Source organism: Pseudomonas sp. NBRC 111131 (assembly GCF_001320525.1).
Classification (GTDB): Bacteria; Pseudomonadota; Gammaproteobacteria; order Pseudomonadales; family Pseudomonadaceae; genus Aquipseudomonas; species Aquipseudomonas ceruminis.
This window is the reverse complement of sequence record NZ_BCBH01000009.1, coordinates 114468-170085: the sequence shown is the minus strand read 5'-3', so window position 1 is coordinate 170085 and position 55618 is coordinate 114468. Positions and strand designations below refer to the sequence as shown.

At 64.8% G+C, this 55618-nt stretch carries 56 protein-coding genes and 2 pseudogenes (2 of these 58 only partly in view); 17 read left to right on the top strand and 41 right to left on the bottom strand.

The window, feature by feature from the left end:
- The 7 genes and pseudogenes from APH34_RS11485 to APH34_RS11450 all read left to right on the top strand — a co-directional run.
- Positions 1–477 carry the 3' portion of a DUF4148 domain-containing protein gene (locus APH34_RS11485; protein ID WP_003821150.1) on the top strand. Its footprint begins 93 nt before the window's first position, so only the last 477 of its 570 coding nucleotides appear in the window; the start codon falls outside the window, past its left edge; it ends in the stop codon at positions 475–477.
- A gap of 166 nt (positions 478–643) precedes the next feature.
- On the top strand, positions 644–3358 hold the full coding sequence (locus APH34_RS11475) for a heavy metal translocating P-type ATPase (protein WP_012614060.1): 2715 nt from the start codon (positions 644–646) through the stop codon (positions 3356–3358).
- 111 nt (positions 3359–3469) lie between these two features.
- A pseudogene (locus tag APH34_RS11470) lies at positions 3470–4776 on the top strand (efflux RND transporter periplasmic adaptor subunit).
- Positions 4773–7949 carry an efflux RND transporter permease subunit gene (locus APH34_RS11465; RefSeq protein ID WP_012614062.1) on the top strand — a complete coding sequence of 1059 codons (3177 nt, stop codon included), beginning with the start codon at positions 4773–4775 and terminating at the stop codon, positions 7947–7949. The pseudogene APH34_RS11470 and the gene APH34_RS11465 overlap by 4 nt, the downstream one beginning before the upstream one ends.
- A 20-nt stretch (positions 7950–7969) precedes the next feature.
- Complete coding sequence (locus APH34_RS11460) at positions 7970–9475, top strand: efflux transporter outer membrane subunit (RefSeq protein ID WP_054901200.1); 1506 nt, start codon at positions 7970–7972, stop codon at positions 9473–9475.
- 49 nt (positions 9476–9524) lie between these two features.
- A complete protein-coding gene (locus APH34_RS11455) occupies positions 9525–9911 on the top strand; it encodes a MerR family transcriptional regulator (protein ID WP_015912830.1) in 387 nt (128 codons plus the stop codon).
- A gap of 79 nt (positions 9912–9990) precedes the next feature.
- Positions 9991–11172: an MFS transporter gene (locus tag APH34_RS11450; RefSeq protein WP_012614063.1), complete on the top strand. Its 1182-nt coding sequence runs from the start codon at positions 9991–9993 to the stop codon at positions 11170–11172.
- A gap of 163 nt (positions 11173–11335) precedes the next feature.
- On the opposite strand, the gene APH34_RS11445 is transcribed toward APH34_RS11450, so the two are convergent.
- Entirely contained in the window at positions 11336–11908 is a 573-nt protein-coding gene (locus APH34_RS11445) for a TetR/AcrR family transcriptional regulator (protein WP_017638772.1), read from the bottom strand.
- Positions 11909–11943: 35 nt separating this feature from the next.
- Between APH34_RS11445 and merA the strand changes: the two genes are divergently transcribed.
- Positions 11944–13485 (top strand): mercury(II) reductase, encoded by a 1542-nt coding sequence (merA, locus tag APH34_RS11440; RefSeq protein WP_223656231.1) that lies wholly within the window; start codon positions 11944–11946, stop codon positions 13483–13485.
- Positions 13486–13862: 377 nt separating this feature from the next.
- Positions 13863–14708, top strand: coding sequence for an MFS transporter (locus APH34_RS11435; protein WP_024082530.1), 846 nt, complete (start codon positions 13863–13865; stop codon positions 14706–14708).
- A 46-nt stretch (positions 14709–14754) separates the two neighbouring features.
- Here the strand turns inward: APH34_RS11435 and APH34_RS11430 are convergent, their stop codons facing one another.
- Positions 14755–15258: a ClbS/DfsB family four-helix bundle protein gene (locus tag APH34_RS11430; protein ID WP_003821138.1), complete on the bottom strand. Its 504-nt coding sequence runs from the start codon at positions 15256–15258 to the stop codon at positions 14755–14757.
- A 181-nt stretch (positions 15259–15439) separates the two neighbouring features.
- Complete coding sequence (locus tag APH34_RS11425) at positions 15440–15982, bottom strand: nuclear transport factor 2 family protein (RefSeq protein ID WP_015912832.1); 543 nt, start codon at positions 15980–15982, stop codon at positions 15440–15442.
- A gap of 199 nt (positions 15983–16181) precedes the next feature.
- Between APH34_RS11425 and APH34_RS11420 the strand changes: the two genes are divergently transcribed.
- Positions 16182–16877, top strand: a complete 696-nt coding sequence (locus tag APH34_RS11420; protein WP_003821135.1) for a FadR/GntR family transcriptional regulator — start codon at positions 16182–16184, stop codon at positions 16875–16877.
- 155 nt (positions 16878–17032) lie between these two features.
- On the opposite strand, the gene APH34_RS11415 is transcribed toward APH34_RS11420, so the two are convergent.
- Positions 17033–17443, bottom strand: coding sequence for a hypothetical protein (locus tag APH34_RS11415; protein WP_012614065.1), 411 nt, complete (start codon positions 17441–17443; stop codon positions 17033–17035).
- Positions 17444–17623: 180 nt separating this feature from the next.
- Between APH34_RS11415 and APH34_RS11410 the strand changes: the two genes are divergently transcribed.
- The 3 genes from APH34_RS11410 to kdsA all read left to right on the top strand — a co-directional run bounded on the left by APH34_RS11410 (position 17624) and on the right by kdsA (position 19640).
- On the top strand, positions 17624–18325 hold the full coding sequence (locus APH34_RS11410) for a DUF305 domain-containing protein (protein ID WP_003821133.1): 702 nt from the start codon (positions 17624–17626) through the stop codon (positions 18323–18325).
- A gap of 10 nt (positions 18326–18335) precedes the next feature.
- Entirely contained in the window at positions 18336–18593 is a 258-nt protein-coding gene (locus tag APH34_RS11405) for a glutaredoxin family protein (RefSeq protein ID WP_003821132.1), read from the top strand.
- Between the two features lie 174 nt (positions 18594–18767).
- Positions 18768–19640 carry a 3-deoxy-8-phosphooctulonate synthase gene (gene kdsA / locus APH34_RS11400; RefSeq protein ID WP_054901199.1) on the top strand — a complete coding sequence of 291 codons (873 nt, stop codon included), beginning with the start codon at positions 18768–18770 and terminating at the stop codon, positions 19638–19640.
- A 50-nt stretch (positions 19641–19690) separates the two neighbouring features.
- On the opposite strand, the gene mobH is transcribed toward kdsA, so the two are convergent.
- Positions 19691–21562: a MobH family relaxase gene (gene mobH / locus APH34_RS11395; protein WP_003821130.1), complete on the bottom strand. Its 1872-nt coding sequence runs from the start codon at positions 21560–21562 to the stop codon at positions 19691–19693.
- Between the two features lie 316 nt (positions 21563–21878).
- Between mobH and APH34_RS11390 the strand changes: the two genes are divergently transcribed.
- From APH34_RS11390 to APH34_RS11380, 3 genes are all read left to right on the top strand, one after another.
- Positions 21879–22505 carry an integrase gene (locus tag APH34_RS11390; RefSeq protein WP_003821129.1) on the top strand — a complete coding sequence of 209 codons (627 nt, stop codon included), beginning with the start codon at positions 21879–21881 and terminating at the stop codon, positions 22503–22505.
- 12 nt (positions 22506–22517) lie between these two features.
- The gene (locus APH34_RS11385; RefSeq protein WP_012614066.1) at positions 22518–23150 is read left to right on the top strand and encodes an RES family NAD+ phosphorylase; all 633 of its coding nucleotides are present in this window, start codon (positions 22518–22520) and stop codon (positions 23148–23150) included.
- Between the two features lie 84 nt (positions 23151–23234).
- Entirely contained in the window at positions 23235–23600 is a 366-nt protein-coding gene (locus APH34_RS11380; protein WP_003821127.1) for a DUF3742 family protein, read from the top strand.
- Between the two features lie 11 nt (positions 23601–23611).
- Here APH34_RS11380 and APH34_RS11375 read toward each other — a convergent pair whose 3' ends face one another.
- From APH34_RS11375 to APH34_RS11300, 16 genes are all read right to left on the bottom strand, one after another.
- Positions 23612–25132, bottom strand: coding sequence for a conjugal transfer protein TraG N-terminal domain-containing protein (locus APH34_RS11375; protein ID WP_003821126.1), 1521 nt, complete (start codon positions 25130–25132; stop codon positions 23612–23614).
- Positions 25133–25147: 15 nt separating this feature from the next.
- Positions 25148–25519, bottom strand: a complete 372-nt coding sequence (locus APH34_RS11370) for a hypothetical protein (RefSeq protein ID WP_003821125.1) — start codon at positions 25517–25519, stop codon at positions 25148–25150.
- Entirely contained in the window at positions 25516–26913 is a 1398-nt protein-coding gene (locus APH34_RS11365) for an integrating conjugative element protein (protein ID WP_003821123.1), read from the bottom strand. Before APH34_RS11365 ends, APH34_RS11370 begins: the two co-directional genes overlap by 4 nt.
- Before the next feature lie 9 nt (positions 26914–26922).
- Entirely contained in the window at positions 26923–27870 is a 948-nt protein-coding gene (locus APH34_RS11360) for a TIGR03756 family integrating conjugative element protein (RefSeq protein WP_012614067.1), read from the bottom strand.
- Positions 27867–28313, bottom strand: coding sequence for a TIGR03757 family integrating conjugative element protein (locus APH34_RS11355; RefSeq protein WP_003821119.1), 447 nt, complete (start codon positions 28311–28313; stop codon positions 27867–27869). The genes APH34_RS11360 and APH34_RS11355 overlap by 4 nt, the downstream gene beginning before the upstream one ends.
- 162 nt (positions 28314–28475) lie before the next feature.
- Positions 28476–28970, bottom strand: a complete 495-nt coding sequence (locus APH34_RS11350) for a JAB domain-containing protein (protein WP_003821118.1) — start codon at positions 28968–28970, stop codon at positions 28476–28478.
- A gap of 182 nt (positions 28971–29152) precedes the next feature.
- Positions 29153–29938 (bottom strand): thioredoxin domain-containing protein, encoded by a 786-nt coding sequence (locus APH34_RS11345; protein WP_012614069.1) that lies wholly within the window; start codon positions 29936–29938, stop codon positions 29153–29155.
- A gap of 13 nt (positions 29939–29951) precedes the next feature.
- A complete protein-coding gene (locus APH34_RS11340; protein WP_003821116.1) occupies positions 29952–32828 on the bottom strand; it encodes a conjugative transfer ATPase in 2877 nt (958 codons plus the stop codon).
- Positions 32828–33268, bottom strand: coding sequence for a TIGR03751 family conjugal transfer lipoprotein (locus tag APH34_RS11335; RefSeq protein WP_003821115.1), 441 nt, complete (start codon positions 33266–33268; stop codon positions 32828–32830). The genes APH34_RS11340 and APH34_RS11335 overlap by 1 nt, the downstream gene beginning before the upstream one ends.
- Positions 33249–34667: a TIGR03752 family integrating conjugative element protein gene (locus tag APH34_RS11330; RefSeq protein WP_003821113.1), complete on the bottom strand. Its 1419-nt coding sequence runs from the start codon at positions 34665–34667 to the stop codon at positions 33249–33251. The genes APH34_RS11335 and APH34_RS11330 overlap by 20 nt, the downstream gene beginning before the upstream one ends.
- Positions 34657–35574 (bottom strand): TIGR03749 family integrating conjugative element protein, encoded by a 918-nt coding sequence (locus APH34_RS11325; protein WP_033962596.1) that lies wholly within the window; start codon positions 35572–35574, stop codon positions 34657–34659. The genes APH34_RS11330 and APH34_RS11325 overlap by 11 nt, the downstream gene beginning before the upstream one ends.
- Complete coding sequence (locus APH34_RS11320) at positions 35571–36263, bottom strand: PFL_4703 family integrating conjugative element protein (RefSeq protein WP_003821110.1); 693 nt, start codon at positions 36261–36263, stop codon at positions 35571–35573. The genes APH34_RS11325 and APH34_RS11320 overlap by 4 nt, the downstream gene beginning before the upstream one ends.
- Complete coding sequence (locus APH34_RS11315) at positions 36260–36670, bottom strand: TIGR03750 family conjugal transfer protein (RefSeq protein ID WP_003821108.1); 411 nt, start codon at positions 36668–36670, stop codon at positions 36260–36262. Before APH34_RS11315 ends, APH34_RS11320 begins: the two co-directional genes overlap by 4 nt.
- A 12-nt stretch (positions 36671–36682) precedes the next feature.
- Entirely contained in the window at positions 36683–37042 is a 360-nt protein-coding gene (locus APH34_RS11310; protein ID WP_003821107.1) for a TIGR03745 family integrating conjugative element membrane protein, read from the bottom strand.
- Positions 37043–37058: 16 nt separating this feature from the next.
- Entirely contained in the window at positions 37059–37292 is a 234-nt protein-coding gene (locus tag APH34_RS11305) for a TIGR03758 family integrating conjugative element protein (RefSeq protein ID WP_003821106.1), read from the bottom strand.
- A complete protein-coding gene (locus APH34_RS11300; protein WP_003821105.1) occupies positions 37289–37669 on the bottom strand; it encodes an RAQPRD family integrative conjugative element protein in 381 nt (126 codons plus the stop codon). The genes APH34_RS11305 and APH34_RS11300 overlap by 4 nt, the downstream gene beginning before the upstream one ends.
- Before the next feature lie 208 nt (positions 37670–37877).
- Between APH34_RS11300 and APH34_RS11295 the strand changes: the two genes are divergently transcribed.
- The gene (locus tag APH34_RS11295; RefSeq protein ID WP_003821104.1) at positions 37878–38807 is read left to right on the top strand and encodes a hypothetical protein; all 930 of its coding nucleotides are present in this window, start codon (positions 37878–37880) and stop codon (positions 38805–38807) included.
- A gap of 46 nt (positions 38808–38853) precedes the next feature.
- Here the strand turns inward: APH34_RS11295 and APH34_RS11290 are convergent, their stop codons facing one another.
- The 20 genes and pseudogenes from APH34_RS11290 to APH34_RS11195 all read right to left on the bottom strand — a co-directional run.
- Positions 38854–39615 (bottom strand): TIGR03747 family integrating conjugative element membrane protein, encoded by a 762-nt coding sequence (locus APH34_RS11290; RefSeq protein WP_003821103.1) that lies wholly within the window; start codon positions 39613–39615, stop codon positions 38854–38856.
- A complete protein-coding gene (gene traD / locus APH34_RS11285; protein WP_003821101.1) occupies positions 39612–41804 on the bottom strand; it encodes a type IV conjugative transfer system coupling protein TraD in 2193 nt (730 codons plus the stop codon). Before traD ends, APH34_RS11290 begins: the two co-directional genes overlap by 4 nt.
- A 4-nt stretch (positions 41805–41808) precedes the next feature.
- Positions 41809–42348, bottom strand: a complete 540-nt coding sequence (locus tag APH34_RS11280) for an integrating conjugative element protein (RefSeq protein WP_003821097.1) — start codon at positions 42346–42348, stop codon at positions 41809–41811.
- On the bottom strand, positions 42345–42935 hold the full coding sequence (locus tag APH34_RS11275) for a transglycosylase SLT domain-containing protein (RefSeq protein WP_003821096.1): 591 nt from the start codon (positions 42933–42935) through the stop codon (positions 42345–42347). The genes APH34_RS11280 and APH34_RS11275 overlap by 4 nt, the downstream gene beginning before the upstream one ends.
- The gene (locus tag APH34_RS11270; RefSeq protein WP_003821095.1) at positions 42917–43642 is read right to left on the bottom strand and encodes a TIGR03759 family integrating conjugative element protein; all 726 of its coding nucleotides are present in this window, start codon (positions 43640–43642) and stop codon (positions 42917–42919) included. Before APH34_RS11270 ends, APH34_RS11275 begins: the two co-directional genes overlap by 19 nt.
- A 14-nt stretch (positions 43643–43656) precedes the next feature.
- On the bottom strand, positions 43657–44298 hold the full coding sequence (locus APH34_RS11265; protein WP_003821094.1) for a hypothetical protein: 642 nt from the start codon (positions 44296–44298) through the stop codon (positions 43657–43659).
- Positions 44295–44894, bottom strand: a complete 600-nt coding sequence (locus APH34_RS11260) for a PilL N-terminal domain-containing protein (protein ID WP_003821093.1) — start codon at positions 44892–44894, stop codon at positions 44295–44297. Before APH34_RS11260 ends, APH34_RS11265 begins: the two co-directional genes overlap by 4 nt.
- 158 nt (positions 44895–45052) lie before the next feature.
- Positions 45053–45922 carry a hypothetical protein gene (locus APH34_RS11255; RefSeq protein ID WP_003821092.1) on the bottom strand — a complete coding sequence of 290 codons (870 nt, stop codon included), beginning with the start codon at positions 45920–45922 and terminating at the stop codon, positions 45053–45055.
- Between the two features lie 113 nt (positions 45923–46035).
- Positions 46036–48315 (bottom strand): helicase-related protein, encoded by a 2280-nt coding sequence (locus tag APH34_RS11250; RefSeq protein WP_021205692.1) that lies wholly within the window; start codon positions 48313–48315, stop codon positions 46036–46038.
- Between the two features lie 102 nt (positions 48316–48417).
- The gene (locus tag APH34_RS11245; protein ID WP_003821089.1) at positions 48418–48729 is read right to left on the bottom strand and encodes a hypothetical protein; all 312 of its coding nucleotides are present in this window, start codon (positions 48727–48729) and stop codon (positions 48418–48420) included.
- 103 nt (positions 48730–48832) lie between these two features.
- A complete protein-coding gene (locus APH34_RS11240; protein ID WP_003821088.1) occupies positions 48833–49942 on the bottom strand; it encodes a DUF6094 domain-containing protein in 1110 nt (369 codons plus the stop codon).
- 64 nt (positions 49943–50006) lie between these two features.
- Positions 50007–50654: a hypothetical protein gene (locus tag APH34_RS11235; protein WP_054901198.1), complete on the bottom strand. Its 648-nt coding sequence runs from the start codon at positions 50652–50654 to the stop codon at positions 50007–50009.
- 76 nt (positions 50655–50730) lie between these two features.
- Entirely contained in the window at positions 50731–50991 is a 261-nt protein-coding gene (locus APH34_RS11230) for a hypothetical protein (RefSeq protein ID WP_003090124.1), read from the bottom strand.
- 16 nt (positions 50992–51007) lie between these two features.
- A complete protein-coding gene (locus APH34_RS11225; RefSeq protein WP_003116821.1) occupies positions 51008–51415 on the bottom strand; it encodes a hypothetical protein in 408 nt (135 codons plus the stop codon).
- Between the two features lie 104 nt (positions 51416–51519).
- Positions 51520–51861 (bottom strand): hypothetical protein, encoded by a 342-nt coding sequence (locus APH34_RS11220; RefSeq protein WP_003116822.1) that lies wholly within the window; start codon positions 51859–51861, stop codon positions 51520–51522.
- A 94-nt stretch (positions 51862–51955) separates the two neighbouring features.
- Positions 51956–52645 (bottom strand): DUF3275 family protein, encoded by a 690-nt coding sequence (locus APH34_RS11215; protein ID WP_003116823.1) that lies wholly within the window; start codon positions 52643–52645, stop codon positions 51956–51958.
- A 94-nt stretch (positions 52646–52739) separates the two neighbouring features.
- On the bottom strand, positions 52740–53567 hold the full coding sequence (locus APH34_RS11210; protein ID WP_003116824.1) for a DUF932 domain-containing protein: 828 nt from the start codon (positions 53565–53567) through the stop codon (positions 52740–52742).
- 145 nt (positions 53568–53712) lie between these two features.
- Positions 53713–54618 (bottom strand): DUF3577 domain-containing protein, encoded by a 906-nt coding sequence (locus APH34_RS11205; protein ID WP_003116825.1) that lies wholly within the window; start codon positions 54616–54618, stop codon positions 53713–53715.
- A 310-nt stretch (positions 54619–54928) separates the two neighbouring features.
- A pseudogene (locus APH34_RS30325) lies at positions 54929–55379 on the bottom strand (XF1762 family protein).
- Positions 55380–55520: 141 nt separating this feature from the next.
- Positions 55521–55618: the 3' portion of a DUF3085 domain-containing protein gene (locus tag APH34_RS11195; protein ID WP_031629745.1), read on the bottom strand. The gene runs 187 nt beyond the window's last position; only the last 98 of its 285 coding nucleotides appear in the window; the start codon falls outside the window, past its right edge — the gene reads right to left on this strand; its stop codon occupies positions 55521–55523.

Below are 55618 nucleotides of genomic sequence, written 5' to 3'. Positions count from 1 at the left end.
CAGGTCCAGGAGGATCTGGCTGCTTGGAGGCAATCTGGGTTGGAAGCGTTGTCTCGCGGCGAAAGCGGCCCGGATACGTTCAGCCCTCAATACCAGGCTGCCTTTCAGCGCTACTTGCAATTGACCCAAGGTGATATGTATCAGGCGCCCTCAGCAGGAAAGACTCGTGCTGAAGTGATGGCTGATTTGGAACTGTGGAAAATCTCCGGCATGCACGCGTTCACCTCGCGCGGAATCACCACCGCTTCGCACACCCAAGCCTACCAACAAGCCTACGAGAGCTATCTCCAGCTCAAGCTGGGTGCGGCTTACAAGGCTCCGGTGGCATTGACTCGTGCTCAAGTAAAGAGTGATTTGGCAGATTGGCAGGTTGCGGGAATGGCTGGATTCTGGGCTGGTGAGCAGACGCCTGATACCTATAGTGATGCCTACCGCACCGCATTTGAAACCTACCAGATGCTGCGCAACAAAAAATGACTTAATGGCAGCTGCATAAAGCAGCGGTCGGATGGTTCAGCCAGAAAGAGATTCTTTCTTTTTTTTGAATAAACATACAAACAAGTGTTCATTTGTTTGCATAACATTCCGATCGCTGATTTGTGCGTCCTGCCACGGCGATTACTCAGAGAACCAGGAGATTGATATGTCTTTGGAAACATTGGACGGCACAGGAGCGCAGGACGAACAACTGGGCTTTCGGGTCGAAGGTATGGATTGCGCCAGTTGCGTCGGCAAGATTGAAACAGCGCTTGGTCGAATTGATGGCGTATCAAATGTACAGGTTAATTTTACAAATGAGACGCTGACGTTGACGCGCAGCACAAGTAGCCGAAATACTGCACGCGACATTGCCAAGAAAATCCGGTCCCTGGGCTTCGACGTGCAGGCACTGCCCGCGTCCGAAATGTCCGCAGCACCTGCACCGTGCCATGCGGCCCACGCGCATGACCACGCCGGCTGCGGCGGCCACCATGACCATGGGCATGCCCACGACCACGGGCACGATCATTCGCACGGCAAAGCGTGCGGTGATGACCATGGGCATGGCCATGCTCACGGCCATGCCCATGCCCATGACCACGGTCACGATCACGGGGCCTGCAGCGGGCATGACCATGCGCCGGCCTCTGCCTCCCGTGGAGCACCCAGCACGCCCCCCAACGTGTCCATGCGCGTCGAGGGCATGGACTGCGCCAGTTGCGTCGGCAAGATCGAAACGGCGCTCGCTCGCATGGATGGCGTGTCCGATGCCCGCATAAACTTCACCGCAGAAACGCTGGAATTGACGCTCGCGTCTGGCGGCCCCACGCAGCTCGGCCACATCGAGAAGACCATCAAGAGCCTGGGCTTCGGCGTCTCCGACGTGCGCCGCCATGATGGCTCAGCACCCGCGGCCCCAGCAGCAGCATCGACGGCGCGCCATCAGCGCTGGTGGCAGACGAAGAAAGGCAAGCACGTGCTGGGCCTGGGCGGCCTGATGGGCTCGGCCTACGCGATCGCGCAGTTCGTTCCTGGCTACGCTGAATGGATCTTCGCCGCTGCGGTGATCGCGGGCGTGCTGCCGTTCGCTCGCAAAGCCTTCGCGCTGGCTGTGTCAGGCTCGCCGTTCTCTATCGAAACGCTGATGGTCGTCGCCTCGCTGGGCGCGCTCGTGATAGGCGAGGCCGAGGAAGCTGCTGCCGTGGTGTTCCTGTTCGCGATCGGCGAGCTGCTGGAAAGCGTGGCCGCCGGCCGCGCGCGCGCCGGCATCAAGGCGCTGGCCTCCCTGGTGCCTAAGACGGCGGTACTGCTCGATGCCGCGGGCGGGCAGCGCGAAGTGCCCGCCGCTTCCCTGCGCGTGAGCGACCGCGTGCTGGTGCGCCCTGGTGACCGGGTGCCTGCGGACGGCAAGATCCTCCGCGGTGAAAGCAGCCTGGACGAGTCGCCTATCACCGGCGAGTCCGTACCGCGTCAAAAGGCTATCGGTGCCGACGTGTTCGCCGGCTCCATCAACGTCGATGGCGTGCTCGAAGTACAAGTCGAGAAGACGGCATCGGACAACACCATTTCTCGCATCATCCAACTGGTGGAGCAGGCGCAGTCCTCCAAGGCGCCCACGGCTCGCTTCATCGAAAAGTTCAGCCGCTACTACACCCCTGCCGTCATGGCCATCGCGGCGTTGATCGTGGTGGTTCCGCCACTTGCCATGGGTGGCGACTGGGGTACCTGGCTGTACCGCGGCCTCGCACTGCTGTTGATTGCCTGCCCATGTGCGCTGGTGCTCTCCACACCGGCGGCCATCGCCTCGGGCCTTGCGGTGGCCACGCGACGGGGCCTGCTGATCAAGGGTGGCAACGCGTTGGAAACCATCGGCCGCGTGCGCGCCATTGCCTTCGACAAGACTGGCACGCTGACCGAGGGCAAGCCGCGCATCACCGAGGTCCTGCCCTTCGGGCTGTTCAAGCATCAACAGGTCCTTGCGCTTGCCGCCGCTGTCGAGTCCGGCTCAAACCATCCCTTGGCGAAGGCCATTGTCGCCCATGCCAAGAGCCTGGACGTGGCGATTCCCCAGGCCACGGGCGCATCGGCCATTGCCGGCAAGGCGGTGCGCGCCACCGTGAACGGCAGTGCGCTCGCTGTCGGATCGCCCGCCCATGCGGAACAGACGGCCACGCTGACAGCCGCGCACCGCAGGGAAATCGACAAGCTGGAGGATGGCGGCAAGACCGTGGTGGTCCTGTTCGACGAAGCCAGCAAGAACGTTCTGGGCCTGCTGGCCCTGCGCGACGAGCCCCGCCGCGACGCGCGCGAAGGCGTGGCCCAGCTCAACGCCATGGGCGTGCGCTCGGTCATGCTGACCGGCGACAACCGCCGCACCGCGCAGGCGATCGCCGGCAAGCTGGGCATCGAGTGGGAGGCCGAGCTGCTGCCGCAGGACAAGCTGCGCTTGGTCAACGAGATGAAGCGTGATGCCAAGGTGGCGATGGTCGGCGACGGCATCAACGACGCGCCGGCCCTGGCGACCGCCGACGTGGGTATCGCCATGGGCGGCGGCACGGACGTGGCGCTGGAAACCGCCGATGCCGCGCTGCTCAAGAGCCGCGTCACGGACGTGGCCCACCTGGTGGCCCTGTCGCGGGCGACGATGGCCAACATTCACCAAAACGTCGTATTCGCCATTGGCCTCAAGGGCTTGTTCCTGGTCACCACCGTGTTGGGTATCACCGGCTTGTGGGTTGCCGTGCTGGCCGACACCGGCGCCACGGCCCTGGTCACGCTGAACGCACTGCGCCTGCTGCGCTTCAAGGGCGCGCCGGAGGCCAACCACGGCGACGACGCCGGGCGTCCCACCACCTTGTCCGTGCCGTCTGCCCGCTGAGGCAACAAGAGGGCTTGACCTTGCCGTCGTTGTAACGCCTAGCCTCCACACAAATGTCTGCAGAGCGCTTCGGAAGGGCCGGAGTCCTGCATCCAAGAAAGGGTCACTTCCATGCGTAAAAAAATCAGAATCATTGTGGTGGCAGGCGTCATCGCAGCCGTCGGGGGGATAGCGATCGCTGCCCGCGACGCCAAGGACGAGGGCAAGGCCGCGGCGCCCCCGGCGGGCGCGCCGATGGCGCCGCAGGTGCCCGTGGCCGAGGTCATTACCGCACGGTCGCGCCATCGGCCGAGTACACCGGCTTCCTGGCCGCGCCCAAGACCGTCGAGCTGCGCTCGCGGGTCGGCGGCGCCGTCGATGCGGTGAGCGTTCCCGAAGGTAGCCTCGTGCGCAAGGGCCAACTGCTGTTCCAGATCGACCCGAGGCCGTTCCAGGTTGCGCTCGACACGGCCGTGGCGCAACTGCGTCAGGCCGAGGTGCTGGCCAGCCAGGCCCAGGCCGACTTTGACCGCGCCGAGCGCCTGGTGGCGACCGGCGCCGTCGCGCGCAAGACCTATGACGATGCCGCCTCCGCACGCAACGCGCGCCAGGCTCAGGTGCAGGCGGCTAAGGCCGCCGTTGCTGCGGCTCAGCTGGACCTGTCCTACGCCCGCGTCACTGCGCCCATCGCCGGGCGCGTCGACCGCGTGCTCGTGACCGAGGGCAACTTGGTCAGCGGTGGCGGCGCCGGCGCGGCCACGCTGCTGACCACGATCGTATCCATCGACCCGTTGCACGTGTACTTCGACATTGATGAGGCCACCTATCTCAACGTCGTCAGCCGCTCGCGGCCCGCTGCGGGCGCCGGTAGCAAGGCTTCGCTGCCCGTGCAGGTCGGGCTGACCACGGACAAGGGTTTCCCGCACAGGGGCGCGCTCGACTTCGTGGGCAACACCATTGACCGAAGCACCGGCACGATCCGCGCGCGCGCCGTTGTGCCCAACCCGGATGGGCGCATGGCACCCGGCATGTTCGCCCGGGCCAAGCTGTCCACCGGCGCGGCGCGCGAGGCCGTCCTGATCGACGATCAGGCCGTGGGCACCGACCAAGGGCGCAACTACGTGCTGGTCGTGGGCGAGAACAACCAGGCCCAGTACCGGCCCATCGAACTGGGGCCGGTGGTGGACGGGCTGCGCGTCATCAACGGCGGCCTGCAGGCCGGTGAGAAGATCATCATCAAGGGCCTCGTGCGCCCCGGCATGGCGGTCACGCCGCGCATGGTGCCCATGCAGGCGCCCGCGGCACCGGCCGCCGGCGCGACCGGCGCGACCAAGGCTGCGGCAAACGCTCCGGCTCCCGCTGCGGCGCCTGCCAAGGCCGGTGGCGCGGACCCCGCCAAGGCTGACGGCGCGGCCGGCTCGGCGGAGGCCCGCAAATGAATTTCCCCCGCTTCTTCATCAACCGGCCGATCTTCGCCATCGTCCTGTCGGTGCTGATGCTGATCGCGGGCGCGATCAGCTATTTCCAGCTCCCCCTGAGCGAGTACCCCCAGGTCACGCCGCCGACGGTGCAGGTCACCGCCAGCTATCCCGGCGCCAACCCGCAGGTGATCGCCGACACCGTGGCATCGCCGCTGGAGCAGGCGGTCAACGGCGTGGAAGGCATGATGTACATGCAGTCCCAGATGTCCACGGACGGGCGGATGGTGCTGACCATCTCGTTCGAGCAGCACATCGACCCCGACGTCGCGCAGATCCAGGTGCAGAACCGCGTCTCACGCGCGCTGCCCCGGTTGCCGCCCGAGGTCCAGCGCATCGGCGTGGTCACCGACAAGACCGCGCCCGATATTCTCATGGTGGTGCATATGCTCTCGCCGGGGGACCGCTACGACCCGCTGTACGTGTCCAACTACGCGATGCTCAACGTGCGCGACGAACTGGCGCGCCTGCCGGGCATCGCCAACGTGATCATCGGCGGTGAAGGCGAGTACGCAATGCGCGTCTGGCTCGACCCCGAGAAGGTCGCATCGCGGGGCATGACCGCCAGCGATGTGGTCGCCGCCATCCGCGAGCAGAACGTGCAGGTCGCAGCCGGCTCGATCGGCCAGCAGCCGAATGCGTCGGCCGCCTTCCAGGTCAGCGTCAATGCGCTGGGGCGCCTGACCACCGAAGAGCAGTTCGGCGACATCGTGATCAAGGCCGGCGCCAACGGCCAGGTGACCCGCCTGCGCGACGTCGCACGCCTGGAACTGGGCTCGGACAACTACACCATGCGCGGCCAGCTCGACGGCGAGAACGCGGTCGGCCTGCAAATCCTGATGACGCCCGGCTCCAATGCCCTGGACACGTCCAGCGCGGTGCGCGCGACGATGGAGCGGCTGCAGGCCAAGTTCCCCGAAGGCATCGAGTACAAGATCGCCTACGACCCCACAGTCTTCGTGCGCGCCTCGCTCCAGTCCGTCGCCGTCACGCTGCTGGAGGCCATCCTCCTGGTGGTGATCGTGGTGGTGCTGTTCCTGCAATCTTGGCGCGCGTCGATCATTCCACTGATCGCCGTGCCGGTCTCGCTGGTCGGCACGTTCGCGGTGATGCACATGTTCGGCTTCTCGCTGAACACGCTGTCGCTGTTTGGCCTCGTGCTCTCCATCGGCATCGTGGTGGATGACGCCATCGTGGTGGTGGAGAACGTGGAGCGCCACATGGCGCTGGGCGAATCGCCCAAGGATGCGGCGCGCAAGGCGATGGATGAAGTGACTGGCCCGATCCTGGCCATCACCTCGGTGCTGGCAGCGGTCTTCATCCCCTCGGCGTTCCTGTCGGGGCTGCAGGGCGAGTTCTATCGCCAGTTCGCGCTGACCATCGCGTTCTCGACCATCCTGTCGGCGATCAACTCGCTTACGCTGTCGCCAGCGCTGGCCGCCATCCTGCTCAAGCCGCACCACGGCGCGGCCAAGCCCGATCGTCTCACGCGCATCATCGACGGCGTGTTCGGCGGCTTCTTCCGCCGCTTCAACCGCTTCTTCGATCGCGCCTCGAATTCCTACGTCGGGGGCGTGCGCCGCGCGGTGCGCGGCAGCGCCATCGTGCTGCTGCTCTACGTCGGCTTCCTGGGCCTGACCTGGCTGGGCTTCCACAAGGTGCCTGCGGGCTTCGTGCCGGCCCAGGACAAGTACTATCTCGTGGGCATCGCCCAGCTTCCGACCGGCGCCTCGCTGGATCGCACCGAGGCGGTCGTCAAGGAGATGACCAAGATCGCACTGGCTGAGCCGGGCGTCGAGAGCGTGGTGGCCTTCCCGGGCCTGTCGGTCAATGGACCGGTGAACCAGCCGAACACCGCGCTGATGTTCGCCATGCTCAAGCCCTTCGATGAGCGCAAGGACCCGTCGCTGTCGGCCTTCGCCATCCAGGGCAAGCTCATGGGCAAGTTCAGCCAGATCCCGGACGGCTTCGTTGGCATCTTCCCGCCGCCGCCGGTGCCGGGCCTGGGTTCGATGGGCGGCTTCAAGCTGCAGATCGAGGACCGGGCGGGCCTGGGTCCCGAGGCGCTTGCGCAGGCACAGGGCCAGATCATGGGCAAGGCCATGCAGGCGCCCGAACTGGCGAACATGCTCGCCAGCTTCCAGACCAATGCGCCGCAGTTGCAGGTGGACATCGACCGGGTGAAGGCCAAGTCGCAGGGCGTATCGCTGACCGAGGTGTTCGACACCCTGCAGGTCAACCTTGGCTCGCTCTACGTCAACGACTTCAACCGCTTCGGTCGCACCTACCGGGTCATGGCCCAGGCCGATGCGCAGTTCCGCATGCAGGCTGAGGACATAGGCATGCTCAAGGTGCGCAATGCAGCGGGCGACATGATCCCGCTGAGCGCGATCGCGACCATCGAGCGCAGTTCCGGCCCCGACCGGGTGATGCATTACAACGGCTTTCCCTCGGCCGACATCAGCGGCGGGCCAGCGCCGGGCTACTCGTCCGGCCAGGCCACCGCCGCGATTGAGAAGATCGTGAGCGAATCGCTGCCGGACGGTATGACCTACGAATGGACGGACCTGACTTTCCAGGAAAAACGGGTTGGCAACACGGCGATCTACATCTTCGCGCTGGCGGTGCTGCTCGCCTTCCTGTTCCTGGCGGCCCAGTACAACAGTTGGTCGCTGCCGTTCGCTGTGCTGCTGATTGCACCCATGGCGCTGCTCTCGGCGATCGCCGGCGTCTGGCTCTCTGGGGGCGACAACAACATCTTCACGCAGATCGGTTTCGTGGTGCTGGTCGGCCTGGCTGCCAAGAACGCGATCCTGATCGTGGAGTTCGCCCGCGCGAAGGAAAGCGAAGGGGCCGATCCGCTGGCAGCCGTGCTCGAAGCCGCGCGCTTGCGGCTGCGCCCGATCTTGATGACGTCGTTCGCCTTCATCGCTGGCGTGGTGCCGCTGGTGCTGGCCAGCGGTGCGGGCGCCGAGATGCGCCACGCCATGGGCATCGCGGTGTTCGCCGGCATGCTGGGCGTGACGGTATTCGGCCTGGTGCTGACGCCGGTGTTCTACGTTGTGGTGCGCAAGCTGGCGCTGCGCCGCGAAGCGCGCCATGCCCGTGGCGGCATGACCGACCAGCACGCATGACGGCCAGGAGGACATACGACATGAAAACATCTTTCGCATTCACACGACCCGCCAGGACGCTGGCGCCGCTCGCCCTCGCGGCGGCGCTGGCTGGCTGCTCCATGGCACCGAAGTATGACCGGCCCGCAGCGCCGATCGACACGGCCTATCCCTCGGGCGCGGCCTATGTGGAACTGGCGGCCGCGACGCCCGACGACGCGATCACGGCCGAGATCGGTTGGCGGGACTTCTTCCGCGACCCGCTGCTGCAGCAGTTGATCGGCATTTCGCTGGAGAACAACCGCGACATGCACAAAGCCGCGCTCAACGTGGAGGCGGCTCAGGCGCTGTACCGTATCCAGCGTGCCGAGATGCTGCCGAACCTGGGCGTTTCCGCCCGCGGCGCGTCAGAGCGCGTACCGGCCGACCTCAGTACCACGGGGCAAAGCGACGTGCTCCGGCGCTACGACGTGGCCGGGGTGACGGCCGCCTGGGAGCTGGACCTGTGGGGCCGCATCCGCAGCCTCAACGACCGGGCGCTGGCGTCCTACCTGGCCCTCGACGAGACCCGCATCGCCACGCAGATGAGCCTGGTGTCCGAGGTGGCCAGCGCCTACCTCACGCTGCGCGCCGACCAGGAACTGCTGCGCCTGACGAGCGACACCCTCGCCACACAGAAGCGCTCCTATGACCTGACCACCCAACTGGTGGAAGCGGGAAATTCCACGCAGCTCGACCTGCGCCGCGCGGAGATCGCGCTGCGCACCGCCGAGGCCAACCGCGCCGCCTACACGCGGCAGGCGGCCAAGGACCGCAACGCGCTGGTGCTGCTGCTGGGCCAGCCGCTGACGCCGGAGCTGTCCCGGCAGCTTGACGAGGCCGTGGCGCTGCCGGACGACATCGTGCCGACCGACCTGCCGAGCGGCCTGCCGTCCGAACTGCTCGCGCGTTGGCCGGACATCCGCGCCGCCGAGCAGATGCTGATCGGCGCCAACGCCAACATCGGCGCGGCGCGGGCCGCGTTCTTCCCGACGATTAGCCTCACGGGCTCGGCGGGCACGGCCAGCGCTTCGCTGGACGGCCTGTTCGATTCGGGCTCGCGGGCCTGGAGCTTCCTGCCGCAGATCACGCTGCCCATCTTCCGCGGCGGCGCGTTGCGAGCCAATCTGGACGTGGCACAGGTACAAAAGAGGATCGAAATCGCCAACTACGAGAAGTCTATCCAGGCGGCCTTTGCTGAGGTGGCTGACGGCTTGGCGGGCAAGCGCACGCTTGATGAGCAGATCCGCTCGGAGCAGCTCCTGGTAGCGGCTAGCCAGAAAGCCTACCAACTAGCCGAGCAACGCTTCCAGGAAGGCGTGGACGACAACCTCACCTTGCTCGATGCGCAACGCACACAGTACGGTGCGCAGCAGACCCTGGTGCGCACGCGCCTGACGCGGCTGAACAACCTCATCCACCTCTACAAGGCGCTGGGTGGCGGCTGGACTGAGCACACGGTGCAATCGGGCGCCACCGGGCAACCATCCGCCCGGTCGCCGGGATAAGGGCTATGCGCAACGGCGGCGTTCCCCATCGTTGCGCACGGAGAACCGGATGAGGATCGGTGAACTTGCGCGCTTGACGGGCACCCCCCCGGAGAACATTCGGTTCTACGAGCGGGAGGGCCTGTTGCAAGCCCCGGAGCGGTCACGCAACAACTATCGGCGCTATGGCCCGGCCCATGTCGAACGGCTTCACCTGATTCGCAACTACCGTGCCTCGGGAATCGGCCTGGATGACGTGCGCCGCCTACTGGGTTGGGCACATGAGGGGTTCCTGGAACCTGAGCTGCTAAGGCAGGCTGTCCAAGGCCATCTCGCCTGTGTTGAGGAACGCATGGAGCAACTGATCCAGGTGAAAGAGCACCTGCTCGCATTGGCCCTGCACGGTGCTGCTTCCGCCGGGGCTTCCGAGGATGGACCGGCTCGCGATGGTTCGTGAGCATCGCATGTCCATATAACTGAATATATATTCATGCGTGTAATATTTCCGGCCAGACAAACGAATAAGAAAGACGCCCATGACCGACCAGAGCATCACGCGCCGAAACATCGGCGTTCTCACCGCCGCGCAGGCGCTCGGCGGCGCCAGCGCGCCCATCGTGATGTCGCTGGGTGGGCTGGTCGGCCAGCAGCTTGCCAAGAATTCGGCCTGGATCACCTTGCCCGTGAGTCTGTTCGGCCTGGGTCTTGCCATCGGCACCTTGCCTGCCGCCTTCATCATGCGGCACCATGGCCGCCGCAACGGATACGTGGTGGGGGTCGGCTTCGGCGTGGCCTCGGGCCTGATCGCCGCGTTGGGCATCATGCTGGCCTCGTTCTGGATCTTCTGCGCCGGCACCTTCCTGGCGGGCTTCTACGGCGCGTATGTGCAGAGCTACCGCTTCGCAGCCGCCGACACCGCCGAGGACGCGCTTAAGGCCAAGGCCATTTCCTGGGTCATGGTGGGCGGTCTCGCGGGCGCCATCATCGGGCCGCAGTTGGTGATCTTCACGCGCGATGCGGTAGCGGGCACGCCCTACGTTGGCAGCTTCCTCAGCCAGGCGCTGCTGCCGCTGATCGCCTTGCCGATCCTGCTGATGCTGCGCACGCCGAGCCAGACCCAGGCCGAAGCAGTCGCCGATAGCGGTCGGACGGTGCTGCAGCTCTTGGCGATGCCGCGCTATCTGCTGGCCGTGGCTGCGGGCGTGGTGTCCTATGGGGTGATGGCGTTCGTGATGACGGCCGCGCCGGTGGCGATGGTCAACCACGGGCATTCGGTGGACAACGCCGCCCTAGGAATACAGTGGCACCTGCTGGCGATGTTCGGGCCGAGCTTCTTCACCGGGCGACTGATGGTGCGCTACGGCAAGGAGCGCGTGACCGCCGTCGGCATGGTGCTGCTCGCCGCCTCCGGGGTGGTGGCCCTGGGCGGGCTCGGCCTGTCCCACTTCTGGGGCTCGCTGGCGCTGTTGGGCATCGGCTGGAATTTGAGTTTCATCGGCGCCACGGCGATGGTCACCGACTGCCACACCCCGGCCGAGCGGGGCAAGGCGCAGGGCATGAACGACTTCTTCGTCTTCGCCGCCACGGCGGCCGTGTCGTTCCTCGCGGGGTCGATCCTGCACAGCTCGGGCTGGCAAGCGGTCAACTGGATGATCTTCCCGGCCTTGGCGCTGATCTTGGTGCCGCTGCTGTGGCAGGGGCGGTACGGTTGCAACTGACTTGACTTGGGGCATTGATCGAGGACTGGAAGCCGATAAGTGGCCCGTTCCGGCACTACACGACTTGTCTCCACTGCTGAAACTTCGGAAAGCTACTTTGCCGTTCCACCTTTATTGATGGTCAAAGAGTTGTATGGACAGATGAATTTAGTTAGTTAGTTAGTTAGTTAGATTTATCAAGAAGCAGTTTAACCACGGCTTTGGCTTTGCGAGCAGCGTGCAGATCTCCAAGAACGTGAGCCTGAATAATCGCCCCTTCAAGCAACATAGCAATTGTTTCAGAGATTTGAACTATCGATTCTCTGGACGTTATGACAAGTGAAGTGTGGTGTGTGATCCATCGCAGCATAGCCTCTTTGTTTCGGGCGCAAAGCTTATGTATATCATGATCCGGATTGCTGAATTCGGCGCTGACATTAATGAAATAACAACCCAAGAAAAGTGGCTTGGATTGATCGAGACCCTGAAACAGATCGTCAAAAGCATCAAGCATGGCATACAAGGCGTCCCTACCTGGCGTCGCTTCGTGCAAACGCAAATCGAGCCAAGAGAAATACTGCTGATCACAATATTCGACGGTCGCAGCAATTAGATCTTCCTTGCTGGAGAAATGGTTATATAGCGTTTTCTTGGCAATGCCGGACTCTTCAAGTACCCGATTGATGCCAACAGCATGAATGCCGTACTTATAAAAAAGGTTAAAGGCAGTTGCGACTAACTGTTCTTTTTTGTCCATGATGTTATTCATCGTTGTGAGGATTCATACGCGACATGTTGACACAAGGAGACAGGGTTGTCTACAATCCCTCAAGGAGACCGATCTGTCTCTTTCTTTGCAATTTCCTTGAGGCTTCTTTTATGAACACGACAACAGCGGCTTCCGCACAACAGCCCTCCGTCATCTATGATCTAGTCACGATAGGTTCCGGTTCGGCGGCTAGAGCCGCAGCGAACGAAGCACGTAGGCTCGACAAAACAGTCGCCATGATCGAACAGGGGTTGGCAGGAGGGACCTGTCTCAATGTAGGATGCGTTCCTTCAAAGACGTTGCTTGCGGCGGCTTCTGCTCGCATGTCTGCTGCGCATGGGAAGTTCCCAGGTATAGCGACCTCGGCCGGGCCTGTCGACTTGTCTTTGCTTGTCAGAGATAAAGATCAAATGATCGGGCACTTCCGGCAGTCTTTCCATGTACAAGCACCCAAGGATGCAGGTATTGCGGTATTTCGCGGCAAGGCGACCTTTGTAGCGTCAGATGAGCCAGATATCGTAGCGCTCGTCGTCGCGGACTCAGACGGAAACACAAACCTGGTGTACGCCAAGCAGGTACTGATCGCCAGTGGGGCAGCGCCATTCATTCCTTCCATTCCTGGCCTCAGTGAGGTGGACTTTCTCACTTCCGGCTCGGCCATGTCCCTTGAGCAGGTGCCTGAGTCCATGCTGGTCGTCGGCGGCAATGCGATCGGTCTGGAGCAAGGTCAATTGTTCGCTCGACTGGGCAGCAAGGTTGAAGTGGTCGAGATAGCTCCTCGAATTGCACCGTTCGAGGATCCCGCGATTTCTGCGGCACTGGAGCAGGCGCTGTCAGCGGAGGGCATCATGTTCCATACTGGCGCCAATCTGACAAACGTCGTACCACACGAGAGCGGGGTGCTTGCAACTGTCGTCGCCGAAGGACGTACTCAGCAAATTTTCGCCCATAAGATTCTCATAGCGACGGGGCGCCGTCCGGCAACTGAAGGACTCAACTTGGATGCTGTCAATGTGTCCAGGGGCGATCGAGGCGAAATAATTGTGGACGAACATCTGCGAACCTCAAATCCTCGCATCTGGGCAGCGGGCGATGTCACTGGTATGGCTCAATTAGTGTATGTCGCTAGTGCGCAGGGGACCGTGGCCGCGAGCAATGCTCTGGGCAACGAGCCTCGGTCCCTAGACTACACCGCCTTGCCCCGCGTCATTTTCACGTCGCCCGAGATGGCTGCTGTCGGCATGACTCCTATGCAGGCTGAGGCGGCCCAAATTGCCTATGATGTTCGTGAAATTCCGGTTTCCTTTGTTCTACGTGCTATTGTAAGTCGTCACGACAAAGGGATAATCAAGATGATATCCGAGCGTGAGACAGGAAGGATTCTGGGTATTCATATGGTAGGCGAATCTGCTGGAGAGGTTATTGCAGCTGCAACCTATATTATCTCCGCAGGACTTACGGTTGACCAACTTGCAAAACAGTGGTCTCCGTACTTCACTATGGCGGAGTCGCTTAAAAACGTAGCAAGCAGTGCGCCAACTTTGGAAGATTCGGCTAATGGCTAAATCTTATTATTACTATGCGCTTAAATTTCAAGGGATCGTTTCAGGGTAAAGTTTCCTGATGTGAGCATGTTTGAGTTTTTTGCTATGGCGGGATCGCTCAATGGGCTTCCCGCCTTTTTTGTGGTGAATCATTAAAGAATTTGCCGATCTTGAATATATGCATAAAAACTCAGGGGGTGCCGTTCAGTCTGTTGACGAGAAAGATAGGATTCTTTTACTGAGAAATTCCCGTCAGAACTTCAATTTATCTTCTCTAAATTTGAAAGGTTGTCAGGCAATTCATGCGCGATGAGTAGACACGCTGGCCTGCTTCAGTGCCCCCGAGTACTGCGACCAGAAGGAAAGGGGTTATTCGTTTCATAGTTCGATTTCCTGCTGTGGGCTACTGCTTCGCAGCCGCCGTCACCGCCGAGGACGCGCTTAAGGCCAAGGCCATTTCCTGGGTCATGGTGGGCGGTCTCGCGGGCGCCATCATCGGGCCGCAGTTGGTGATCTTCACGCGCGATGCGGTAGCGGGCACGCCCTACGTTGGCAGCTTCCTCAGCCAGGCGCTGCTGCCGCTGATCGCCTTGCCGATCCTGCTGATGCTGCGCACGCCGAGCCAGACCCAGGCCGAAGCAGTCGCCGATAGCGGTCGGACGGTGCTGCAGCTCTTGGCGATGCCGCGCTATCTGCTGGCCGTGGCTGCGGGCGTGGTGTCCTATGGGGTGATGGCGTTCGTGATGACGGCCGCGCCGGTGGCGATGGTCAACCACGGGCATTCGGTGGACAACGCCGCCCTAGGAATACAGTGGCACCTGCTGGCGATGTTCGGGCCGAGCTTTTTCACAGGACGACTGATGGTGCGCTACGGCAAGGAGCGCGTGACCGCCGTCGGCATGGTGCTGCTCGCCGCCTCCGGGGTGGTGGCCCTGGGCGGGCTCGGCCTGTCCCACTTCTGGGGCTCGCTGGCGCTGCTGGGCATCGGCTGGAACTTCAGCTTCATCGGCGCGACGGCGATGGTCACCGATTGCCACACCCCGGCCGAGCGCAGCAAGGCGCAGGGCATGAACGATTTCTTCGTCTTCGCCGCCACGGCGGCCGTGTCGTTCCTCGCGGGATCGATCCTGCACAGCTCGGGCTGGCAGGCGGTCAACTGGATGATCTTCCCGGCCCTGGCGCTGATCCTGGTGCCGCTGCTGTGGCAGGCCGCGCGAAAGCCGGCGCTGCCAGCTCCGGTCTGATCGGAGCGGTGCAAGAGGCGCTCCGCGCAGTGGGTCGCCTCGGCCGCTACAGCACCTGCTTCCACTGGCGCAGCCTCGACAGCGCGTCGTCGTAGGCGGTGGAGGTGAAGAACTGGATCTTGCGCCCGAGGGTCTTCATCGGGCTCAACGCGGGATCGAAAAGCGAGGCGTTCGAATGGTGCGCCACGCAGTCGAGCACCCGGTCCTGTCCCTCCGTGAGCATGGCTTCCAGCTCGCGAAGGTCTCTGCCCGCGAAACGGCGCTGGAAGCCGGCAGAAAGACGCTCGGCCCGCTGCGCCATCGCACTCGGCGAGTAAAAGGACGCCGAAGGTCCAGGCGTCCGATCATGCGCGAACTGCAGGATCATCGTGTTCCAGACGATGACGTCCACCAGGACCATCGCAGCGTTGGTATGCAGGCGCGGCTCCTGCCAGATCATGGCCGTGTGCCGGTAGTGGCTGGCGGGAATGGTGGCAGCTTCTACCCCGAGCTTTCGGTGGCTGGCGCGAACCTTGTCAAGGAGTTCCTGCTTCGTGGTTGGTAGTTTCATTCGGGATTTCTATTTCATCGAGACAAGGCTCGATAACCGGCGTGTCAGATATTCATCAAGTCACCAGCGCAATTACCTTGGATTGAGGAAAAGCGCTTGCCTCACCGCTGCGCTGGCGGCGCCGAGGGCTTGTGCATGATGAAGCGGGACATGTCGGTGATTTCCTGTTTGCGGATTTACGTTACTGCTGAAGCTGCTTCTGCATGGTGTTGTGGTTGTAGTAGTCGCTGGCATAGACAATCTTTCCGTTCGAAACACGGAAGAAGCTCGCGCCGAAATAACTGATGGTCGAACTGGAGGGCGACGTCCCGCCATTGCTGTTCTTGGTGGCGGTGAATTCCCACTCGATCGCCACACCATCGCCGGAGGCAACCGGCTGCGAACGGATTTTCATTTTTCGGTCGGGCAGGATTTTCATCAGAAACTGCGAGACTTCGGTAATGGCTTGAGGCCCAGTGCGGGACGCTTCATTGCTGGTATTGAAATAGACGACGTTGGAATCGAGCACTTTTTCCATCGCGTCGGTTCGCCCGCCATTCCAGGCGTCAAGGTATTGCCGGACCACCTTCACGTTCTCTGGCTCATCTGCCGCCTGCGACGTGACGCTATAGGCGAGTGAAGCCAGCCCGAGGAATATCGCTCCCAAAGCCTGCACCGGACGGCAGCGCAAGCCGTCTGAAGAACGAAGGGGCCTGAATGACAGGGCGTGCTGCATGTTGTTCATGGTCGAAATACTCCAAAAGGTGTTGAAAAAAATCCCGCTCGCACGGGCGTGGTGGAAAATCGCATGTCGCGCGCAACGAAGCACAGGCCGTCGGCAATTGCTCTTTTGTCAAATACATAGAATCATCCTATGTATAAGGCCTGAGTTGCTACAATCGAGGTCCGATGGGCTCCCGTCTCTACGTCATTTGAGAACCGCGATGAATAACCGCTTCACACTCCCACAGGCGCCGCGGCGTTCGCTCGTCGATTCGACGATTGAGCTGATCCGCGGCCAGATCGAGGGAGGCGCCTGGAAGGTCGGCGAGCGCATCCCCAGGGAGCAGGAACTGGCCGAGATGCTGGAGGTTGGCCGCAACACGGTGCGGGAAGCCATTCGCGTGCTCTCGCACGGCCAGGTCCTGGAAGTCCGCCAGGGTGATGGCACCTACGTGCGAACCAATATCGATCCGGCCGAGGTCATGCGCCGTGTCGGGCGTTCCGGCTTGCGAGAGCACTTCGCGTTGCGCTGCATGCTGGAAACCGAGGCGGCCAGGTTGGCCGCGGTGCATCGGTCCAAGGCGGACGTTGGGCTGCTGCGCCGACTGTTGAAGGCCCGCGGCGAGCAGGAGCAACACGCATCGAGCGCGGCCTTTGCCGAGGCCGATACGGCTTTCCACTGCGCGATCGCCGGGATGTGCGGCAACGGCGCGCTGGCTGAGCTGTACCGCTACTTCGCGAACTCGGTCCGCATGAACACGCTGACTGCGCTGAAGGACAAGGAACTGCCCGAGCCGGGTCTCGCGACCCATGAGGCGATCGTGGATGCTATCGAGCGCCAGGATGGAGAAGCAGCTGCGGCGGCTGTGCGGAACGTGGTCGCTCCGCTGATTGCGGCACTTGAGAAATCGGGTTGATCCGAGCGCGACTCCCGCGCTGGCAATGCCGCTTTCCATCGAGCAGCCGGTCGCCGGCCCCGTTGATCGGAACGCGGGTTGTTTCCCGGAGAGCACGCGGTAGCCGGTCCTCATGGATAGGCCCTTGGTGCGCTACAGCGACCGGACGGTGCTGTTCATATCGAATCTTCGACGCGACCACCCGCCAGGACATACCGGGCCAGCGCCTCGGCATCGGCGTGGGTGGCCCGGGTGGACTGCGGTGTACCGAAAGCCTGGACGAGCTTTGGCAGCATGGCCTCCAACTGGGCTCGCTTATCCGAATCCGGTTCGACGTGGATGAGCGCGAGCAATGTGCCGCCAAGCGTCTCCTTGTGAGTCTTCAGCCAGACGCCGCGCTGAGCGCGATCGTCGAGAGTCTCTTCTGGCCCTCCCGCGACGTAGATAAGCACGAAGGGCTTTCCGCAGGCGACGAGTTCATCCATTTCCGCGCACCAGGCGCTGCTGTATCCGTTGTAGATGCTTGCGCCGTCGAAGCGGACGATGGGGAAATCGCTGGTGTCGTGAACTTTCGGTTGCTGGGACATGATCCTGGACTCTCGCTATTAACGTCCTAACATCCTACCTTTGTTGAGAATTACTTGCAACTGAAATGGGCATGGGCACACCGCCGTGCAGCGCCAAGTGACGGGCGAAATAAGGGCTTGACCTTCCAACAATGGGAGGCCCTACAGTGAACCCATCAACCTCATTCAAGGAGTTTTTTCATGAAGGTCAACAAGTTCAGCCTCTTGTTCATTGCGGGCGCCGTCGTGGTCGCCGCCGGCCTGATGGCCGTCCAGAAGAAGGTGGTCGTCCCGTCGGGTGAAGCGATGCAGGCCAGTGCGGGCGGAGGTCACCAAGGGCACGCGATGCCCTCCAGCGCCTCGGCCAATGACAGTCCTTCCACGACCGCGTATCGCGCCGTGAACGACCAGATGCACGCCGGGATGGGAGCGCAGTTCACTGGCAACGCCGACGTCGATTTCATGCGTGGCATGATCCCGCACCACCAGGGCGCGATCGACATGGCCAAGGTGGCGCTGCAGTACGGCAAGGACCCGGAGGTTCACAAGCTGGCCCAGGAGGTCATCACCGTGCAGGAAGGCGAGATCGCCATGATGAACAAGTGGCTGGGCGACAACGGCCAGCAGGCGGCGGCCGGCAGCTCGGGCGATGCCTCGACGGCCGCCTACCGTGCCGGCAACGACCGCATGCATGCGGACATGATGATCGACTTCAGCGGCGACGCCGATGTGGACTTCATGCGCGGCATGATCCCGCACCACCAGGGTGCGATCGACATGGCCAAGGTGGCGCTGCAGTACGGCAAGAACCCGGAGGTCCGCAAGTTGGCTCAGGAGGTCATCTCCGCGCAGGAAGGCGAGATCGCCATGATGAAGAGTTGGCTTGTCGCTCGGGGCAAGTGAAGGCACGACCATGAACCAAGCCAACACCCCGCGCATCCTCATCTATAGCACTCCAACTTGCCCGGACTGCCGGGCACTAAAGGAGTGGTTGTCCCAGCAGGGCATCGCGTTTGAAGAGCGCGACCTGACCGACCCGAAGATTTCCGCGGAGGCCAAGTCACGAACCGGCGTGCGCGTGGCCCCGATCACGATCGTCGGCGACGAGGTCTTCTATGGCACCTTCGCGAGCCAGAAGCCGAGGCTGATGAAGGCGCTCGGTCTTCAGTGAGCCGCTGAAGGAAGACCGTGGTCACGGGCGGAGTCGCCGGTGCGGACCCCGGTCGGACCCTGTAAGCGCTGTTGTGGACGCGTCTGCACGCAAAGCTCAAGACCGTGAGGCATTCTTCGCCGACGACGCTCGGCGCTTTCGCCTGCGGTCGTTGACATCACGAGAGGAATTTTTATGCGATCGACATCATCAGCCACCTCCCTGCACGTCGCCATTTCCGAGGGCATCACAGTCGCCAACGACCTGCCGTTCGTGCTGTTCGGCGGCATCAACGTCATCGAGGATCTCGATACGACCCTGGCTGCGGCTGAGCACTTCGCGGAGGTGACGCGCAAGCTGGGGATACCCTTCGTTTTCAAGGCGTCGTTCGACAAGGCCAATCGCTCGTCGATCCATTCTTTCCGAGGTGTCGGCCTGGAGGAAGGGCTGCGGGTCCTCGATGCGGTCAAGTCGCGGTTCGGATGCCCAGTCTTGACCGACGTGCATGAGGTTGAGCAGGCCATGCAGGTCGCTGCCGTTGCCGACGTACTGCAAGTTCCGGCCTTCCTGGCCCGGCAGACCGATCTGGTGGACGCCATTGCCCGCACCGGTCGGGTAGTGAATGTCAAGAAGCCGCAGTTCCTCAGCCCGGGCCAGATCAGGCATGTCGTCCACAAACTGCACGAGGCTGGCAACCCGCGCGTCCTGCTGTGCGAGCGTGGCACGCAGTTCGGCTACGACAATCTCGTCGTGGACATGTTGGGCTTCCGCGAAATGAGCGTTGCCAGCAGTGGCCTGCCACTGGTGTTCGACGTAACCCATAGCCTGCAGCGGCGAGAAGCGGATGCGTTGGCTTCGGGTGGGCGTCGCCAACAGTTGCCCGAACTCGCGCGGGCCGGCATGGCGGTCGGCATTGGCGGTTTGTTCCTCGAAGCACACGCCGACCCGGCGCATGCACGTTGTGACGGACCCAGCGCTCTGCCACTGGACACGCTCGAACCGCTGCTGCGGCAGGTCAAGGCGGTGGACCAACTCGTCAAGTCGTTCGAGCCTCTTCGGATCGACTGAAGCTTGCCACCCGTTCAAACAGAACGTGTGGCACTTCCCCTCTTAGTCGGCTATTTGAGCGACAGATAAGGATTGTTCGGTGGAACGGCATCGAATATGTGCGATGGGTCTTCGAGCAAATAGCCATGCACCTGGCGCGTTTTGCGCGGTCCCATGACCTCGCACGTCCTGATGTTCAGACCCGATGGCTGTTTCCTGTGGAGTCCGAGTTTTTCAAAGCGCTTCTGCACCCACTGCCAGTCCTGCAGGGCCGCGTCCTTCGCAAGCGGCCCAATGGTTGGATGCTCTTGTGCGTAGCGCTGGAAAACACCAGGGCTGATCAGGTAAACCGTGTCGGACACGGTATGTACCAGGGCCTTGGCGTCATTGATGATGAGCTTGCGGGTCTGGACGGCCTGTTTCAGCCAGGCCATGAAATGCTCGCCCGATGGCCGCCCGGTAAATGAGGCGAAATCGTGCGGCGCAGGCGCGGCGGTCGGCGCCGAAGGACCTGGGGCCGATGCGGGAGGGTCGAGCGGCACCGCTGCATCGTCGGCACCCTCTGGCGGGGCTTCGACGGACTGCTCCGGCTCAGGCGTTGTCTCGAACATCGCCAGCATGCTTTCCAGTGGGTCGGCCGGATTGCGCTGCGTGCTGGGAGGTATGGCGTGACTTCCGCCCGACTGATCTGGACGGCTGCTTGCTGCGGGCTCCTTCTCCGTTGCCACCGCTGCTCCAGGTAGCAATGCAGCGTCGGGTGCGGACGGGCGCGGCCCGTCCTCGGCCTCGCCGGCGTTGTCCACGGTCACGGTTCCCGCAAATGGGCTGGGTCGCTCCGAGGGCTCCCAGATCAGCGCCGGGGCCAGGCGCAGGAGCGTGAAGGCATGGGACCAGCCACTCTCACTGGTAATAGTTGCGCGCCAGATGGCCTTGCCGGAGGCGGTGGGCTGCAACATGGCATGATCCTGTAGCACGTTGAACACGGCCGTGTTGTTCGCGGGGATGCCATCGACCCCCTGGGACAGCAGGTGCGCGCGCAGCTTGTCCGAGACTGTCTTGCTCACCAGCCACAGCGCGTCCTCGGTGAGCCAGCCATCGGAGGCCTCCGGCTGGTTCAGTTTCAGCTCTTCCTTGAGCAGGTAGCGCAGCCCGTTGACCAGCTTGCGTTGGAGCGAGTGCTTGGGCGCGGCCATGGCGCGCGCGGGATCGCCGCCCAGCTCCTGGGCGACGGAGGCGCGGTCGGCCTGCACGACAAGCTCGCCCAGAACCCCGGCGTGCTCGTACTGCCCAGCCAAGACGTAGAGCAGCGGCGCCCACAAGGATGGATAGCCACTGAGCCAGTCCAGCAGATCGCGATTGAGCAATTGCTGGTACAGCAAGCCTGTCGCGGCGCTATGAAGCCGGTACTCGCGGTCGTCGCGGTAGCGGAAGCGGTACGGTTGGCGCAGCGGGCCGTGCCATGGGTGCCAGGTGCTGCCGTCGGCCAGCTCGACGTGCAGATCGACGGCCACCTTGCCGATGTCATGGAGCAGTGCGGCATAGGCGACGGCCGCAGTCCAGGCTTCGGCCTGCGCCGCCTGGTCTTCGGGGCTGGCCCCGATGGGCAGCAGATGGGACTGCCGCAGCTTTAGGCTGTAGGCGACGATTTCGAGGCCATGGTCGAGCATGCCGCCCGGGTAGGCATGGTGATGCGCTTCGGAAGCCGGGAAGGCCTGGACCAGCTCGGCGTAGCGCTCCAGCGGCGCGCGGTACAGGGAGGCGAACTGCTTGCGCGAAAGCGAGGTGCGCTGCCAGATGTGTTCCAGCAGCTTCTGCCGGCGCGGGGTGGCGAGCAACGATGCGGCCGACTCCGGCCGCATCAACCCTTTCGGGAGGTCGGTGGCGGGTGCTGGCGACGGCGCGGCAGCGACCGGGGGCCGTTTTCGCTGGAACAGGGAGAGCATGTCGGTGTCCTGATGGCGGGCCGGGCGGGAGGCCTTTTGGCCTTTTCAAGGTAGGGCCTTTCCCCTTGCACCCCATTCCCTTGCCGTTTCGACCCTTTGGCCTTTAACCGTTTCGGTATAGCGGGGCCTGGGCTGCGGCTCCAGCGTCAATGCGGAACCCGCACGAATGGATTAGACGGCGACCTGGCGCTGGGCCCCGGCCTATGCTGCCGGGGCGCTACACCGCCAGGTAGGCTCCCACCCGGGCGACTAAGTTGACAAATGCGACAAAGGAGACTAGAGTGAATCCTGTCTCAAACCTACCTGGGAGCTGACCATGCCCACTGCGATCGAATTCATTGCCGACCGGCTGCCGCGAGTCACGGTGGAGGATGTGCGACGCTTCGCCGATACCGTCGAAATCCGGGATGCACCGGCGTTCGCGGCTGAGTTGCAGGCGTTCATCCACGAGCGCGTGGAGGCGGTGACGCTGCCCGCCAACCTGGAAGGTGAAACGGTGGCGCAGGCCTTGCAGCGCAAGGCGGCCGCGTTGCGCTCCGACACGCGCTGGACACCGGCTGAAACCGATGTCCAGCGAGGCCGCGCCTTGCTGCTGGAAGCCTTCAACCAGCCGGACAACCTGCCGCCTGCCGAGTTCGCCAAGCTGGCGGACAAGTCGCGCCAGCAAATCTACAAGGACATCCTCGCCCGTCGGCTGCTGGCGCTGAACGTGGGGCCGCGCGGCCAGAAGCTGCCCGACTGGCAGCTCGACCCGGTGAAGCAGCAGTTGACCCAAACCGTGCTCCAGGAGGTCGAGGGCATCGACCACTGGACGATCTACCGCGCGCTGTCCGAACCCCTCGAAGGCCTGGGTGGTCGCTCGCCCGTGGATGCGGTGACGCATGGCACGATCGATGACGTGGCCGAGGCCGTGTTCAACGTGCTGGGCGTCCAGGTGCATTGAAGCGAGACCGCCATGAGCCACGAGCTGCCTTCGTTCCTGATCGATGCCGGTGAACTGCTCCAGCATGTGAGCCGCGTCGTCTATCGGGGCAGCCCGCTGTACTATGGCCGCAGCAGCACGAATCGCTACGATGACCCAGCGGGGGCCTACGGCGTGCTCTACCTGGGGCGCGACCTGCCCACGGCGCTGATGGAGTCGGTGTTTCACAAGCACCAGTGGCTTGCGGACACGCAACGCTCGATCGCGCTGAAAGAAGTCCAAGCCCGGATGGTGCGCGCAGTAGGCGTGATGGACGACGTGTTTCTGGCCGATCTCACGGCGCAGGGCGTCATGGCGGGCTACTTCGGCCTGAACCTGGAGCAGTTGGCCAGCCGCGACTACACGCACACGCAGCGGGTGTCTGCCCAGGTGCATGCGATGCTCGGAGATGATGGCCAGGCGCTGTTCGACGGGGTGCTCTATCCGTCGCGCAACAACTATCCCGCCAAGAGCATCGCCCTGTTCGAGCGTGCGGGAGCGAAGGTTGGCGTCATCGAGGACATCGACCTGGTGGACCATGTGGACTGGCCGCGTTTCGTTGTTACCTACCGCATCGGCGTTGAACCCGACCCCGGCCCGGTGGGGCCGGATGACGAAGCGTCCTGAAGCAGCAAGAAAACACATTGAAGCCGCAAACCGAATGAAGTGGAGCAAACTGGAATAGGCATTCCTCAACAGCAGGAGACGACCATGAACACGACGACCCGCACCAGCACCGCAGAACGCCTCGGCCGCGCCTTTGGCCGCGGATGGCGTGCCTATGCGCGACGCGAACGGCGGGCGTCGAACTGGTTGGTGTCCAAGGGCATGCCGCGAGCTGGCGCTACCGCGCTCGTGTGGGTAGCCAAGCTGGCTGTACTGGGGGTGCTGCTCTACGTTGCGTTTTGGTTTGCACTCGTGATGCTGGGCGTTGCGGCGGCGGGATGGGCTGCTGCTGCAAATACTTCGGATGAGGACGAGTGGCCTTTCACCGACCTCACCGAGCTGCGCAAGACGCCGGGCTACGATCCCAACCTGTACAACGACACGTCGCACGAGTTGTACACCGACGACTGACCGGCCTCGCGCTATTTCAGTTTTCCTCCGGTGAGCGCCCCGGCACCCTTGCCGCCAGCTTGGCCGGCGCTCTTGCTGCCATCGGAAAGTCCCTGGATGACGTGCCCGGCCCGAATCCCAACCCAGGTAAGGCTCGCCAGCCAGAATCCCGGCAGAACCAGGAACATCGTGCCCATGACGAACATCAGGAGCATGTCGCCGAAGGCGTTGTTCAACCCTACCAGCGGGTCAAAGTTGGTGTGCGGCCGGTTCCAGCCAAAGCCCCAGCCATAAAGCGCGTCCAGAATCGTTGAATCGATCCAGCGTGCGAGCTGGAACCAGAAGTCCGTGAAGAACAGCGCGAACTGCACGACGCTGACGGTGACGACCGTCTTCAGGTCGTAGGTGCCCACAACCAGCACGAGCGGGATGCAGATGACCAGCGCCATCTTCAGTAAGGCGAGGATCATGGGCAGGGATTGGCGCACGACATCCATGGCAGGAAACGCGGCAATCGCGCCGACTGCCATCCCCACGTCGCCCGTGGCGCGCGTCACGATGTTCGGCAGGGTCTTGTCGATCTGGCCGCCGTAGTCCGTATAGACGCTGCCCTGGTTCAGTTTCTGCTGCCGCGGTGACGCGATGGCGCGGATCACCGAATCGTCCACCTCGGCCCGGCTGAGGAACCCGGCCCAGCCCGCCAGGCGATTCAGCAGGGTCGGGTCCACTTGCCCCAGCAGCCGCGCGCGCAGGCCGTTGCTGCCGTCTGACCACCACTGCCTGCAGGTCGGGTAGCCGCCACCATTGGCAACCTGCGCGAGGCCTGCATCGCGGGTGTCGTCATAGGGCCATGCCTCGCGCGCCGTGCTGGAGCGGTAGCTGTCGTAGTAGCCACCCGTGTCCGTGAAAAAGCGCGAGCCGATCCAGGTTACGTCGTGCATCTGCTGCTCATCGAGATCCGGGCGCTGCATGAACAATTTGGCCCGCGCAGGCCCATAGCAATCCCGCGAGAAGTCCGCGACCTCCTGAGCCAGTACCGGGTCGTCAATGCGGGTCGCGTCGATCTCCATCCTCATCTGCCGCAGGTCCGTACCGCACGGGATCGCCGCTACCGAGGCGCTCGTGACGGCGCGCGAGAGCGCGTGCATGAAAGCCCACCAGACCGGCACCTTCGCCGACTGGTTGTTGATGGTGCTGAAGGACTGCGACCAGCCGGTTTCCGTGGGCTGCGGCACGCTGACCTGGCACTGCGCCGAGCGCGAGCTGTCGTACTGGATGGTGCTGAGGTCCACGTCGATGAACGGAATGCCCGCGAACATCACCACCACGATCGCGACGAACACCCGGTTCTCGATACGGGCGGCACTCAGAACGCCTTTGTTGCCCTCGTCAGCGCCTTCCGCGCGGGCCTTCAGCCACTCCTGCACGACGATGGCGACGAAAGGCAGCGCGAACACCCCGCTGGACACCAGCACGGCCCAGATACCGTTGTTGACGATCCAGGACACGAGGGTGAGGTAGTACTCCAGATAGTCGGTCGTGAAGAGCGTCATGGCCCCGATCTCCCCTCAAGCGGCCTGCATCAACAGGCTGGCTTCCAGCGCGACGATGGCGACGACGCCGGCGACCTCGGTACGGATCAGCCGGCGCCGCGCCTGCCCATCTGTCCCGCTTTGGTCTTCGCGGGCCAGCACCCGGCGGCGCATCCAGAACCATCCATAGGCCGTTGCCGCGTACACGCACAGCCGCCAGATGAAGAAATACCCTGCGGAGGCCGCCAGCCACCGTTCCCAGCCTGCAACGCTGCCGACCAGGTTGATGCCCGCGACGTTCGCCCCCACTGCGGCGGCAACGATAAGCACCAGCCACAGCAGCGTCTTCGCCGCGCGCCGGCTGAACAACCAGCGCAGCGGCCGCCAGGCCATGCGCGCCGGGCTCATGGCCGACTCCCCGGATTGCCCTTCTGGAGCTGGTCGAGACGGTCCGGCACAGGATCGCCCTCGTAGATGCCGCGCGAACCGGCCGCGCGCGCGCCGTGGCGCTGGATGATCGCCATGGGCGAGTTGTTCGCCAGTTCGCGCCGCAGCTCCAGTTCGGTCTTGAGGTTGCGAATCTCACGGTCGAGCGTGTCGCTCTCGTGGTTCACCGCCTCCACGGCAAGTTCGTTCGCCGCGACGTTGGGCTCCTTCTTGCCCGTGAGCAGCGTGCGCTGCAGCAGCAGCGCTTTCTCCAGCACGGATGCCAGCGCGACCTCGGACGCGAGGCGCTGCGACAGCAGGTGCTGGTCGGGCTCGTCGCGCAGCGCCTCGATCACGCCGCGCGTGATCGGCAGCGACGCACTGCCAGCTTCGCGCAGGTTCTCCGGCGTCGTGTTCTTGGCCTTGGTTACCAGGTCCTGGAGCGCCTGCAGCTTGGCGTCGTACTCCTCCTGGATCAGCGGCGTGAGCCCGACGCCCGGCGTCGTCTCGGTCTTGGTGCAGGCATCGCACGTGCGCTGCTCCTTCTCGCCGAGCACGCGCGTGGCCCACTCGACGGCAGCCTGCGGCGAGGTCCAGGTCTGGCACGAGAGACTGCTGCAACTGGCCGGCGCAATGGACGAGGTGTCGGTCACGCCGCGGCCGTTGACCAGGTTGTAGCCAGCGCGGGTGACATCGCCGACGACCTTGATCGCGGGCTGGCCGGAGCCGCCCGCGTTGCTGCCCCCGACCCACGGCACGCCGTCATTGCCGCGGCGCGTCTCGGCCTGCTCGATGGCCGAGACCGCATCCGTGCTCGACACGGCATCGCGCAGCGCCAGCCCTTCGGCCATCTGGCTCCAGCCGAGTTGGCCGCCCGCCGTTTCGGCCATCTTCTCGGCCATGGCACGGCACGTCAGCTTGCTGCGGTCGAAATCCAGCCGCGCCTGCAGCACGCCATTGGTGAGCAGGTTGTACAGACCGGGATCGGCCCGCTGGATGATCAGTGCGGGCAACGATGCCACCGCACTGGTGGCACTCTGGATCACCGACGACATGATTTGCTGGAAGCCGTTGGTAATGCCGTTAAGTTGGTTCTTCAACGTGGTCTGGATGCTCATGTCGCCGCAGATCAAGTTGCTGTTCCAACCCACGCCGACACCGATGGAGCGCATGCCGGCTGCACGTCCCATCGACACGGCGTTGCCGCCACCGATCGAGTACATGACGTCATCGCCGATGACGCTGCCGCTGGTCTGGTATCCCAGTTGACCCCAGGCCACGCCGCTGCCCAGCGCGAGCGCGCCGGCCAGTGCCAGGACGATCTCCGTGCGACGTACCCGGCGGGAGAACGGATTGAATGCAGGACGGAACTTCATGGCACCCCCTCAGAGGAAATCGACGCTGCCCAGGAACACCTGGCCCCGGCGCTCGCAGCAGGCATACGGCCGCCACAGCGCCCATGCGTAGTCGCCTTGCTGGGCCTGGGTAAGGAAGCCGCTGCGCGGGAAGACCGTGCAGGACGAGGACAGGACGGGCGTGAGTTCTTGCCACTTGCCGGTCGAGGCATCGCCCTCCATCAGCGCGCCGGCCGGCCAGTAGCCGTCACGGGAGTTGGCAAGCAACGGCTGATAGACGTGGATCTGCCCGCGGCGCGTGACCACATCGCCCGCACGCTGGGCCACCACTGCGCCGGCCTTGAAGTCGTCGGTCTGGTGCAGGAAGCCGCCACGGGGATACACGTTGCCCCAGAGATTCATCGTGGTACGGGCACCGACTTCGCGCCGGCCCGGAATCAGCGCTTCCGGGTAGGCCATCTCGGGCACGTTGTAGCGCCAGGCCAGCGTATCCAGGGTGCTGAGCAAGTACGGCATAAACGCCGTGCCCGCGCCCTCACAGAAGTAGCCTGACGAAGAGACGAACTGGTTGAACACCTCTGCGCCGGGGTGACCGATGACATCCGCGTTCTTGAATTTGGCGAGGCTGTTTTCGTGATCCTCGTTCGTCGTTCCGTCGCCGCCAGCTTGGGCGGACGGGTTGGGCGTGCTCATTGCCTGGACTTCGACCCAGGGGTTTTCTCCGGTATTCGAGTACGACGACACCACTGCATCGGGGATGTAGTGGCGCACCTTGATCGACGTGCGCACGGTGCAGCCCGTCCATGTGCAGTAGAGCCAGTAGCAGATGCCGACGACGCGGTATTCGAGGCAATCGGGCGATGCCACCGAGCCGATGATGGTCGCTGTATTGAGGGCGTAGCTGCCCGTGGCGCTGAGCAGCAGCAACGAAGCCACGCCAGCGCGCAGGCGGCGCATCAGGTCGAATGGTCGGGTCACGGCTGGGTCCTCCGGTGCTGCTCGATGCGCGCGACAGCGCGAGCCACATCCGGCTCGCCATAGACCACATAGCGCCTGTCCACCACCACGGCCGGGAGGCTGGTGATGCCGAGGCTCCATGCGTCGGTAACGCCTTGGTATGCGGAAGCGATGCGTCGCTGCAGATCGGCACCGCCGCCATTCAGCCGGCGCTTGACGATGGCCGTCGCCTGTTCGGGGTCGGTGGGCAGTCCCGCGGAAAGCTCCGCTTCAATCCTGTGGGCTTCGTCCAGCTCGATCAGCCGCTCGCCGCCCATGGTCTTGACCGGGTGGCGGCTGTCGGTGACGACCACCACGTCGGCGGCGAAGGTGGCCGGGCTGAAAACGGCCAGGGCTGCCGGCAGCGCCACGGCCCGGCCGAGGGTTCGCCAGCCCGGCGCGAACCTGGAAAGGGATGCTGTCATGTCGCGTGCCCTTGAAGTTGATCAGAGCAGTAGTCAAACGCGAAGCCGACGCGGCCCCAACAAACAATGCGCATCGCGCACTGCCCGCATACCTGCTTGTCTCGCGCCCATGAAAAAGCGGAGGCCGAAGCCTCCGCGTGGATCAGGGAGCCGATGCCGTCGCTACAGCAGGCCGGATTCCGCGAACGAGTACGGCGTGCCCTGGCCGACGATGAGGTGATCCAGCACCCTCACGTCGATCAGCGACAACGCGGCCCTCAGCGTTTGGGTCAACGCACGGTCCGCGCTCGACGGCTCCGTGCAGCCCGAAGGGTGTTGGTGAGAAAAAATGACCGCTGCCGCATTCAGTTCCAAGGCACGCTGCACGATCGGACGCGCATGCACCGAGGTCGAATGGATCGTGCCTCTGAACATCGGCTCGTAGGCCAGCACCTCGTGCATGCTGTTGAGGAACACGATGGCGAAGACTTCATTGGGCTCGGCGGCCAGTTTCAGGCGCAGGTAGTCCTTGACGGCGGCAGGCCTCTCCAGGGATGGCCCCTTCTTGAAGACCCGCTGCTCCAGCAGCGCGATGGCTTGCCGGATGATCCAGTCATCGGATTGGGACATGGGGGCAAAACGTGGCTCCACGCAGGAGTCGTTGGCGACGAGAGACATGGCGGACCTCCAGAAAGTGAGCGGAGGGCGCCACCCTGGGAGGGCAAGCCCTCCTGGGGATGGAAACAGCGGAACAAGGTGCATCCATCACCGCGCGGCGGTGATTGTTCGCGGCCAGGATGCGAAAGCGAACGGGTAGCGGTCAGCGCGGCGAGCCGCGCCGTAGCCTTCAAGACCGAGGGCTACCTGGGCATGTCGCCGACAACGTCGGCAGGCATTTCGGATGTGGGGGTGGCGGGCGAACCCGGCGCGTCGCTGGCCATTTCCCCGGCCGCCAGCAGGTCCATGGCCGAGAGCAAGGCATCGCCCTCGATCGGCCCCTGCAACAGGATGGCCTGGCCCGTCTGGCGATCGAGCAGTCGCAGCGACGGCGTGGCGGTCACGCCGCTCTTGGTGGCTTCCGCGGCCTGCGCGCGGATGGCCACGTTGGGGCGCTCGCTAGCCATGCACTGTTCGATGGCTGACGTTGTTTCGGGGTAACGCAAGCCATCGGGCAAGCCCTGGCCGTCGCTGCGCGTGTGGGCATAGACCCATTCGACCGCCTGCCAGAACGCCGCATGCCCGCCCGCTTCGGCGGCGCACTCGGCCAGACGTGCCTCGGCCGACGCGGCAGGCTCGTGCGCGGCCAGCGGCTGGTGATGCCATTGCAGCGCCACGTCGGTGTTGTTGCCGACCCAGCGCTTGAGCTGCGGGAAATACTCCCGGCAGAACGGGCATTCCAGGTCGGCATAGAGCGTCAGCGTGAAACGGCCTTCCGGGTTGCCCATCTGCCAGGGTGGCCCAGCGACCTGCGCCGTGCTGACCGGCGCGCGCGACGGCGCTGAGGATTCGCCGGGCGTCCGGGACACCAGCCAGATCAGCAGCAGCGCGACCAGCGCAGCAGCCAATACCCAGGGCCAGCGAGGCCGCCAGCGGCGACGGCGGAACGCCTGGACCTGCATCGGAATGGAAGGACGTTTCTGTTCCATGGCGTTCTCCGGTTTACGACAGTTCCAGGGCCGGCGACTCGATGCCGCGGGCCTGGTCGATCTTCTCGGCCACCTTGAAAGCCGCTTCCAGTTCGGTGCAGCCGTACTGCTGCATGAGCTGGTAGCGTTCGGCCTTCTCCTCGGGTTCTGTCTGCGCGAGGGCGAGGTACAGGGACGGCGGCACGGCGCGGAACAGCACTTCCATGCTCTTGGAGAGGATGACGCCTTCGGTGAATTTCCCCGCTTCCTTGCGCGCCGAAAGCATCAGCGCCTTCTGCGCGGGCGAGAGTTCGCGGAACCGCGCGATCTTCTCAACTTCATCGGGCGGCATGCTGAGACAGATCCACCACTCGATCATGTTGAGCATGGGCTCCGCGGCGCGCGGCAGGTCGTCGATGTTCTGCGTCGCGAGCCAGAACCAGGCCCCCAATTTCCTCCACATCTTTGTAATTTTCACGACGTAGGGCGCGAGCAGCGGGTTCTTCGTGATGATGTGGCCTTCGTCGGTGACGTTGATGATCGGGCGTCCCAGGTATTGGTCGCGCTCGGCGATGTTGTTCACCGTGCTGATCAGGCTGATGTAAGCGATGGAGAGCTGCGCGTTGTAGCCCTCGCGGGCGTATGTCGCGAGGTCAACCAAGGTGATGTCGGCTTCGGGCCACGGCGTGCCGTCGCGGTCGAACATTTCGCCGTCCGTGCCTTGACAGAACATGTCCATCGCATCCGCCATCTCCAGCAGCCGCACGCGGCGCATTTCGGGCAGCGTCGGGTCCTGGCCGCGGGCGCGCAACGCGTTGCGCACGTCGCGCGTAAGCACCGTGCGTTTGTCGGCCACGCAGTGCTCGGCGGCGTCGAGGATGCACTGACGGATCAGCGAGCGGTCAGCCCGCGTCATCCGGGCTTCCTCCTTGTCCTCTCCGCCCGTGATCATCAGCCGCGCCGTGATCTCCAGTTCGCCGAGCACGTCGCGCTGCTCGTCCGCCTCCATGGCCGAGGCATCTGGTGGCGGGTCTTCATCCAGCGCGTCGGCGTCGAGCGTCTGCACGTCGCTGGGCGTCTCGATCAGCCGACGCGCGTCTGCGAATGGCGCGAGGCTGATGCCCGAACCTGGGGCCAGCTTGACCCGGTTTACCGTCAGCCCGAGCATGCGTGCGAAGTCGCTGAACAGGCCGAAGCTGTTGCCAGCCTCCACGATGAACAGCCGCGGTCGGTAGATGGCCGTGACCTGATTCAAGAGGTTGTTGAGCGTGGCGCTCTTGCCGGAGCCGGTGGGGCCGAACAGGAACAGATGGGCGTTCATCTGCCGATCCAGGCGGCTGAGCGGGTCGAAGGTGATCGGCCCGCCACCGCGGTTGAACATCGTGATGCCCGGGTGCCCCGTACCTTGAGCGCGGCCCCACACCGGCGACAGGTTCGCCGCGTGCTGAGCGAACATCAGTTGGGTGTACCACTTGCGCCGATCCTGGCCGGGGTTGTAGCAGCATGGCAGCCACCGCAAGTAGCTGTTGAGCGGCGCCACCTCGTCGTCCTCGCGCACCGGCTGCAAGCCAGCATTGAGCATCACGTTCGCCAGGTCCAGGCCGCGCCGGTCCAGTTCCGCTTCGTCGCGTCCGCGCAGGTAGAATGCCAGCGTCCCCCGGTAGAGCTTGTGTGCGCTGCCGATGAGGGAGCGGGCTTCCTGCACGTCCTTCAACGTCTGCTCCGACGCCAGCGTCTCGCCCACGGCCTTCTTCGCCAGGTGGTTGAGATCCGCTTCCAGGACATCCTGCGGCGTGGCGACCATCGTGAGACACAGCAAGGTGTCTTCCGGCATCTGGTCGAACAGCGTGTTGATGGCATCCCCTTTGCGGGTCTCGCCGGTCAGGTGTCCGGTGCCGGGCGGCATGCGCAGCCGGTCGGTGATCAGCACGCGGTGCGGCATGCCGTCGAAATACCAGGTGCCGTGCTCCACGTCGGAGCGTGGCTGGCCGAAGAACAGCCGCTGGCTGAAATCCCGCCCGCTCGCCAGCTCGATTTCGCCGGCCTCGCTTTCTTCGGTGCTGTCGGGGTAGCGCGCCAGCGCGTAGAAGCGCTCCCGGTCCTCTGCACTCGGTCCAAGCATCGCCGGGCGCGGATTGAACCACCGCAGCAGCCAGTCGTGGACGTCGGCTGCGACCATGCGCCGTGCCTGGATGCCGGCGTTCGCCAGGCCGCCGCACAGGCGGTCGCAGACGATGTTCAGCATCTGCTCGGGCGTCTGGCCGCGGCGGCTTGCCTGCCCAGTTGCACGGCGATAGATCACCATGCGCACCCGCCGCGTCTGGCCGCGCCAGCGCAGCCGCGTGACCACCGTGTCCTCGAACAGGCCGCCCGGCTTGGCGACCGCGCGCAGGTGGTGGCCGAAGAAGCGCAAGTAGAACTCGGTGAAAGCGGTGCCGCGGGCACGCGGCTGCACGTAGTCGCGCAGGGTCTGCATGTACTGGTCGAAGCTGGGCTCGTCCTGGGCATAGAGCTGGAGTACCCAGGGGTTTTCGTCCAGCTCATCGAACGAGTCCTGGAGCGCGTTCTCCAAGGCATCGCGGGCATGCGCGAGCCAGCCGGGCTCCCGCCCCTCGGTGCCCAGCGGCACCAGCTCGTAGAAGGCAGCGACCGACTGCCCATCCTCCAGCAGCATGGACTTCGACTGCGGCAAGAACTCCACCCAAGGCAGCAGTTCCGCGAACGACGGCGCGACGTCGTACAGCGCCTGCTCGTCGGCTACCGTCGCCGGCCTGCGGCCCTGGACCGCTGCGCCGGGTTCAGGGACGCCGGCCTGGCGCAAGGCCTCGACGTGGCGCTGCCAGCCGTCCGGCTTCTCTTCGTCGCCGGTGCCGGATGCGGCCAGCTTCGGCCAGGGAAGTTCCCAGCGCATCAATAGTCCTCCAGCCGTTCACCGGGCATGGCGTACTGCACGCGCTGGTACAGGGGGAAGACCGTCGTGTAGCCCGGAACCGGCACGGGGTCCGTGCCCGCCAGGTGCGGGTACACATACATGACGAGATCGGGGTTGGGCAGGCGCTGGAACTGGCGATAAACCTCGTTGCGCGCCGTGCGCGTGTAGCGCATCTGCTCGACGGGCGCAGCCTGCACATCGGCGTCGGTCAGCGGCCGGCGCAGGCTCTGGCGCGCGTCGAGCAACTGCCGGCGCGCGACCTGGCCGGTGCCACTGCCGCCGCCACCCGTTTCCTGCTGCCAGATGTCCATCATGGTGCGGTCGCTATGGGTCAGCAGTTCTTCCTTGCTGGTGGCGCAACCGCTGAGCACGGCGACGGCCGCGGCCAGCGCGAGGCCCTTAATCGAGTTCGAGCGCATGGCTTTCTCCTGCACGGTGATCGACGCGCCGGCCTTCGGGGTCGTGATCGATGGCCAGCGGCTTTTCGAGGTGGACGGCGACCTTGGCGCCTGGCTGCACATAGACGGCGGCGAAAGCCTGTCCGTAGAGCTTGTTGACCCAGGTCGACATGTCCCGGACGCCGCCCGCGAGGATCTGGCCGACTGCTTCCTTGCCGCTGATGCCCACGGTGCCGATGGCGCCGTCCGAGCCGACGTAGGACATGCGGCCGCTGTCGCTCTCGATGAGCGAGGCCACGCCGGCTCCGGCCGCGGTGATCAGAGCTTGCGACCCGAGGTACTGCTGGGCGTTGCTGCGCCGTTCGCCGCTGACGCACGGGATGCCGTGCGGGTCGCTGATCCAGCCCAGGCCGTCGCGCTGCTGGTTGTTCTGCTGGTTGCCTTCGCGGTCTTCGGGAATCGTGCGGATCGTGCCGTCGTTGAAGACGAAGGTGATGCTGCGAACCTGGCCGCGCACGCACGAGAGCGTCCAGTCGCCCGATGCGGTTCCGGAGAACACCGCGCCGGCCACGTCGGGAATGTCGATGCCGTTGGCAGTCAGATTGTCCGGCCCGACCAGCACCTTGAAGGGGTACGGATCGTTCACCGTCCCGTCGATCGGCACGCGCCCAATCAGCGCCGTCATCGCCACGGAGCCCATCAGTGTCGAGTTGGTCGGCACGGTATAGACCGGCTTGGCGCTCTTGACGCCTGCCGCACCTGCGCCGGCGTTCGCCACGGTTTCCGCGGTGGTTTCCAGTGTGCTTTGTGCCGGGCCGAAGCTCGTCGGGAAGCTCATGCCGCTGCCTGCGCCACGACTGCCATTGCGGCCCTCGGCCTTCTTCGCGTCGTCCGGTTCGACCCAGCGCATGCCGCCTTCCATGCCGGCCTCGTCGCCGCCGCGCAGCCCCAGGCCCACCGGCAGATCAGCGTGACCGCCGCCGCGCCCGCCAATGCTGTCCAGGCGCCGCTGCAGGTCGGCGAGCAGCCCCTCGGTCTGCTGGCGCGCGCTGGCCGCCTGTTCCTGGTCGCGGCGCAGGTTGGAGCGCTCGGATTCGAGGGCCGAATTGATGCGCTGATCAATGGAGTTCTCCCGCTGGCGCAGCCGCTGGTTTTCCTCGCGCTGCGACTTGTTGTCGGTCAGCGCGGTCTGAAGCTCGGTGCGCAACTGTTTCACCTGGGCGACGAGCGTTGCCACGGTATCGCGCGGGGTATCGCCTTCGATGCCCAACGCCTTCATTTCCTCGGGCGTGAGCTTGGAGCCAGCATCCGCGGCGGGCGGTGCCGACGTGCTTCCACCGGAGAACAGCCGGATGGCAACGAACAGCACCAGCAAGGCGACCGGGATCATCAGCCACTTGAGCAAGCCGTTACTGCGCATGGCGGGCCTCCTTGCCATCGTCGGCTTCAGCTTCCCGCTGCGGCAGATGCACGGCCGGGTCGAAGCGGTGGATCGCCGGCAGCAGCGATTGCGCGAGGCCGTGCCCGCGCGTCACCAGGTACAGGACGGTCGTGTCCTCGGGCGTCCCGCGCGGTCCGAGCGCTTCGTGCTGGAAGGTGGCGGTGAGGAAATCGCCTTGCAGCACGCGCGGGTCGAGCGTGACCCAGCCGCTGCTGCTGTTGGTCAGGCGCACGGCCGTGACCCACTGGTCTTCCAGACGCCACGACGCGAGCGCGACCGCGCGCACCGGCAGCGTCGGCATCAGCGTGCCGAGGTCGAGGTCACGGCGCAGGTTCACCCGCATGACGCCAGGCAGCGACTCCACAGTGCGCAGCGGCGCGTAGAGGTTCTGCGCGGCGAAGCGCGTCAGGACGACCGGAACCGGGGTTTCGCGCCGGGTCGCCCGCGTACCTGCTTGGTCCTGGGCGCGTGCCGGGGCCTCATCGGCACCGCCTGGCTGATCGCCGTAGCGCGCAGGGGTGCTGCTGCCCTCGACGATGCGCACCGGCTCCAGCTCGGCTTCGCCGTCTTTGGGCGGCTCGGCCGCAATGTCGAGCAGGATCAGCGCGCCCGTGTCGGCGTCCTGCAATTGCAGCCGCGTGGGCTCGATCGGCTCGCTGGCGCGCAGGTACACCGCGCCACCTGCGCTCTGCACGCGCAGGCGTTCGCCCACGCCTGCGGGCACGCCCACGCGGACGTTCCGGTCGATGAACACGATGCGCTCCTGGCCGACCTTCAGCGGCACCGCCAGCGGCATGCGTTCCCACCGCAGAATCTCCACCGCCTGGGCGACGGGTGCCGCGGCCACGGCCAGCAGCCCCAGCAGCACGAGTACAGGATGCTTCATGGGGTGTTTCCTCCTTGGGGCGCTTGCGGAGACAGGCCGCCAGGTGCCGGGCGAGTCGGCTCCGGTGCGCTGATGCGCTGGGGCGCGCCGTCGTAGCAGTCCAGCGCCAGGCCGAAGGGGTTGCGGGCGGGATCGACGTCCACCCGCGTGACCTTCACCGGGTAGCGCACGAGCGCGCGCTTGACCTGCTCGGCGCCGTAGTACTCGTCGGCGGTGATGTCGAGCGTCACCACCCAGTCGCGGTCGGAGACCACGCGCACGCGCGCCGTAGGGTCGTCGCCGTAGCCGCGGCCGGGGATCTCATAAATCCCGCGCACGCGCTGGCGCAGCTCGCCCGTGGAACGGCGGTAGTCGTAGTCCGCGCGCAGGAAGGCCTGGCAGGACGGGGTAAGGTACGGCGAGAGCGTGTGGAGGTTGCGCGGATAGTCCTCTTCGCCGTTCGTCGGCCAGCGGTTGAGGGTCTGGAACACGTAGAACGTGAACGCATAGACCGATTCGGGCGGCACTTCCCACCACTTGCGGGTACTGCCCGAGCGCAGGTCGGGCGGGACGTGGATGGTCAGGTCGCGCGGCGCGCTCCACCAGCCACCGCCCATGACCAGGGCGACGATGACCAGCGCACCAGCACCCAGGCGAAGCGTCTTGATGTGCGCCTGCAGGTGGGTGATCTCGTTCTTGAAGCGGCTCATCGTGCCCCCCTTGCAACGGACCTTCGGGTGGACCAGAAGCCGGAGCGCGAGATCAGCACGTGGCCGCCTACCCATCCCGCCATCAGTGGATGGCGCGTGGCGATGCGCCATTGCAGTTGCCGGTACAGCCAGGTGTCGGGGCGCCCGCGCTTGAGCCGGCGCAGGATGCCGCCGCCGATGAAGACGCCCAGGGCCACGCCCAGGACGACGAACGTCGGCGCGATGGCGATCGTGCGGAACACCCAGGACAGCGGCGCGCCGACCAGCAGGCCGGCGGCGCCGGACAGGCCGCAGCAGATCCACAGTTCGTCGGCGGTGAGGCCGCGCACGACAACAGGGTGGCGGTTGAGCCGATGCGGAAGGAACGTGACCGTCCCGTCCGCACGGACGTGCTGCTGCTCGGACATACCGGCCTCGCCTTACAGGATGCCGGTGGCTTCGGTGAGCAGCCAGATGCCGATCACGAGCAGCACGGCACCGATCGCGACGGTGAGGCCAAACTGGCCCCAGGTCTTGCGGCCGGTGTGGATTTCCGCGTAGGTGCCGTAGGCGTGGTAGCAGACGCCGATGAACATCGACGCCACGACCAGGAGGGCTACGAGCATGATGATGTCGTAGCCGTAGTTCCTGATCGTTTCCATGATGCCGTTGCCGGTGCCGCGGGTCGGGTTTTCCAACTGCGGCAAGCCTTGCGCGAACGACAGCGCGGGCAGCGCGGCGGAGCCCAGTGCCACAGCGGCGCGCTGGGCAAGGCGGGAATGGAGGATGCGGTTTTGCATGGTCGTGCCTTTCAGGTCAGGAGAGGAGGAAGAAGCTCAGGACGAGGTACATCGCGACGAAGCGGATGCAGACGCCGAGGAACTGGCGCTGGTTGAGGCGGCTCTCGGACCACCCCACGTAGGCCGTTCGGATGGCCCAGACGCCCCAGACGAGGAGCACCGCGAACACGGCGCCGACCAGGACGGTCGCCATCGCCGAAGGCGCGATGCCGCTGTTGGCTTGAAATGCCGAGACCTGGGCGCCGTTCATGGCTTGGCTTCCGTAGTCGTCGGCGATGGCGAAGCGGACCGCTCGGTGCGGTAGTCGCTGGCCAGTTCGGAGGGGTCGCGCGGCTGGGCACGCGACGGTGTGAGATGGGCCTGGATGCCGGCGCGCACGCGCGCCAAGTCAGCCAGCAACCGCGGGTAATCGAAGTGGTAGCGCTCGCCCGGCTGGATGGGGGCACGCGCGGCGCTGTCGGCGACGGTGCGCTCCAGCGCGTCGAGTTGGCGCAGCGCGGCGACCAGCTCCTGGCGCTGTGCGGGGGACTCGGCCAACGCCATCGGGGACTGACCCAGCAGCAGGGCCGTCACGAGAAAAATGGGCACGCCGCGATGCGCGGCGCGCTGCCAGATCGGAGCCAACATCGCGCCATTCCTGTGTGATCAGAATAGTGCGATGGTGGAGTTCAGGGTGACTGCAGGCAGCAAACAATAGGAAACTGCGCTGATCGGTTTGATTGGCAGCGTGCGTCCAGTTCGCTCAGGGAGTGGTCGTCAGGCCAGAATTCAAGAAGGGAATTTCCACCGGCCGCGTGGCAAAATATCAACGCTCTTACAAAGATCCAGGATAAAAATGCAAGGACTGACCTTTAGAACTGATCAAGATTTTGAGGAAATTTGCTGCTACCTCATGAGGGACTGGGTCGCGCGGAATATGAGGTATGACGTGCAATTCAGAAGATACGGCGGAAATGGGCAAAGGCAGCATGGCATTGACATTTTTCCTGCCGTTGGCGGCTACTCAGTGTTTGGGCAGGCAAAATTTGTTAATCAACTAAACTCTACAGACGTTACGGCTGAGTTGAGTAAGACCGATTCCTTCCCTGAGCCGATTGGTTGTTATGTGATTTTCACAACGGCAAATCGCCATACCAGCATAAATCATCATCAGTTCCATGGCACTCAACACAAAAGGCTGGATGGATCGATTTTTCCGGTTCACGTGGTCTATTGGGGTGAAATTTCTGATATTAGTTTTATCCCACAAGATGTCTGTAAGAGAATTTTCCCATCAGCATTTCAAGTTGCCAGGAGCGCATTAACGCCTCAGCAGATGGCGGATTCCATAGCCACACTTCAAAATATTGTTCCTTCATATTTCAGGTCTGACTTTCTCGACTGGCTCGAAACATGGGACTTTTCATGTGGTTACATTCCATCTGTGCATTATGACGCCGTGGACAATCTTTACATTGAGTTGGATCGGGTAGGATGGGGAATGAAGGGTGTCAATGATTTTTTATATGCCCAAGGTCGCATTGACTTATCTCGTGCGCTTCCGGCTGGCGATGCCTTCTTTTATGCTCTCACTGAATTTCGAGATTCAATATATAACTACATAGCTTTTGTACGCGGACAGGATGGGCAGGGCTACGTTACATTGCAAGGAATGGATGGGCGCGGCGCAACAGATTTCCCAAAGATTACAGAGCAGTGGAGCATGAGGGCGCGCCATTTGGCCAATATGTATCGCGAGAAAATCCTTGGTCAGCAAATTCAATAAATAAGAAATACTGAATGAGTTGCCTAATGATCTGGTTTCTCTGTCATCACAAGTATTTTTTGAAGCTGCCCGCAGTCAGGCTCACGGCCAGTCCCAGCAAGGCTGCGCTGGGCAGCAGGATCAGCAGTGGATGCACAGAGATCGGCAAGGCCAGGTACGTGACCCACGGCAGCACGGCCAGCGGCATCAGGCTCGCCTTCGCGCGGTGGTAGATGAAGCCGGATTCCCGGCCTGCGCCGAACCGGCGCACGTCCCGCCGCACAAGACCGTCGATCAGGCCGACGAACGCCGCGGTGCAGATCAGCGGCAACGTGAGCACCAGAACCAGCAGGCGCACCAGAAACGTGAGGGTGGTGAAGGCCGCGGCAATCAGGTAGTTCTCGGTCCAGACATAGACCTGGCTGATGTAGTAGCGAAAGTTGCGCCCCCCGTCCTGGATCCTCCCGTGGCTCGGCGCGCGGGCGCGCTCGGCGGTCTGGCTCATGCGCTCCAGCAGCCCGGAGCGAACGAATACCCATTCGTAGCCGGTATCCACCAGTTCGTGCGCGGTGCGCCCCGGCTCCTGCACGACGACGCTGCGCGTGAAGTGGCTGGACAGGTGCCCCAGTTCGTACTGCAACATCTGCTGCGAGTGCCGCCAGCCCTGGTCCTTCCAGAACAGGTGCATGCCGACGCACTCCACGACGATCGAGAACAGCAGCGAGCCGATCAGCACCCCGAGCAGCCGGAACGGCAAGGTGATGGTGCCGACGATCAGGCCCTGGCGCTGGTTCTGCTCCCGTTGTGCAGTCGAGGCGGCGTCCTTCATGGCGAGGCCTTGTTGCCGGTGTCCTCGTCGGTGGCAATGGCCACCGCGGGAGGTTCGGCCGCAGCGGCGTCATCCAGCAGGTCGTCGGGCAGGCCCGTGTCCTGCAAGGCGGGGGAACTGGTGAACTCCCACCACTGCGTCGCTTCGCTGTAGCTCTGGCGCATGTACCCGGCCAGTTGCTGCAAGTCTGCCGGCATCACTTCGTCCGGGTCCGGCGCCGGCAGCGGCATGCGCACTTTCCAAAGCTGGCCGCCCTGCAGCAACGCGAAGCACTGGCCTTTCGGCAGGCCGACGACGTGCGACGGCTCGATCATCGGCACGCTGGACATGCTGATGCGGTCCTGAGTGTTCGACGTGAAATCCGTCGCCCCGCGAATGTCCGAGCTGTCGGTCGCGCCGCTGACGATGGTGGTCGTATAGACCTCGACCTTCGGCAATTGCCGGGTCAGCAGTTCGGCGGTCGCGGTCTCGCGCACGCGCAGCATGAACAGGTTGTTGAAATTCCCGATCACCTGGCCTGCCTTCGCGCGGTTGCCGATGCGGGCCTCGATGTCCGACAGGGTCTGCGTGTACGCAGTGACTTGCAGGCCGGCACCGCCGCCCTTGTTGATCAGCGGGATGAACTCGTCGCCCATCAATTCGTTGAACTCGTCGGCATGGACGTTGATCGGCACGCGCGCACCGGCCGATGCGCCCGGCAGGCCATCGTCGATCCCATGCTTGTAGATATGCCCGGCGACCGACACGAGATCGCTGAACATCGAGTTGCCGACCGCGGTGGCGACCTCGGCGTCGGAGAGCGCATCCAGGCCCACATAGACGATGGCCCTCTTACGGATGATCTGCATCCAGTCGAAGATCGGGCGCGGGTCGGCCAGGTCGGAGTAGTTCGGGGCCAGGAGCTGCGCGATCTTGCCGCTAGTGAGCTTCTCCAGCAGCGGCAGCAGCGATGCGACGATCTTGTCGAAGTACGTCTTGTCGTAGCGAACCGCCGAGCGCAGGCCATCCAGCACCGGGTCGTAGTTGCGCGCCTGCGAGAGGTACTGCTCCAGCGCCACCACGCGCTTCTCGCGCCCGATCATGTTGCGCGGGATGTTCTTCTCGTTGAGCTTGGCCTCGATCTGGACGATCACCTCCCAGGCCCTGGGCTCGGTCTTGGCGAAGTAATGCTGGGCGTACTCGATGAACAGCGCGTCGATGTTGATGACGTGCCGTTGGATCAGCATGTAGTCGGGCCGCTGTCCCAGCTCCACCAGGGCGCGGGCAATGATGTTGACGAACCGCCACGCAAACTCTCGGAAGGCGGCCGAGTTGCCTTCACCGGAAAGCTGCCCCGCAACGCGGGTGGCGACTTCCGATATACGCCCGAATCGCCCCACGGCGTTGTAGCGCGCGGAGATGTCCGGCCATCCCAGGTGGAAGACGTAGAACTCGCCTTCGCGGCCGGCGCGCTTAGCCTCGACGTACATCCGCTTCAGGAGATCGGCATCGCCCTTGGGGTCAATGACGATCACCACCTCGTGCTCGCCCGCGGCGTTCACGCGCCGGATGTCCTGGGTCACGAATAGTTCGGCCAGCCGGGTCTTGCCGACGCGCGTCGTGCCCAGCACCAGCGAGTGGCCGACGCGCTCGCCCAGCGGCAGGCTGACGTCCATCTCCTCGGGTTCGATGCCGTGCAGGCGCGGCAGGCCGCCCACAGGCGGCAACGGCCGCACCGGGTTGAAAGGTACGTCCCAGCCGGTGAGTTTCGACAGCCGGGACAGCGGGAACGGCGCGTACTCCAGCCGTTCTTCCAGCCGTCGCGCCAGCCGGTAGGCTGGTGTGGGCTCGACGTAGCGGCGGAACTCCGGCCGGTACGTTTGCATGAGCCTATGGGTGTGCTTCTGCTCCCACAGGAACCCGCGCCCCACGAACAGCCGCTGCTGGCTGACCGGCACGTCCTTGCTGGTCATCACGTAGCGCGGCAGGCGGCGGATGTTGCGCCGGTAGCGCAGGATGACGCGGGCATCGCGGTAGCGGATGGCACCGTAGGCGCCGAACGCCAGCGCGCTGCCGACGCCCATGGACGGGCTCAGCGCGAGCGACCATGGGGCCACCAGGGACAGAAACGCGGCGCCCGCGCATGCGGCAACGGTGTATAGCTCCACCGCTGGGCGAAGCAGTACCTCGACCGGCTGTTTCCCCGACATGGCTTCATTGCTCGATGCCGGTGGCTGTGATCAGCACCGGGTAGTGCCGCAGGCCCAGGCGCTCGGCCAGGTCGTCGCCGGACATGGGCGCGAGGGGTACGCCGGGCACCAGGGTGCGCAGCCGCGCCAGGCCCTGCACGGTCTCGACGTTGACCACCAGACCGACCGCGCCGCGCTCGCGCAGCGCGGCTGCCTGGCTGCGCAGCCAGGCCCGAGATGCCTCGTCGTCGCCGACGACAACGAAAGGCCGCAGACCCGGAGCCTCGATGACACGCCGCGGGACGGTGCCGGGGGTGAGCTTGGCGCTGCGCACCGGCAGCATCGCGGCCTCGTCCGCCGGCGTGGCGGGAACCTGGGGCGTCGGGATCGGCGGCCGGGCCGGTGCGTTGGTGCGCGGCTGGAGGTTCAGGGCTTCGTAGTACGGCAGCGCCGACGCGCCGCCGCGGTCTTCGACCACGATCAGCGGCTCGCCGGCAAGCGAGGCCAGCGGCAGACCCGCCAGCAGTACGAGCAGGCCACGCAAGGCCAGATGGGATGTCGTCATGGGGATGTCTCCTTGCGTGCGGCGAGAACCGCGGCGGTTGGGCGTGCGCCCTGCACCCGGGCGAGGTGGCGCGACACGCTGCGCCGGTAGCGGGCGGCGGGCTCGCCACCCGCGGGGCGGTGGTAGCGGCCCATCGCCAGCAACCAGTCCTCGCCGGGGGCGTGTTGCTCGCGCAGGATCTCGGCAGCGATGGCGAGATTCCGGTACGGGTCGAGCAGGTCGCAGGCGCTGGCGTAGCGCTGCTGGTGGTAGCCGAGGTTGATCTGGCCCAGGCCCGCGTCGATGCGCGTGTGCGGCGTGGAGCGCATCGCCTGCTGCAAACCCGCGCAGGCATCGGCGCGGGTCGCATAGCGGCGTGATTGGCCGGCGACGTTGAGGGACCACGGCCACGGGACGATGCGTCCGTTACGGCGGATGCCACTCTCCTGCAAGGCCACGGCGTAGAGCACCGTCGAGGGGATGCCTGCGCGCTGCGCGGCGAGCTGGTAGGCCGGTGGCGGAACCTCCTGGGCTTGGGCGACGCAGGCGCATAGGCCAGCGGCGAGCACCAGTGTGCGCAGGGGGGCGGCTATGGCTGGCGCTGCCATTGGCCGTTCACCTCGCGCACGACCGCCGGCAGGTCGCCGGGTACCCCCAAGGTCAACCAGCGGCCGCCGTCGTGGTTGAGCGTGATGCTGCCGCTGCGCACGCGCGCCGGATCGACGTTCGCGCGCTTGGCCCAATCGCGGATGCGCGCGTCGTCCTGGCGGCTGCCGACCATGTACAGGTCGAATTCGGCGCCCGAGGATTGCAGGCGCTGCACGAGCTGGCCGCAGGCCACGCAGTTATCTTTCACGAACACTGCCGTGCGGCCGGAGCCGCGCGTGGCCCCGGCGACCGGCTTGTCGTCCGGCAGGTTCACCCGCTGCATCCCGGGGTTCAGGCGCTGCCAGGCCTCGTCATAGGCCCGCTGATAAGCGAGCAGTTTCTCCACGCGGCGCGCTTCGACCTGCACCTGCAGCTCGGCGTAGCGTCGCCGTTCCTCTTCGGTACGCGCCTCGATGCCCAGGGCCGACAGCGGGTCCAGGTTGGGCGAATAGATGCCCAGTGGACCGTCCATCAGTTCGCGATAGCGCGCCCACTCCTGAGGTTGAAGGCCCCAGTCGCTCGCCACCCGGTCGTCCAGAATGCGGGCGACCAGCGGGCGTTCCTGACTCTGCGCATTGCGGGCGGGAGCCGTGGCGGATTGCTGCGCCCACGCGGGCAACTGGGTGGACGCCAGCAGAAGCGCGGAAAGGATGATCGACGGCTTCATGTGGTGTGCTCCGTTCAGGGGATCGCCACGTGGCGGGTCTGGTCGCCGGCCTGGAACACCGCAGTGCTGCCCTCGACGGCCTGCAAGCGCCACGGGCCGACCGCATCGCCGGGTAGCAGCACCTGAAGCTGGTCGGGCGTGAAGTCGCCATTGCTCGGCGCGACGGACACGCTGCGCTCGCCGGCACGCAGTTCGGCACCGACGATGCGGAACGGGAGCGGCGTCGGTTCGGGCTTGGCGGTGGGCTTGTTCCTGGTGCGCGGCTGGGCGGGTGCAGCGGCGCGCGCAGCGGTCTGCCGCGCCTTGATTTGCTCGACTTCGGCGCGCAGTGCCTGAAGGTCGTCGGCGGAGGCATAGGCGCTCAGCGATTTCTCGACCTGGGCCGCGCGTGCTTCCAGGATTTGGCGGGTGTCTTTGAGGTCTGCCGCCGTGGCGACGGCTGGACGCTGCTGGATGGCCTCGACGGTCTCGGCCAGGCCTGTTGCCTGCGCTTCGAGGCGTTGCAGGCGGGAATCGAGGCGCTCCTGGTCGGCCTGGTCGTTCATCGTCTGGTAGCCGAGGGCAACGAGGACACTGAGGCCGATCAGCCAGAGCCACATCAGGCTCTGCACCACCACGGCGGCCGTTGAACGATGGGCGGGCTGCGGGGCGTTCATGGCTGGCCTCCCGATGCCGCGGGCGCCAGCGGGAACGTCTGCACCGCCTCGGTGGCAGGCGGCGCGGGTACGTTGTCGGCGGTCATGCTGTCGCCGGGCCGCTCGAAGCAGATTTGCCGCGCGCGGTCATCCGCGTGCAGTTCCCAGGCCGAACCAGCCAGGGTGAGCAGCGCATCCCGCAGGGTCATGGGGCCGAGGTGCAGGTGGGCCGCCGGCAGCGGCAGTGCGTACAGCTCGATCACCGCGTGCGTCGTCTGGCACAAGCCGTAACCGCTGCGCTTGAGCACATGCCGTAGCCCGTCGCCGACCGTAGCGCGTGCATCCTCGGGCATCGACACGTCGATGGTCTGCAACAGCAGGTCGCGCTGCGCTGCTGTCGGTGCCAGTTCCACGAGGGTGTAGCGGCCGTAGCGCACAACGGGGATGTATTCGGGCGCCTCGGGTACGGGTGCGGCCGAGACTTCCTCGATGGTGTCGGGCGCGACCGGCGCGCTCGTCGTCGCGCAGCCGCCAGCCAGCACCGACCAAAGCAGGCCGAGAAAACCCGCCAGCAGACGGCGTTCGGGATGGTGAAACCAAGGTGGAGAGGGGCACATGGCGCGTCGTCCTGAAACATCGAGCCCTCACCATCGCCGCTCGGGCCACGAGCGGCAGCAAACAATGCGAACCAGGCAGCGCCCGATTTCCCGGCAGCCTCCCTCCAAAGGAAAAGGCCCCCGAAGGGGCCTGTGAAAACGCATCGGGCTTCGCCCGATCAATCCCGAGCCAGCTTCAGGCCGGGATCGACCCGTGCCAGTTGGGTGTGCGACCAGCAGCGCACGAACTGCCCGTTCTCGCCGAGCGGCCGGTTCGCCACCGCCGCCGAATACTCGTCAGTGTCGCTGGTGTCGTAGCAGATGACCTTGATCTCGCCGCTGTCGCAGCGGATGGAGTGGATCTGGCCGTCGGTCATATCGACCACGACGACCTGCGGAACGAGGCCAAGTTCGCGGGCGGCCGACAGGATGGGGCCATATTCGGCGGCGTCGAAGCAGATGAACGGCCCTTCGTACCGGGCCTCTTCGGCCAGGTCCCTGGCCTTGTCGTAGTGGATACCCAGGTCGTATTCCTCCTGGGTGATCCTGACCTTGAAGACCGGCACGTTGGGGCTACCGGAGGCACCGATGCAGACGACCGCGACTTGCATCTCGATCTCACCGCCGTCGGCAGGTTCGGTCGAGGGGATGACGGCTCGGCCCGTGGGGGCGTCGTCTTCCATGCCCATGCGCTCGCGCATTTCGTCGATGAAATCCTCGGGGGCCATCAGGCCATAGCTCGCCAGGCGCAAGGGAATGTCCTCTGCACAGAGGTTGCCGTCCCCGATGCGTTGCTGCATGAAGGCGGCGATCTCGGCTTCGAGCGCATCGCTGTTAGTCGCCGAGGGCAACTCGGTCACCTCGATCGACCAAACATCCACCTTCGCGGCGGTCTCATCGATTAGCAACCTCTCGCCGATGGCGCGGACCCACATGCGTTGCAGCCGTGCCAGTATTTCCGACGCGGCCTCGCCGTTGAGCAAACAGGTCACGTCCAGCGTCAGGCGGGCCTTCACGTTTTCGGGCGTGGATTGGGTATGGGTGTTCATGGAAATCTCCTTGGAATGAAAAATGCGCAGCCACGTCCACGGAGACCGTGGGCGTGGCTGCAAGGTGGGAACAATGGAAAGCCGGCGGCGCGAGGCCGGCGTTGGCGTGGGGATCAGGCGGCGACCAGTTGCCGGGCCAGCGCGACCTCGACGGAATCACCGTCCTGGTTGAGCACATCCAGGCCCGATTCGGGCACGTCGCCCGAGGTGGACTGCGAGACCATGATCTTCTTGGCCATCAGCTCCAGGCAGGTCATCTGCGAGGAACCGGCGTAGCCGAGGTAGATCACGCGCACCGGCTGTTTCTGTCCGATGCGCCAGGAGCGGCGTGCCGCCTGCTGGAGCGAGTACACGTTGTAGCCCGACTGCATGAAAACGATCGTCGGGAAGTCCAACAGGTCCAAGCCCGTCTTGACCAGCTCGGGGTTGGTGATGAGCACGTCGATGCCACGGTCCAGTTGCTCGGCGATCCAGTCCTCGCGGCGGCTGGCGTCCACGCTTGCGCGCAGCACCGCCACCCGAAAACCTTCCTGCTCCAGCAGCACCTTCAAGCGCGACGTGGTGTCGCGCGTGCCGGTATAGACCGTGTAGGCCAGGACCTTGCGGCCCTGCGCCTTCTCTTCTTTGCAGATGTCGATCAGCTCGCGCTCTTTCGGCGTCACCTCAAACTCGTTGAACTGAGCCGGGACGAACGCCAAGGTGTTGCGCGTGCGCGGATGCACCACGGTTTCCGACCGGAAGCAGCAGTCCGGCCAGGCCAGCAGCACGTTGAGCACCACACCCAGCAGCGTCGTATCGCGTCGCGCCAGAGCCTGTTTCAGCTCCGCGGTCAGCCGACCCGCCAGGTCGCGGTAGGCCGCGGCTTGCGCCGTGTCCATTGCGACTTCACGGAACTCCTCGTCATACGGCGGCAGGACGTTGCCGCCGATGTCCTTGAGCTTGAGGAAGATCGTGAACGGCAGGATGCACCGCAAGACCCCTTTCGGCCCGAAGCCGGGAGCCTTGACCGTGCGCACCGATACCTTGGTGCCCCTGGCCGTCTTGTGCGCCGTGCCGGTGCTTTCGGAGTAGATGTCCTTGAGGACCCCGTGGTCCCTCATGAACGCCATGGCCGCCGAGGTCATGCTGCCGCTCGTGGTCGGGCGGTAGCCGTCTTCGATCATCCGCCCAGGCAGGGCTCGGAACAGCAGGTAGAACAGGTCGTCCCCGTAGCCGCCCATCAGCGTGCCTGTCAGCAGCAAGGTCTTGCGAGCCTTCGCCGCCAGCACGCCCATGGCCTGGCCCTGGGCACTGCCACCGTTCTTGTACTCGTGGGCCTCGTCCGCGATGCACAGGTCGAACGTGCCTTGAGGCAGGTAGCGCTTGATGAACTCGGACGGCTGGTAGCCGCCTTCGCCGAAGCCGAACTCCATGTTCGCCATCGCTCTTTCCATGCGATGCGCCTGGCGGTCAGAGAAGACCAGTTCGCCGTTGCCGTCCATGAGGTTGATGAACTCATGGATGTTGTCGCCCAGCATCGACGCGAGGAAGCCTTCGCCGAACTTCTGCATCAGCTTCTGCGCGGTGACTTCCCCGATCGTCGGGATGCGCTTGAGGGCTTTCAGCACGGCCGAGGACTGGTCGCTGCCGGACAGGCTGCGCGGGCGGATCAGCGTCCACAGGGGGGCGGCGCAATGGCTGCACTTCCTGCGGTATTCCTCGGCTTGGAGCGCGACCGGATTGACCGGCTCGCCGTCGAGGTCGGTGATGACCGTGCCGCAGTCCGGGCACGCCGCCACGTTGCCGTGACGGGTGCGCCGCTGGGTGAAGACGGGCTTCCAGTGGAACCCCATCCGCATCCTGACCCGGCCCAAGACGAAGAACTCCTGGCCCGTGGGCTGGACATTCAACTGCTCGCGCAGCTTGATGAGCTTGATGAGCGTGTCCGGCCCGTTGAGCACCCACACCTTGGCGCCTGCCACCGTCTCCTGGATCTCGCGCCGCCACTTGTAAACAAGGTGCGGCGGCGAAAGAACCAGGGTGCGGCGATAGCCTTCGGCGTTGAGCACGGCGGCCGTGGCGATGCCGACGGTCGTCTTGCCGCAGCCCATTTCGCCATTGACGATCGCGGCGCGTTCGCCACGGTCGATCAGCAGCTCGGCGGCGGCGTGGACGACTTCGGCCTGGGCCGGAAACAGCTTGCGCTTGAGGCTGGCGACGACGAGTTGCCGGTGCGCCTGCGGCTGGCCGTTATAGACCGGCGGGTTCGCGCTGTTGAGGGCGTCGAGCAGTTCGTCGCCGAACTCGCCGACGAAATCCTGAAGGCTCAGGGTCAGAGGGGAAGATTCCGCATCGAGCAGTTCGCCCTGTACGGGCGCGGCTTCAGCGGCAGTGGTTTCGAGATCGAGGGACATGGTGATGCTCCAAAGAAAATGGGGCATGCACCACCCCCGCGGGGCGATGGCATGCCCCGTGGTGGGATGAAGAGACGGCAGGCGGCCGTCGTCTGGGAGAGATCAGTACTCGCTGGGCAGTAGCAGCGTGGTCACGCTGCGATCCCATTCGGTGATAATCCAAAGCTGCAGGCCGGGTGCGACCTGGTAGGAAGAGAAAAGGCGGTCCTCGCCGGACTCCAGCGCGGCATCGTTCTGCCGCTTGTCGTAGTCGTCGAGGTCGCCCCAGTCGCCATTGAGGTGGCGGTGCAGATACGGCACCGGGTTGAGCCGGCCCTGCTGGACCAGGGCGTCAACGCCACAGGTCACGACGGTCTCGCCAGGGAAGAAGCGCCGGCTCGATGCTTGGCCGATGGGAAGTGCTTGGGCTGCCATGGAAAGGCTCCTTGAAGATGAAGGGGCCACGGCGCCCCCTCGGGGCGACTGGACCCCGGTGGGTGGAGGAAGCCGACGGTGACCGTCAGCGGTAGAGAAGCGATCAGCGGATGGTCAACACCTCGCCCCGCGTGGCGGAGCCGGGCGTCATGTCCCACGCGCGGATGACGGGCACGAACTTGTCGGTGAGGATGCGGGTCTCGGCGATGGAGCCGTCTTCGCGTTCGGTGAATTCCCGCTGGAGCGTCTTGTCCTTGTGGGTGTCACCTTTGACGACGAGCACGCGCCCGGTCTTGGAGCGCACAACCCCCGAGATCGCGCCCGCGGCCAGAGCCAGGGCGAGATGCCAGTGGGACAAGGCACGCGCCGGTGGACGCAGCGACTGCTGCGCGGCCCCCAGGTGCGTGTCCTGCGACGGCCAGAGGCCTTGCAGCCGGCCGACTTCATCGGCGAACTGCTCTGGCTCCATCGTCACGCGGAAGAAATGCTCCGGCTCGGCCGGACTGGCGGGGACGATGTACGGCAGGAACGGCCATTCGCTCGGCAGTTCCTCGGCTTCGACTTCACCAAGCCCGATCTGCAGCAGCAGATTGCGCACGGCCTTGAGACCATCGGGTGCCAGCTCGCGCTGGCGCACCCTGCGGCCGAAGATCACCACCTGCTTGAACTGCGTTTCCACCGCTCGGTAGATGCGTAGGTCCGTGTAGTGGCGTGTCAGCCAGCCGACCAGCTCGGCGTCGAGCACGTAGCCAGGGACGATGAAGACCAGCACGCCGCCATACTGCAATAGCGAGAGGCTGCGCTGATAGAAGAGCTTCTCGAAGCGGGCACGGCCCTGGCCCTGATAGCCGATGTTGCCGTTGACGTCCTTGGACAGATCGCCATACGGTGGGTTGAGCCAGAGCAGCCCGAACGACTGCTTTGAGATCATCGTGTCCATCAGGTCCGCGTGCAGGCAATGATCGACCAGGCCGCGGGCATGGCGTGCCCGCTCCGCGTCGAACTCGACGGCGAACGCCTTGGCTTGCTCGCGCCCGAGAGCATGAGCGGCTTCGGCGATCGCCACGCCTTCGCCGGCGCAGGGATCGAGGATGCACATCGGGCCATCGCTGGGCATCAGTGCGTTGAGGGCTCTTTCGAGCGTGGGTTCGTCGGTCGGGTAGTACCCGTTCTTGGAGAAATTGCGGGCGAGCCGCGGGAACATGAGGGCCATGGAAGTCTCCTGGTTGGCGGGGATGAAGTGCGAAAGCACGCCTTGGCGTGCTCTCGCGGGCGGGTCAAGCCGCTACCGCTTCCGGCGTCCAAATCTTGGCCGGATACGGATAGGCGGTGAGCACGTCACTGCGGATCAGGGAGCCCAGCGCCAGGGTCAGCGCCGGCACGTCGATGGCGAGCCGATGGCCTTCCAGCGACCCGAGGGCGAACGGAAGACGGGCCAGCATCTCGCGGGTCTGTAGCAGCTCCAGCACGGTTTCGCGCCAGTGGTCGAGCAGCGGCAGTGGGCAGGTGTCCCGCACCAGCATCCACAGGCGGTCAAGCCGGTGGGCGCTGCCCTTGGGCAGCAATGCCAGTGCGCTGGCGTTGGCCTTGTCGGGCTTGACGCAGCGGCGGTCGAACAGCCACACGTTGGACAGCGAACCGAACAGCGTTCGCCGGTAGGCGCGGGTCATGCGCTTTTCCAGACGATCGACGTTGCTGACGAACACCGGGACGCTGCCGCCCTGGTCGGTGATGACGTGGAACTGGTCCAGGCCCTGTTCGTCGCGCCCGAGGGTCAGACGAGCGAGGAACTGCTGGACGGCGGTGTCGCGCGCCCAGATCGACAGGAAGATCAGATTGCCCTGGTCATCGCCGACGCAAGCATCGGCCATCACGTCGGAGCATTCGTCGATGCGGTACAGCGTGGAAGAAGTGTTTGCGGGCATGGTGGTGTCCTCGGATGAACGGGAACAGCACCGCCCGCTGGGGCAAGTACTGCCCCAGGGGGTGGAAGAAAACCGCTCAGTCCGGCTCGAACTGCCGGGTGTGCGGGTTGAAGTGAAGCGGCTCGTCCGCCGAAGTGATCGGCGTGAAGCCTTCCAGGTAGATGTTGTTGAGGTACTGGTCGCGGTAGGTCAGTGCCTGCCGTGCCTGGTCCTCGGTGAGGCCGTTGTCGATGAAGTACGCCAGCATTTCCTCGTCGGAGGACACTTCGTCGTTGGACAAACTCCCTTCAACGAGTGCCAGCAACGAGGGCGGAAGCGTTGCCAGGATCGGGTCCATGTCGGTTCCTCCTGGCTCAGGCCATCGACGCCGCGGCGGATGCCGCGGATGCCGTGGGTGTGCGCCGCCGGGCGTGGTAGGCGCGAACGCCTGCACGCCAGTCGGCGGACTGCTCCGGTGCGAGGTCCAGATAGGACAGCGGGCACGTGTAGTAGTACGGGTGCATGGACTCGTCCAAGGACTTGTAGCCCCACTGGCCGCCGCTTCGTTCAAGCAGATCGCAGCGGATGTAGCGCAGGGACTGGCCCGGTGCGAGATCACGATGCACGCCTTCGACCTTGGCGGTCACTTCGGCGACGGACCACAGCACGTTGCCGCGCAGGGTGTGAGCGATGACCTTGACGCTGGCGCGCTCGGTCTCTTGCGGTGCGATCAGTTCCGCGATCAGTTCGGACCGCGATTGGTTTGAGAAATACCAGCCCATGAGAGGCCTCCTCGAAAAGTTGAGCTGAAGGCCTCCCCGTGGGGAAGAACCCCCAGCGGGTGATGGAATGCCGCATCTGCGGCGAAGGAACCTATGCGTCGCCCTCAATCCCAGTCGTCATCGTCTCGATCACAACCGGCCGGGCAGTAGCCGAACTCGATCCCGTGCGAGCAATAGCCATGCTCCGCATTCCAGTCCTGGGTTTCCTGCCGTTCGGCAGGTGTTGCGTAGTCCCATTCCTGGGCCGCGATTTCGAGAGCCTGAGCACGTTGCTCATCCGGCAAACGATTGGCCTGTGCGTCGATCGCCGAACTGAAGAGCGTCACGTAGTGGTCGTAGGACAAGCCGCAACCGCGCTGGGCGTGTGCGGCGGCCGCTTTGCAAAGGTCCCGCCACGCGGGTTCATCCAGCGTTGAACGCGGGGTATCGCAAGCGATGGTGGACATGATGGAGACCTCCAGAAAATGGCCAGGGCCTCCCCCGCATGGGAAAGGAACCCCGGCGGGTGGATGAAGAACACCGCGCATGCGGCGTCTGCGATCACGCAGGTTTTGGTTCGGCCTGGCGGCTCCACTCCTGCGTCTTGAAGTCCAGCGCGTAGCCCAGCTCGCCCAGGCGGGCGATCTGCGCGCGCAGGGTGCGGCGGTCGATGGTCGAATCCAGTTTCACGGACTCGCCCAGCGGCCACAGCAGGCCGAAGAGCGCGGCGTCACCGTCTTCGGTGCTGCCGGGGGCAGCGGCCGTAGCAGGCGGTGGCGCATCCACGCCGAAGGGCGTGGTATCGACCAGCGGGTCCGCGGACGCCTGCACGGGTGCGGGCTTGGCGGGCCTGGACGCTTTGGTGGGCTTGGCCGGCGTTGCCGCAGGCTGCGCCCCTTGCTCTTCATCGAGCGGATCGACGTCCTGGGTGGCGAAGCTGCGGGCTTCGTCGCGGCTGAGTTTGTCGATGCCGTTGAGCGTCATGCCGTCGAGGCTGGCACGGATCTCGAACCGCATGCCGCCGCCGACCGGATAGGACTTCGGGAAGATGTACCTGATGATGAATTCCCCGTCGTACTTGCCTTCGGGGTACTGCTCCAGCTCCGGGTCTTTGACCTCGAAAGTACCGAGGTGCGTCGCGAGGCGGCCAACCGTGAACGGGCCGTTCTTGCCGCGGATGGTACGCAGCGTGAGCTGGCCGGGGACGACGATGGGCGCAACCGATTTCTCGGAAGCCGATGGGGTTGCCATGATGGTTCTCCTGATGATGAATGACGGGCCGCCGACGGCACCCGGTGGATGAGAGGAAATGGCCTCGCCCGAGGTGGGCGAGGTCCGCGTGGCATCACGCCTTGAGCTGGCGCATGCCTTCGGCCAGCAGCCACAACGCCCGGTTCAGGCGCAGGTTCTGGTCGATGCCTTGCACCGGACGGGTGCGCTGATTGCGGCCGTTGGCCGTGCGTCCGTTCAGGCCCCCTTTGACTAGGTTCTCCTGGACGCGGTTGAAGACGGCCCACAGGTCGTTCTTGCGGTCGTCCCATCGCCGGGGTGCCAGCAGTTGGCTCTCGGTGACAGGCGTGGACTTGGCCGGATCGTCGTACTTGAGTGCGAGCGCAGAGTTCGCAAAGACCTCCGCTTCGCCCTCATCGAGGGTGATGGTGCGCATCGCATCGCGCGCGTTATGCACGCGCTCGAAACCTTCGAGGACTCCGTAGGCACCTTCGATCACCTGGCTGGCCACGTCGCCCTTGTGGGGAACGCGGATGTCTGCGGTGGTGTCACCGCAAACCAGGCCGTTGTGGCAGACGAACCGGAACATGCCGGCGAGCATCTGATAGCTGCTCGTGCCGTCATGGCTGTTGAGCAGGATGATCTCGTTCGCCTCGTCGCCGTTGATCTGGCTTGCATGGCGAAGTCGGATGAGGTGCTTCGTGTACTCGCGCCGGTCTTCGTTGCGCACGCGCGTCTGACACACCATGAAGGGCTCGAAGCCCTCCTGGCGCAGCTTGGTCAGCACGGTCGAGGTCGGTATGTAGGCATACCGATCGGACCGGCTCCCATGTGGAGCGTCGGCGAAGATCGACGGAACGACGGCACGAATGCGGTCGTCCGAGAGTGGGCGATCAGAGCGCAGGATCGGGGATTGCGGAGCAAAGCGGGATACCAGAGACATGGCTGATCTCCTTTGAGAAATTCGACAACCGCGTGGCCGTGAGACCACGCGGAACTCGGGGGATGAAATGCGCAAGCACGCGTCCTGGGGACGCGGCGTACGTGGGGAGGAAAAGCGACAAGGCCCCGTGAGAGGCCGTGCCGGATCAGAACGAAGCAGCCAATGCCGGCTCCTGCTCCTGGACTTGCGCCTCGGGCTCGCGCTCGGCGGGCTCGGTGGCCGTGTCGATGGCATCGTCGGCTTCGGACGCGGATGCGTCTTCGGCCGGCGGCGCCTCGGCTTGCGCCTGGCTCGTCGGATAGACCTGGGTGCCGTCGATCTTGATGAGACCGATGTGGACCAGCGTCGATTCCAGGCTGGCGGCCGGTTCCCCGGCGTGCTCACCCTTGGTGCGGATGTACGGATCGATCTTCATGTCGTTCAGACGGAAGGCGATCAGCACCTTGCGGTCACCCTCGACGGCCTGAACGCACCGGCGAACCAGGTGCTCGGCTTCCGGGGTGGCGACGATGGTGTCGAAGTACCGATACTCCGGTTCATCGACAGGCCCGGCCAGTGCCGCGACGGTGCAAGAGAGGAACGAGTCGCCAGCTTTTGGGGTGACGTCCTTCACACGATTGAGATAGCCGATGCCGCGGGTGATCAACTCGTGCTGCTCGATCGAAGCCAGTTCGGCCCGGTCGATCAGTTCGGCCTTGAGCAGTCGCGCCTTGAGGGACGCGGCGGCCTGACCCTTCTGCTCACCCTTGTCGCGGATGTACACATCGCCCCACAGGTCACCGAGGCGAAAGCGCACCAGCGGGCGCTGCTTGGGATCGTCAACGCCGATGTAGCGCTGAACGAGCTTCTTGGCCTCGGCACCCGAGACCTTGACGTCGAAGTAGCGGTAGCTGGGGTCCCGGGCGGGGCCGACCAGCGCGGCGATGGTGCATGCCAGGAAAGGCTGCGCACGGCGGCCGCCCCGGACGGGCACTTCACGGACACGCTGGATGTAGCCGATGCCCGAGGTGTGGAGGTCGAAATACGATTTCTCGTTGGACGTGGTGTTCATGGTGAATCTCCATTGGGATGAAGCGGAGACACACCGGCCCACGCATGCGGGGAAGGTGCGTGACCCCGCGGTGGGTTGATAAGGCGAAAGCATCCGCCACCAGAGGCTGGTGGCCGCTCGCGGAAGGATGCGGTGCGAGCTGGCTCGGTCACGCAGTGGGAACTGCGCCGCAACCTCGAAGACCGATGGTTGCCTGGCATGTCGCTGACGACGTCAGCAGGCATGGGGCCAGCATGGCGGGGCCTCGCGCGCGCGGCAGCAATCAATCGGCACCCGGGCGCTTCCCTTTGTCCGCGCCACCCGGCGCCTGTCACAGGCACTTGGCGCCGCGCAGGTGCTCGGGGGTATCGGCGCGCGGACGGCCGGGACGGCTCCAGGCGCCGCCACCGCGCGCGCCGATCAGCCGCCAGCCGGCGGCGCGCAGGCTGGCGCCACCTTCGTCGGGCATGGTGTAGGTGAGCAGGCGTATGTAGCCCAGCGCCCTTGCCGCCTGCCAGGCCGCGCCGTAGAGCTTGCTGCAGGCGCTGGGTGTGCCGTCGGTGCACAGCCGCGTGACTTCCAGCGTCCAGGTGCCGCGCGACCGGGCGGCCGACAATGGCCACGCCGTGGATCAGGTCGCTGTCGCTCAGCGTGACGGCCAGGGCGAACTTCGCGCCCTGGACCGGGCGGTGGTGGCGATGGTGCGACAGAACGAATGCATTGGCCGTGCGCAGCGACACCGGTAGGAGGTGCAGCCTCGGCGAGGTCGATGGCGTGTTCATGCGGTTGTCTCCGGTGGCATGCCGGCGTTGTGGCCGGCGGGGCGTGCCTCGGCGGCTGGAGACAAACGCGCACGCGCGGCGATGGCGGCGGTGCGAACAAAAGAAGGCCCCCGATGCGGGGGCTGCGAGGCGGTTGCCGCGTCAGGCGGGAGGCACCACTGCTAAGGACAGGTGCGTGGCGGTGGCGGAAAGCACGAGATCGTCCGCCGAGTGCTGGAGGCGCGTGAACAGGCCGTCCT

Coding starts and splice junctions, on each gene's coding strand:
- APH34_RS11445 (WP_017638772.1), bottom strand. CDS start 11,908: ATGGACAAAAAAGAACAGTTAGTCGCAACTGCCTTTAACCTTTTTTAT.
- APH34_RS11455 (WP_015912830.1), top strand. CDS start 9,525: ATGAGGATCGGTGAACTTGCGCGCTTGACGGGCACCCCCCCGGAGAAC.
- APH34_RS11280 (WP_003821097.1), bottom strand. CDS start 42,348: ATGACGACATCCCATCTGGCCTTGCGTGGCCTGCTCGTACTGCTGGCG.
- APH34_RS11430 (WP_003821138.1), bottom strand. CDS start 15,258: ATGAAACTACCAACCACGAAGCAGGAACTCCTTGACAAGGTTCGCGCC.
- APH34_RS11370 (WP_003821125.1), bottom strand. CDS start 25,519: ATGAGCCCGGCGCGCATGGCCTGGCGGCCGCTGCGCTGGTTGTTCAGC.
- APH34_RS11460 (WP_054901200.1), top strand. CDS start 7,970: ATGAAAACATCTTTCGCATTCACACGACCCGCCAGGACGCTGGCGCCG.
- APH34_RS11300 (WP_003821105.1), bottom strand. CDS start 37,669: ATGTTGGCTCCGATCTGGCAGCGCGCCGCGCATCGCGGCGTGCCCATT.
- APH34_RS11205 (WP_003116825.1), bottom strand. CDS start 54,618: ATGAACACCACGTCCAACGAGAAATCGTATTTCGACCTCCACACCTCG.
- APH34_RS11375 (WP_003821126.1), bottom strand. CDS start 25,132: ATGACGCTCTTCACGACCGACTATCTGGAGTACTACCTCACCCTCGTG.
- APH34_RS11355 (WP_003821119.1), bottom strand. CDS start 28,313: ATGACAGCATCCCTTTCCAGGTTCGCGCCGGGCTGGCGAACCCTCGGC.
- APH34_RS11365 (WP_003821123.1), bottom strand. CDS start 26,913: ATGAAGTTCCGTCCTGCATTCAATCCGTTCTCCCGCCGGGTACGTCGC.
- APH34_RS11475 (WP_012614060.1), top strand. CDS start 644: ATGTCTTTGGAAACATTGGACGGCACAGGAGCGCAGGACGAACAACTG.
- APH34_RS11410 (WP_003821133.1), top strand. CDS start 17,624: ATGAAGGTCAACAAGTTCAGCCTCTTGTTCATTGCGGGCGCCGTCGTG.
- APH34_RS11260 (WP_003821093.1), bottom strand. CDS start 44,894: ATGTGCCCCTCTCCACCTTGGTTTCACCATCCCGAACGCCGTCTGCTG.
- APH34_RS11465 (WP_012614062.1), top strand. CDS start 4,773: ATGAATTTCCCCCGCTTCTTCATCAACCGGCCGATCTTCGCCATCGTC.
- APH34_RS11305 (WP_003821106.1), bottom strand. CDS start 37,292: ATGAACGGCGCCCAGGTCTCGGCATTTCAAGCCAACAGCGGCATCGCG.
- APH34_RS11330 (WP_003821113.1), bottom strand. CDS start 34,667: ATGCGCAGTAACGGCTTGCTCAAGTGGCTGATGATCCCGGTCGCCTTG.
- APH34_RS11220 (WP_003116822.1), bottom strand. CDS start 51,861: ATGTCCACCATCGCTTGCGATACCCCGCGTTCAACGCTGGATGAACCC.
- APH34_RS11230 (WP_003090124.1), bottom strand. CDS start 50,991: ATGGACCCGATCCTGGCAACGCTTCCGCCCTCGTTGCTGGCACTCGTT.
- merA (WP_223656231.1), top strand. CDS start 11,944: ATGTTGACACAAGGAGACAGGGTTGTCTACAATCCCTCAAGGAGACCG.
- APH34_RS11240 (WP_003821088.1), bottom strand. CDS start 49,942: ATGGCCCTCATGTTCCCGCGGCTCGCCCGCAATTTCTCCAAGAACGGG.
- APH34_RS11380 (WP_003821127.1), top strand. CDS start 23,235: ATGAACACGACGACCCGCACCAGCACCGCAGAACGCCTCGGCCGCGCC.
- APH34_RS11415 (WP_012614065.1), bottom strand. CDS start 17,443: ATGTCCCAGCAACCGAAAGTTCACGACACCAGCGATTTCCCCATCGTC.
- APH34_RS11265 (WP_003821094.1), bottom strand. CDS start 44,298: ATGAACGCCCCGCAGCCCGCCCATCGTTCAACGGCCGCCGTGGTGGTG.
- APH34_RS11255 (WP_003821092.1), bottom strand. CDS start 45,922: ATGAACACCCATACCCAATCCACGCCCGAAAACGTGAAGGCCCGCCTG.
- APH34_RS11315 (WP_003821108.1), bottom strand. CDS start 36,670: ATGTCCGAGCAGCAGCACGTCCGTGCGGACGGGACGGTCACGTTCCTT.
- APH34_RS11350 (WP_003821118.1), bottom strand. CDS start 28,970: ATGTCTCTCGTCGCCAACGACTCCTGCGTGGAGCCACGTTTTGCCCCC.
- APH34_RS11295 (WP_003821104.1), top strand. CDS start 37,878: ATGCAAGGACTGACCTTTAGAACTGATCAAGATTTTGAGGAAATTTGC.
- APH34_RS11425 (WP_015912832.1), bottom strand. CDS start 15,982: ATGAACAACATGCAGCACGCCCTGTCATTCAGGCCCCTTCGTTCTTCA.
- kdsA (WP_054901199.1), top strand. CDS start 18,768: ATGCGATCGACATCATCAGCCACCTCCCTGCACGTCGCCATTTCCGAG.
- APH34_RS11245 (WP_003821089.1), bottom strand. CDS start 48,729: ATGGCAGCCCAAGCACTTCCCATCGGCCAAGCATCGAGCCGGCGCTTC.
- APH34_RS11450 (WP_012614063.1), top strand. CDS start 9,991: ATGACCGACCAGAGCATCACGCGCCGAAACATCGGCGTTCTCACCGCC.
- APH34_RS11385 (WP_012614066.1), top strand. CDS start 22,518: ATGAGCCACGAGCTGCCTTCGTTCCTGATCGATGCCGGTGAACTGCTC.
- APH34_RS11275 (WP_003821096.1), bottom strand. CDS start 42,935: ATGGCAGCGCCAGCCATAGCCGCCCCCCTGCGCACACTGGTGCTCGCC.
- APH34_RS11335 (WP_003821115.1), bottom strand. CDS start 33,268: ATGCGCTCGAACTCGATTAAGGGCCTCGCGCTGGCCGCGGCCGTCGCC.
- APH34_RS11210 (WP_003116824.1), bottom strand. CDS start 53,567: ATGTCTCTGGTATCCCGCTTTGCTCCGCAATCCCCGATCCTGCGCTCT.
- traD (WP_003821101.1), bottom strand. CDS start 41,804: ATGTCGGGGAAACAGCCGGTCGAGGTACTGCTTCGCCCAGCGGTGGAG.
- APH34_RS11320 (WP_003821110.1), bottom strand. CDS start 36,263: ATGAGCCGCTTCAAGAACGAGATCACCCACCTGCAGGCGCACATCAAG.
- APH34_RS11270 (WP_003821095.1), bottom strand. CDS start 43,642: ATGAAGCCGTCGATCATCCTTTCCGCGCTTCTGCTGGCGTCCACCCAG.
- APH34_RS11390 (WP_003821129.1), top strand. CDS start 21,879: ATGCCCACTGCGATCGAATTCATTGCCGACCGGCTGCCGCGAGTCACG.
- APH34_RS11340 (WP_003821116.1), bottom strand. CDS start 32,828: ATGCGCTGGGAACTTCCCTGGCCGAAGCTGGCCGCATCCGGCACCGGC.
- APH34_RS11405 (WP_003821132.1), top strand. CDS start 18,336: ATGAACCAAGCCAACACCCCGCGCATCCTCATCTATAGCACTCCAACT.
- APH34_RS11420 (WP_003821135.1), top strand. CDS start 16,182: ATGAATAACCGCTTCACACTCCCACAGGCGCCGCGGCGTTCGCTCGTC.
- APH34_RS11215 (WP_003116823.1), bottom strand. CDS start 52,645: ATGGCAACCCCATCGGCTTCCGAGAAATCGGTTGCGCCCATCGTCGTC.
- APH34_RS11225 (WP_003116821.1), bottom strand. CDS start 51,415: ATGGGCTGGTATTTCTCAAACCAATCGCGGTCCGAACTGATCGCGGAA.
- mobH (WP_003821130.1), bottom strand. CDS start 21,562: ATGCTCTCCCTGTTCCAGCGAAAACGGCCCCCGGTCGCTGCCGCGCCG.
- APH34_RS11325 (WP_033962596.1), bottom strand. CDS start 35,574: ATGAAGCATCCTGTACTCGTGCTGCTGGGGCTGCTGGCCGTGGCCGCG.
- APH34_RS11250 (WP_021205692.1), bottom strand. CDS start 48,315: ATGTCCCTCGATCTCGAAACCACTGCCGCTGAAGCCGCGCCCGTACAG.
- APH34_RS11310 (WP_003821107.1), bottom strand. CDS start 37,042: ATGCAAAACCGCATCCTCCATTCCCGCCTTGCCCAGCGCGCCGCTGTG.
- APH34_RS11345 (WP_012614069.1), bottom strand. CDS start 29,938: ATGGAACAGAAACGTCCTTCCATTCCGATGCAGGTCCAGGCGTTCCGC.
- APH34_RS11290 (WP_003821103.1), bottom strand. CDS start 39,615: ATGAAGGACGCCGCCTCGACTGCACAACGGGAGCAGAACCAGCGCCAG.
- APH34_RS11235 (WP_054901198.1), bottom strand. CDS start 50,654: ATGCCCGCAAACACTTCTTCCACGCTGTACCGCATCGACGAATGCTCC.